Annotated in this window: 59 protein-coding genes (2 of these 59 cut by a window edge); 44 read left to right on the forward strand and 15 right to left on the reverse strand. The window is 68.3% G+C overall.

Annotated features, from left to right (window positions below; genetic code table 11):
- From U9J41_RS02300 to U9J41_RS02320, 5 genes are all read left to right on the forward strand, one after another.
- On the forward strand, nt 1-558 hold the 3' portion of the coding sequence (locus tag U9J41_RS02300; protein WP_322399967.1) for a CHASE domain-containing protein. 2,466 nt of this gene lie to the left of the window's left edge; only the last 558 of its 3,024 coding nucleotides appear in the window; its start codon lies off the left edge, out of view; its stop codon occupies nt 556-558.
- Nucleotides 559-628: 70 nt separating this feature from the next.
- Nucleotides 629-4,030, forward strand: a complete 3,402-nt coding sequence (recC, locus tag U9J41_RS02305) for an exodeoxyribonuclease V subunit gamma (RefSeq protein WP_322399968.1) — start codon at nt 629-631, stop codon at nt 4,028-4,030.
- Nucleotides 4,027-7,659, forward strand: a complete 3,633-nt coding sequence (gene recB, locus U9J41_RS02310) for an exodeoxyribonuclease V subunit beta (protein ID WP_322399969.1) — start codon at nt 4,027-4,029, stop codon at nt 7,657-7,659. Before recC ends, recB begins: the two co-directional genes overlap by 4 nt.
- Nucleotides 7,649-9,613, forward strand: a complete 1,965-nt coding sequence (gene recD, locus U9J41_RS02315; protein ID WP_322399970.1) for an exodeoxyribonuclease V subunit alpha — start codon at nt 7,649-7,651, stop codon at nt 9,611-9,613. Before recB ends, recD begins: the two co-directional genes overlap by 11 nt.
- An 80-nt stretch (nt 9,614-9,693) precedes the next feature.
- Nucleotides 9,694-10,242 carry a DUF488 domain-containing protein gene (locus tag U9J41_RS02320; protein WP_322399971.1) on the forward strand — a complete coding sequence of 183 codons (549 nt, stop codon included), beginning with the start codon at nt 9,694-9,696 and terminating at the stop codon, nt 10,240-10,242.
- On the opposite strand, the gene U9J41_RS02325 is transcribed toward U9J41_RS02320, so the two are convergent.
- Together U9J41_RS02325 and U9J41_RS02330 are read right to left on the reverse strand one after the other, a co-directional pair.
- Nucleotides 10,229-11,905 (reverse strand): ATP-binding protein, encoded by a 1,677-nt coding sequence (locus tag U9J41_RS02325; protein ID WP_322399972.1) that lies wholly within the window; start codon nt 11,903-11,905, stop codon nt 10,229-10,231. The genes U9J41_RS02320 and U9J41_RS02325 overlap by 14 nt on opposite strands.
- A complete protein-coding gene (locus U9J41_RS02330) occupies nt 11,892-13,406 on the reverse strand; it encodes an ATPase domain-containing protein (protein ID WP_322399973.1) in 1,515 nt (504 codons plus the stop codon). The genes U9J41_RS02325 and U9J41_RS02330 overlap by 14 nt, the downstream gene beginning before the upstream one ends.
- Before the next feature lie 214 nt (nt 13,407-13,620).
- On the opposite strand from U9J41_RS02330, the gene motA reads away from it, so the two are divergent.
- Nucleotides 13,621-14,481, forward strand: a complete 861-nt coding sequence (motA, locus tag U9J41_RS02335) for a flagellar motor stator protein MotA (RefSeq protein WP_322399974.1) — start codon at nt 13,621-13,623, stop codon at nt 14,479-14,481.
- 6 nt (nt 14,482-14,487) lie between these two features.
- Here the strand turns inward: motA and U9J41_RS02340 are convergent, their stop codons facing one another.
- From U9J41_RS02340 to U9J41_RS02350, 3 genes are all read right to left on the reverse strand, one after another.
- Nucleotides 14,488-15,012, reverse strand: a complete 525-nt coding sequence (locus U9J41_RS02340) for a DUF2939 domain-containing protein (RefSeq protein WP_322399975.1) — start codon at nt 15,010-15,012, stop codon at nt 14,488-14,490.
- A gap of 102 nt (nt 15,013-15,114) precedes the next feature.
- A complete protein-coding gene (locus tag U9J41_RS02345) occupies nt 15,115-16,044 on the reverse strand; it encodes a serine hydrolase (RefSeq protein ID WP_322399976.1) in 930 nt (309 codons plus the stop codon).
- A gap of 236 nt (nt 16,045-16,280) precedes the next feature.
- The gene (locus U9J41_RS02350) at nt 16,281-17,297 is read right to left on the reverse strand and encodes a sulfate ABC transporter substrate-binding protein (RefSeq protein WP_322399977.1); all 1,017 of its coding nucleotides are present in this window, start codon (nt 17,295-17,297) and stop codon (nt 16,281-16,283) included.
- 228 nt (nt 17,298-17,525) lie between these two features.
- On the opposite strand from U9J41_RS02350, the gene U9J41_RS02355 reads away from it, so the two are divergent.
- The 7 genes from U9J41_RS02355 to U9J41_RS02385 all read left to right on the forward strand — a co-directional run bounded on the left by U9J41_RS02355 (nt 17,526) and on the right by U9J41_RS02385 (nt 21,745).
- Nucleotides 17,526-18,053 carry a GNAT family N-acetyltransferase gene (locus U9J41_RS02355; protein ID WP_322399978.1) on the forward strand — a complete coding sequence of 176 codons (528 nt, stop codon included), beginning with the start codon at nt 17,526-17,528 and terminating at the stop codon, nt 18,051-18,053.
- Nucleotides 18,054-18,158: 105 nt separating this feature from the next.
- A complete protein-coding gene (locus U9J41_RS02360; RefSeq protein WP_056435769.1) occupies nt 18,159-18,821 on the forward strand; it encodes a YcbK family protein in 663 nt (220 codons plus the stop codon).
- Between the two features lie 111 nt (nt 18,822-18,932).
- Nucleotides 18,933-19,208, forward strand: a complete 276-nt coding sequence (locus U9J41_RS02365) for a DUF378 domain-containing protein (protein WP_322399979.1) — start codon at nt 18,933-18,935, stop codon at nt 19,206-19,208.
- A gap of 4 nt (nt 19,209-19,212) precedes the next feature.
- Entirely contained in the window at nt 19,213-19,671 is a 459-nt protein-coding gene (locus tag U9J41_RS02370; protein ID WP_322399980.1) for a metallophosphoesterase family protein, read from the forward strand.
- A 70-nt stretch (nt 19,672-19,741) separates the two neighbouring features.
- A complete protein-coding gene (locus U9J41_RS02375) occupies nt 19,742-20,173 on the forward strand; it encodes a hypothetical protein (protein WP_322399981.1) in 432 nt (143 codons plus the stop codon).
- 83 nt (nt 20,174-20,256) lie between these two features.
- On the forward strand, nt 20,257-21,069 hold the full coding sequence (locus U9J41_RS02380) for a transporter substrate-binding domain-containing protein (RefSeq protein WP_322399982.1): 813 nt from the start codon (nt 20,257-20,259) through the stop codon (nt 21,067-21,069).
- Nucleotides 21,070-21,076: 7 nt separating this feature from the next.
- Entirely contained in the window at nt 21,077-21,745 is a 669-nt protein-coding gene (locus U9J41_RS02385) for an amino acid ABC transporter permease (protein ID WP_322399983.1), read from the forward strand.
- A gap of 75 nt (nt 21,746-21,820) precedes the next feature.
- On the opposite strand, the gene U9J41_RS02390 is transcribed toward U9J41_RS02385, so the two are convergent.
- The 3 genes from U9J41_RS02390 to U9J41_RS02400 form a co-directional block, all read right to left on the reverse strand.
- Nucleotides 21,821-22,087, reverse strand: coding sequence for a hypothetical protein (locus U9J41_RS02390; protein ID WP_322399984.1), 267 nt, complete (start codon nt 22,085-22,087; stop codon nt 21,821-21,823).
- 75 nt (nt 22,088-22,162) lie between these two features.
- Entirely contained in the window at nt 22,163-22,504 is a 342-nt protein-coding gene (locus U9J41_RS02395; RefSeq protein WP_322399985.1) for a YciI family protein, read from the reverse strand.
- Between the two features lie 91 nt (nt 22,505-22,595).
- The gene (locus U9J41_RS02400) at nt 22,596-24,272 is read right to left on the reverse strand and encodes an electron transfer flavoprotein-ubiquinone oxidoreductase (protein WP_322399986.1); all 1,677 of its coding nucleotides are present in this window, start codon (nt 24,270-24,272) and stop codon (nt 22,596-22,598) included.
- Nucleotides 24,273-24,451: 179 nt separating this feature from the next.
- On the opposite strand from U9J41_RS02400, the gene U9J41_RS02405 reads away from it, so the two are divergent.
- The 24 genes from U9J41_RS02405 to U9J41_RS02520 all read left to right on the forward strand — a co-directional run bounded on the left by U9J41_RS02405 (nt 24,452) and on the right by U9J41_RS02520 (nt 44,639).
- Complete coding sequence (locus tag U9J41_RS02405; protein WP_056135408.1) at nt 24,452-25,228, forward strand: SDR family oxidoreductase; 777 nt, start codon at nt 24,452-24,454, stop codon at nt 25,226-25,228.
- Nucleotides 25,229-25,235: 7 nt separating this feature from the next.
- Nucleotides 25,236-26,006 (forward strand): alpha/beta fold hydrolase, encoded by a 771-nt coding sequence (locus U9J41_RS02410; RefSeq protein WP_322399987.1) that lies wholly within the window; start codon nt 25,236-25,238, stop codon nt 26,004-26,006.
- 42 nt (nt 26,007-26,048) lie between these two features.
- On the forward strand, nt 26,049-26,468 hold the full coding sequence (locus tag U9J41_RS02415; RefSeq protein WP_322399988.1) for an acyl-CoA thioesterase: 420 nt from the start codon (nt 26,049-26,051) through the stop codon (nt 26,466-26,468).
- Nucleotides 26,469-26,758: 290 nt separating this feature from the next.
- Nucleotides 26,759-27,499: a beta-ketoacyl synthase chain length factor gene (locus tag U9J41_RS02420; RefSeq protein ID WP_322399989.1), complete on the forward strand. Its 741-nt coding sequence runs from the start codon at nt 26,759-26,761 to the stop codon at nt 27,497-27,499.
- On the forward strand, nt 27,492-28,265 hold the full coding sequence (locus U9J41_RS02425; protein ID WP_322399990.1) for a lysophospholipid acyltransferase family protein: 774 nt from the start codon (nt 27,492-27,494) through the stop codon (nt 28,263-28,265). Before U9J41_RS02420 ends, U9J41_RS02425 begins: the two co-directional genes overlap by 8 nt.
- Nucleotides 28,258-28,512: a phosphopantetheine-binding protein gene (locus U9J41_RS02430; RefSeq protein ID WP_322399991.1), complete on the forward strand. Its 255-nt coding sequence runs from the start codon at nt 28,258-28,260 to the stop codon at nt 28,510-28,512. The genes U9J41_RS02425 and U9J41_RS02430 overlap by 8 nt, the downstream gene beginning before the upstream one ends.
- A gap of 9 nt (nt 28,513-28,521) precedes the next feature.
- A complete protein-coding gene (locus U9J41_RS02435; RefSeq protein ID WP_322399992.1) occupies nt 28,522-28,818 on the forward strand; it encodes an acyl carrier protein in 297 nt (98 codons plus the stop codon).
- A 4-nt stretch (nt 28,819-28,822) separates the two neighbouring features.
- Nucleotides 28,823-29,368, forward strand: coding sequence for a COG4648 family protein (locus U9J41_RS02440; protein ID WP_322399993.1), 546 nt, complete (start codon nt 28,823-28,825; stop codon nt 29,366-29,368).
- A complete protein-coding gene (locus tag U9J41_RS02445; RefSeq protein WP_322399994.1) occupies nt 29,361-31,085 on the forward strand; it encodes an ApeI family dehydratase in 1,725 nt (574 codons plus the stop codon). The genes U9J41_RS02440 and U9J41_RS02445 overlap by 8 nt, the downstream gene beginning before the upstream one ends.
- Nucleotides 31,079-32,161, forward strand: coding sequence for an SAM-dependent methyltransferase (locus tag U9J41_RS02450; protein WP_322399995.1), 1,083 nt, complete (start codon nt 31,079-31,081; stop codon nt 32,159-32,161). The genes U9J41_RS02445 and U9J41_RS02450 overlap by 7 nt, the downstream gene beginning before the upstream one ends.
- Before the next feature lies 1 nt (nt 32,162).
- Nucleotides 32,163-32,903 carry a glycosyltransferase family 2 protein gene (locus U9J41_RS02455; protein WP_322399996.1) on the forward strand — a complete coding sequence of 247 codons (741 nt, stop codon included), beginning with the start codon at nt 32,163-32,165 and terminating at the stop codon, nt 32,901-32,903.
- Nucleotides 32,891-33,844: an LpxL/LpxP family acyltransferase gene (locus U9J41_RS02460; protein ID WP_322399997.1), complete on the forward strand. Its 954-nt coding sequence runs from the start codon at nt 32,891-32,893 to the stop codon at nt 33,842-33,844. The genes U9J41_RS02455 and U9J41_RS02460 overlap by 13 nt, the downstream gene beginning before the upstream one ends.
- Nucleotides 33,831-35,390: an HAL/PAL/TAL family ammonia-lyase gene (locus tag U9J41_RS02465; protein ID WP_322399998.1), complete on the forward strand. Its 1,560-nt coding sequence runs from the start codon at nt 33,831-33,833 to the stop codon at nt 35,388-35,390. Before U9J41_RS02460 ends, U9J41_RS02465 begins: the two co-directional genes overlap by 14 nt.
- Nucleotides 35,383-35,817, forward strand: coding sequence for an acyl-CoA thioesterase (locus tag U9J41_RS02470; RefSeq protein WP_322399999.1), 435 nt, complete (start codon nt 35,383-35,385; stop codon nt 35,815-35,817). The genes U9J41_RS02465 and U9J41_RS02470 overlap by 8 nt, the downstream gene beginning before the upstream one ends.
- On the forward strand, nt 35,814-36,419 hold the full coding sequence (locus tag U9J41_RS02475) for a LolA family protein (protein ID WP_322400000.1): 606 nt from the start codon (nt 35,814-35,816) through the stop codon (nt 36,417-36,419). The genes U9J41_RS02470 and U9J41_RS02475 overlap by 4 nt, the downstream gene beginning before the upstream one ends.
- Nucleotides 36,416-38,779: an MMPL family transporter gene (locus tag U9J41_RS02480; RefSeq protein ID WP_322400001.1), complete on the forward strand. Its 2,364-nt coding sequence runs from the start codon at nt 36,416-36,418 to the stop codon at nt 38,777-38,779. The genes U9J41_RS02475 and U9J41_RS02480 overlap by 4 nt, the downstream gene beginning before the upstream one ends.
- Nucleotides 38,757-39,320, forward strand: a complete 564-nt coding sequence (locus U9J41_RS02485) for a DUF3261 domain-containing protein (RefSeq protein ID WP_322400002.1) — start codon at nt 38,757-38,759, stop codon at nt 39,318-39,320. Before U9J41_RS02480 ends, U9J41_RS02485 begins: the two co-directional genes overlap by 23 nt.
- A gap of 8 nt (nt 39,321-39,328) precedes the next feature.
- The gene (locus U9J41_RS02490; RefSeq protein WP_322400003.1) at nt 39,329-40,510 is read left to right on the forward strand and encodes a beta-ketoacyl-ACP synthase; all 1,182 of its coding nucleotides are present in this window, start codon (nt 39,329-39,331) and stop codon (nt 40,508-40,510) included.
- On the forward strand, nt 40,507-40,965 hold the full coding sequence (locus U9J41_RS02495) for a hotdog family protein (RefSeq protein WP_322400004.1): 459 nt from the start codon (nt 40,507-40,509) through the stop codon (nt 40,963-40,965). Before U9J41_RS02490 ends, U9J41_RS02495 begins: the two co-directional genes overlap by 4 nt.
- The gene (fabG, locus tag U9J41_RS02500; RefSeq protein ID WP_322400005.1) at nt 40,962-41,696 is read left to right on the forward strand and encodes a 3-oxoacyl-ACP reductase FabG; all 735 of its coding nucleotides are present in this window, start codon (nt 40,962-40,964) and stop codon (nt 41,694-41,696) included. The genes U9J41_RS02495 and fabG overlap by 4 nt, the downstream gene beginning before the upstream one ends.
- Entirely contained in the window at nt 41,693-42,913 is a 1,221-nt protein-coding gene (locus U9J41_RS02505; RefSeq protein WP_322400006.1) for a beta-ketoacyl-ACP synthase, read from the forward strand. Before fabG ends, U9J41_RS02505 begins: the two co-directional genes overlap by 4 nt.
- A 27-nt stretch (nt 42,914-42,940) precedes the next feature.
- Nucleotides 42,941-43,528, forward strand: a complete 588-nt coding sequence (locus tag U9J41_RS02510; protein WP_322400007.1) for a hypothetical protein — start codon at nt 42,941-42,943, stop codon at nt 43,526-43,528.
- Nucleotides 43,529-43,540: 12 nt separating this feature from the next.
- Complete coding sequence (locus tag U9J41_RS02515) at nt 43,541-43,987, forward strand: excinuclease ATPase subunit (RefSeq protein ID WP_322400008.1); 447 nt, start codon at nt 43,541-43,543, stop codon at nt 43,985-43,987.
- 16 nt (nt 43,988-44,003) lie between these two features.
- The gene (locus tag U9J41_RS02520) at nt 44,004-44,639 is read left to right on the forward strand and encodes a 4'-phosphopantetheinyl transferase family protein (RefSeq protein WP_322400009.1); all 636 of its coding nucleotides are present in this window, start codon (nt 44,004-44,006) and stop codon (nt 44,637-44,639) included.
- An 18-nt stretch (nt 44,640-44,657) separates the two neighbouring features.
- On the opposite strand, the gene U9J41_RS02525 is transcribed toward U9J41_RS02520, so the two are convergent.
- Nucleotides 44,658-45,218: a LuxR C-terminal-related transcriptional regulator gene (locus U9J41_RS02525; RefSeq protein WP_322400010.1), complete on the reverse strand. Its 561-nt coding sequence runs from the start codon at nt 45,216-45,218 to the stop codon at nt 44,658-44,660.
- A gap of 124 nt (nt 45,219-45,342) precedes the next feature.
- On the opposite strand from U9J41_RS02525, the gene U9J41_RS02530 reads away from it, so the two are divergent.
- Together U9J41_RS02530 and U9J41_RS02535 are read left to right on the forward strand one after the other, a co-directional pair.
- Nucleotides 45,343-46,041: a CoA transferase subunit A gene (locus U9J41_RS02530; protein WP_322400011.1), complete on the forward strand. Its 699-nt coding sequence runs from the start codon at nt 45,343-45,345 to the stop codon at nt 46,039-46,041.
- 16 nt (nt 46,042-46,057) lie between these two features.
- Nucleotides 46,058-46,708 (forward strand): 3-oxoacid CoA-transferase subunit B, encoded by a 651-nt coding sequence (locus U9J41_RS02535; RefSeq protein ID WP_322400012.1) that lies wholly within the window; start codon nt 46,058-46,060, stop codon nt 46,706-46,708.
- A gap of 57 nt (nt 46,709-46,765) precedes the next feature.
- Here U9J41_RS02535 and U9J41_RS02540 read toward each other — a convergent pair whose 3' ends face one another.
- The 3 genes from U9J41_RS02540 to U9J41_RS02550 all read right to left on the reverse strand — a co-directional run bounded on the left by U9J41_RS02540 (nt 46,766) and on the right by U9J41_RS02550 (nt 49,103).
- On the reverse strand, nt 46,766-47,182 hold the full coding sequence (locus tag U9J41_RS02540; protein ID WP_322400013.1) for an energy transducer TonB: 417 nt from the start codon (nt 47,180-47,182) through the stop codon (nt 46,766-46,768).
- Nucleotides 47,183-47,250: 68 nt separating this feature from the next.
- Nucleotides 47,251-48,720, reverse strand: a complete 1,470-nt coding sequence (locus tag U9J41_RS02545) for a M56 family metallopeptidase (protein WP_322400014.1) — start codon at nt 48,718-48,720, stop codon at nt 47,251-47,253.
- Nucleotides 48,717-49,103 carry a BlaI/MecI/CopY family transcriptional regulator gene (locus tag U9J41_RS02550; protein WP_322400015.1) on the reverse strand — a complete coding sequence of 129 codons (387 nt, stop codon included), beginning with the start codon at nt 49,101-49,103 and terminating at the stop codon, nt 48,717-48,719. Before U9J41_RS02550 ends, U9J41_RS02545 begins: the two co-directional genes overlap by 4 nt.
- A 163-nt stretch (nt 49,104-49,266) precedes the next feature.
- Here U9J41_RS02550 and U9J41_RS02555 point away from each other — a divergent pair, with 163 nt between their 5' ends.
- The gene (locus U9J41_RS02555) at nt 49,267-50,019 is read left to right on the forward strand and encodes an SIMPL domain-containing protein (protein ID WP_322400016.1); all 753 of its coding nucleotides are present in this window, start codon (nt 49,267-49,269) and stop codon (nt 50,017-50,019) included.
- A gap of 100 nt (nt 50,020-50,119) precedes the next feature.
- Here the strand turns inward: U9J41_RS02555 and U9J41_RS02560 are convergent, their stop codons facing one another.
- Nucleotides 50,120-51,421, reverse strand: coding sequence for a dicarboxylate/amino acid:cation symporter (locus U9J41_RS02560; RefSeq protein ID WP_322400017.1), 1,302 nt, complete (start codon nt 51,419-51,421; stop codon nt 50,120-50,122).
- 208 nt (nt 51,422-51,629) lie between these two features.
- On the opposite strand from U9J41_RS02560, the gene U9J41_RS02565 reads away from it, so the two are divergent.
- Nucleotides 51,630-51,839, forward strand: a complete 210-nt coding sequence (locus U9J41_RS02565) for a hypothetical protein (RefSeq protein ID WP_322400018.1) — start codon at nt 51,630-51,632, stop codon at nt 51,837-51,839.
- A gap of 9 nt (nt 51,840-51,848) precedes the next feature.
- On the opposite strand, the gene U9J41_RS02570 is transcribed toward U9J41_RS02565, so the two are convergent.
- The gene (locus U9J41_RS02570) at nt 51,849-52,241 is read right to left on the reverse strand and encodes a hypothetical protein (RefSeq protein WP_322400019.1); all 393 of its coding nucleotides are present in this window, start codon (nt 52,239-52,241) and stop codon (nt 51,849-51,851) included.
- A complete protein-coding gene (locus U9J41_RS02575) occupies nt 52,242-53,036 on the reverse strand; it encodes a 3-hydroxybutyrate dehydrogenase (RefSeq protein WP_322400020.1) in 795 nt (264 codons plus the stop codon).
- Nucleotides 53,037-53,191: 155 nt separating this feature from the next.
- Here U9J41_RS02575 and U9J41_RS02580 point away from each other — a divergent pair, with 155 nt between their 5' ends.
- The 3 genes from U9J41_RS02580 to U9J41_RS02590 all read left to right on the forward strand — a co-directional run.
- Entirely contained in the window at nt 53,192-54,070 is an 879-nt protein-coding gene (locus tag U9J41_RS02580; RefSeq protein WP_322400021.1) for an alpha/beta fold hydrolase, read from the forward strand.
- A 74-nt stretch (nt 54,071-54,144) separates the two neighbouring features.
- Nucleotides 54,145-54,495, forward strand: a complete 351-nt coding sequence (locus tag U9J41_RS02585; RefSeq protein ID WP_322400022.1) for a RidA family protein — start codon at nt 54,145-54,147, stop codon at nt 54,493-54,495.
- Nucleotides 54,496-54,504: 9 nt separating this feature from the next.
- Nucleotides 54,505-54,627 carry the beginning of a RelA/SpoT family protein gene (locus U9J41_RS02590; protein WP_322400023.1) on the forward strand. Its footprint extends 2,121 nt past the window's final position, so only the first 123 of its 2,244 coding nucleotides appear in the window; it begins with the start codon at nt 54,505-54,507; the stop codon falls past the right edge of the window.

Genomic DNA, 54,627 nt, shown 5'->3' on the forward strand with positions numbered 1-54,627 from the left:
CGCGACCCGGCGTTCGCGGACCTCAAGGTGATCGCGATGACGGCGAACGCGGGGCCCGACGACCAGGCCCGCTGCCTCGCGGCCGGCATGGACGAATTCCTGACGAAGCCGGCCGCGCCCGAGACGCTGATCGCGACGGTGGCCCGCGCGCTCGGCCGCAATGCGCGGCGGCCGGACAGCGGCGCTGTGCGGCCGGCCGAGGCGTTGCTCGACATCGGCGTGCTGTCCGACGCGTTCGGCGGCCAGCCGGACCAGATGCGCAAATACGCATTCCTGTTCCTGGACGCCGCGCGCGACGGCATGCAGGAGATCGAGCGCGGGCTGGCCGCGCACGAGCCGGCCCGGGCGGCCGCGGTGGCGCACCGCCTGAAATCGGCGGCGCGGACGGTCGGTGCCCTCGGCTTCGGCGACCTGTGCGCCGAGCTGGAACGCCAGCTCGAACCGGGCGCGCTCGGCCGCGCACGCACGCTGGCGGCCCGGCTGCGCGGCCTGCTGGCGCGGCTGGAACGCCACATCCACGCCGAACTGGGCGCGCGCCAGCAGGATCACCAGGCGTAACGACTCGCCAGCTCTACCGCCCGGGCGCCGGAAGTAGTATGCTGCGCGAGTCTTCCCGTCACGTCGCGCCATGCCATCCCCGATCCGCCCCGGCCTCCTCATCCTGCACGGCAACCAGATGGAATTGCTGCGCGCCGCCGTCTTCGACTGGCTGCGCGCCAATCCGCTCGGGCCGCTGGAGGAAGAGATCATGCTCGTCCAGTCCAACGGCGTGGCCGAGTGGCTCAAGATCGCGCTGGCGGAAGAACTGGGCGTGTGCGCGGCCACGCGCGTGGCGCTGCCGGCGCGCTTCCAGTGGGAAGCCTACCGCGGCATGCTGGGCCCGGAGCGCGTGCCGCGCCGCTCGCCGTTCGACAAGGACGCGCTGACGTGGCGCCTCATGCGCCTGCTGCCCGAGGTGCTGGACAAGGCCACGTTCGAACCGCTGCGCCACTTCTTGAACGACGGCGACGCCGAGCGCCGCCTGCAACTGGCCGAGCGCCTGGCCGACCTGTACGACCAGTACCAGGTGTACCGCGCCGACTGGCTCACCGACTGGGCCGACGGCATCGACCAGCTGCGCCGTGCCGGCGGCGAGTCCGTGCCGCTGATGTCCGACCAGTGCTGGCAGGCGCAGCTCTGGCGCGAGATCCACGCGAGCCTGCCGCCCGAGCGGCGCTGGTCCGGCCGCGCGACGATCCACGCGCAATTCATGGCCGCCGTGCTGGAAGACCGCGAACCGGTGCTGCGCCTGCCGCGCCGCGTGATCCTGTTCGGCATGTCGACCTTGCCGTACCAGACGATCCAGGCGATGGCGGGGCTGTCGCGCCACACGCAGGTGCTGCTCGCGGTGCCGAACCCGTGCCGGTTCTACTGGGGCGACATCATCGAAGGCCGCGAGCTCCTGCGCGCCGCCTACAAACGCCAGCAGCACCGCAACGGCAGCGACCTGGCCGACATCCCGGTCGAACAGCTGCATGCGCACAGCCATCCGCTGCTCGCGAGCTGGGGGCGCCAGGGCCGCGACTTCGTGCGCATGCTCGACGAATTCGACAACGGCGAGGGCGCCCAATTCGGCAACCTGCGCATCGACCTGTTCTCCGACGAGGAAGGCGATACGCTGCTGGGCCAGGTACAGGCCGCCGTGCGCGACCTGCTGCCGCTGTCCGAACACCCGCACACGCCGCCGCCCGCTAACGACCGCTCGATCGAGTTCCACATCGCCCACAGCGCCCAGCGCGAAGTGGAGGTGCTGCACGACCAGCTGCTGTCGTGGTTCGCGGAGGAGGGGGACGATCCGCTGCGCCCGCGCGACGTCGTCGTGATGGTGCCCGACATCGAGACGTTCTCCGCGGCCGTGCACGCGGTGTTCGGCCAGCACAAGCGCAGCGACCCGCGCTATATCCCGTTCGAGATCGGCGACGTCAAGGACCGCAGTGTGAATCCGCTGCTCGTGGCGCTCGAATGGCTGCTGCGGCTGCCGCAGCAGCGCTGCCGCCAGAGCGAGGTGCGCGACCTGCTCGACGTGCCGGCGCTGGCCGGGCGCTTCGGCCTGACCGATGCCGACCTGCCCATCCTCGGCCACTGGATCGAGGGCGCCAGCGTGCGCTGGGGCCTGGACCAGCACCACCGCGCCGGCCTGGGACTCGGGTTCGCCGGCGAGCAGAATTCCTGGCTGTTCGGCGTGCGCCGCATGCTGCTCGGCTATGCGACCGGCCACGGGGCCAGCTTCCGCGACATCGAACCGTATCCGGAAGTGGGCGGGCTCGATGCGGCGCTGGCCGGCTCGCTGGCCGAGCTGGTGGAAGCGCTGCTGGCGTGGCGCGAGGACCTCGACCGCACCTTGCGTCCGATGGAATGGGGCGGTTGTGCGCGCGCGCTGCTGGCGCGCTTCTTCCGCGCGACGAACGAGGAAGACCGCTTGACGCTGCACCAGCTGGAAGAAGGGCTGCAATGCTGGCTGGAGATCTGCGAGAACGCGCTGTTCGACGAACCCGTGTCGCTGGCCGTGATGCGCGAGGCGTGGCTCGGCCAGCTGGACCAGCCGGCGCTCTCCCACCAGTTCGTGTCCGGCGGCGTCACGTTCTGCACCCTGATGCCGATGCGCGCGGTGCCGTTCCGCGTCGTCTGCCTGCTCGGCATGAACGACGGCGATTTCCCGCGCCGTGGCCATCAGTCGGACTTCGACCTGCTGGCGCTGCCCGGCCTGGCCCGCCCCGGCGACCGCTCGCGCCGCGACGACGACCGCTACCTGATGCTGGAAGCGGTGCTGGCCGCGCGCGAAAAACTATACGTCAGCTGGGTGGGACGCAACGTGCGCGACAACACCGAGCAGCCGGCGTCCGTGCTGGTGTCGCAGCTGCGCGATTACCTGGCCGCCGGCTGGGACCTCGACCTGGCGGAGCGCACGACCGTGCACGCGCTGCAGCCGTTCTCGCGCCGCTATTTCGAGCGCGGCGGCCTGCTCACGTACGCGGGCGAATGGCGTTCGGCGCACGGGACCGACGCGGCGGGCGCCGGCGCGGCGCTCGATGCCGATCCCTTGCCGCCGTTCGAACTGGATGCGGACTACCGCCTCACCCTCGGTGAACTGGCGAGCTTCCTGCGCCAGCCGGCGCGCTACTTTTTCCGGCGCCGCCTGGGCGTGACGTTCAATGACCTGGAAGTCGTCGGCGAGGACGAGGAACCGTTCTCGCTCGATGCGCTAGAGCGCTACTTCCTGGAAGACACGCTGCTCGACGACAGCGGCAGGCCGGAAGCGCAGCACGAGGTGCGCCACGTGCTGGAAACGCGCGCGGCGCGGCTGGCGCGCGAAGGCGTGCTGCCGATCGGCCTGGTGGGCCGGCAGTGGCAGCAGCAGCTCGTCGACGATCTCGTGCCCGTGCGCACTGCCTGGCTGGCGCTGGGCAGCCGCTATCCGCGTGCGGCGCCCAAGCTGGTCGTCAGCGTGGACGTCGGCGGCTGGCGCCTCGAAGACTGGATCGACCGCCTGCGCAGCAACGACGACGACACCGTATGGCTGCTGCAGATGTCGTCGAAAGTCCTGGACCGCAAGGGCGAGCCGCGCGGCGACAAGCTGATGGGCCCGTGGCTGCGCCAGCTGGCCGCCGCCGCGACGGGCGAGCGGGTGGGCGGCGTGCTCGTCGCGCGCGACGCCAGCCTCGCGCTGGCGCCGTTGGAACGCGGCGCGGCGCTCGCGCAGCTGGAAACGCTGGTGGCGCTGTGGCGGTCGAACCTGGACCGGCCGCTGCCCGTCGCGTGCAAGACGGCGCTCGCGCATGTCGCCGGCGGCGACGCGCGCGAAACGTATGACGGCGGCTTCGAGATCGACGGCGAAGCGACGGACCCTTGCCTCGCGCGCCTGTGGCCCGAATTCGCGCTGCTGCGCGCCGCCGGCGGCTGGCCGCTCGTGGCCGAGGCGTTGTACGGACCGTTGGTCGCCTGGCTGAAGGACAGCGTGACGGTGACCCGCTTCGACGGAGGCGAGCCATGAGCCAGCTGCTCGACGCGTTGACCTTCCCGCTGCACGGCTCGCGCCTGATCGAGGCCAGTGCCGGCACCGGCAAGACGTGGACCATCGCCGCGCTGTACCTGCGCCTCGTGCTGGGCCACGGCGGCGAAGACGGCTTCGCGCGCCCGTTGATGCCGCCCGAGATCCTCGTGATGACGTTCACGCGCGCCGCCACGCGCGAGCTGTCGAACCGCGTGCGCGAACGGCTCGTGCAGGCGGCGGCCTGCTTCCGCGGCGAGGCGGAAGCCGACGATCCCTACCTCGCGGCGCTGGCCGCCGCGTACGGCGACGAAGCGTCGCGCCTCGTGGCCGCGCACCGCCTCGTGCTGGCGGCGGAGACGATGGACGAAGCGGCCATCTTCACCATCGACGCCTGGTGCCAGCGCATGCTGCGCGAGCACGCGTTCGACAGCGGCAGCCTGTTCGACGAAGAACTCGTCAGCGACGAGCGCGCCCTGTTCGAGGATGCCGCGCACGATTACTGGCGCCAGCACGTGTACCCGCTGTCCGGCGCGGCGCTAACCAGCCTGTTGTCGTGCTGGAGCGACGTCGATGCGCTGAAACGGTCGGTGCGCGAACTGGTGCAGCGGGCCGGCCGCCTCGACGGCGGCAGCGAGCGGCCGCTGGGCGACGTCATCCTCGACGCGGAACGCGCGCAACGCGACGAGCTGGCGCGGCTGAAGGACGGCTGGCAGGCGCGCACCGATGCGATGGAAGCGTGGATCGCCGCGCAGCGCGGCGTGAATGCCAAGGCGTTCAACGGCACCAAGATGCGCCCGGACTCGCTGGCGAAAGCCTTCGATGCGCTGCGCCGCTGGGCCGTCGACCCGCAGGCGCACTATCCGCAACTGAGCGACGCGATGTGGCAGCGGCTGACGCCCGGCGGCATCGTGGACGCGTTCAGCAAGGACCACAGCGCGCCCGTGCCCGCGTGCTTCGGGCATACCGACACGTTGAAGGAAGGACTGGACGCCGTCGCCCCGGTGGCCCATGCGCTGCTGCGCCACGCCGCGTGCGCCATCGCGCACCGCATGGCGGAGCTCAAGCGCCGCAACCGCCAGTTCGGGTTCGCCGACATGCTGGTCCGGCTGAAAGACGCGCTGGAAGGCGGCAACGGCGACGCGCTGCGCCGGCGCATCCTCGATCAATACCCGGTGGCGATGGTCGACGAATTCCAGGACACGTCGCCCGACCAGTACCGCATCTTCGACCTGTTGTACCGGGTCGAAGACAACGATCCGGCGCGCGGCCTGTTCCTCATCGGCGACCCGAAGCAGTCGATCTACGGCTTCCGCGGCGCCGACATCCACAGCTACCTGTCGGCGCGGCGGGCGACGCACGGCCGCCACTACCAGCTCGGCACGAACTACCGCTCGACGCGCCAGCTCGTGGACGCTGTGAATCAGCTGTTCCGCCACGCGGAAGGCCATTACGCGGCGGGCGCGTTCCGCTTCCGCAAGGGCGCGGAAAATCCGCTGCCGTTCGACGCCGTCGATGCGGCCGGACGCGGGCAGCAACTGGTCGGCGTGGACGGCCCGTTCCAGGCGCTGGCCGTCGGCATGGCGGAGATCGAGGACATGCGTGGCGACGACTACCGCGAATTCTTCGCCCAGCACTGCGCCGAGCACATCGTGCGCCTGCTGAACGATCCGCGCGCCGGCTTCGAAGACGATGCGGGCCGCTTCGCGCGCCTGATGCCGGCCGATATCGCGATCCTCGTGCGCGACCGGCGCGAGGCGGCGGCCGTCCGCCGCGCGCTCGCGCAAAGGCAGGTCGCCAGCGTCTACCTGTCCGACCAGGACTCGGTCGTGGAAAGCGACGAGGCGCGCGACGTCTTGCGCTGGCTGCAGGCCGTGGCGAATCCGCTCGACGTCACGCTCGCGCGCGCCGCATTCGCGACCGCGACCTGCGCGCTGCCGCTGGCCGAGCTGGCGCAGCTGGCGAGCGACGAACTGGCGTGGGAGGCGCGCGTGGAGCAGTTGAAGACCCTGCACCTGGCGTGGCAGCGCCAGGGGGTGCTGGCGATGCTGCGCCGCTTCATCCACGAACTGGGCCTGCCCGCGAAGCTGCTCGGGGCGGCGGGCGGCGAGCGCCGCCTGACGAACCTGCTGCACCTGGCCGAGCTGCTGCAGGAAGCGAGCCGGGAGCTGGATGGCGAACAGGCGCTGATCCGCTGGTTCGCCGAGCAGACCGAGGGCATGGGCGAGGGCGGCGACGAACGCGTGCTGCGGCTGGAATCCGACGCGGAACTGGTCAAGGTCGTCACCGTGCACAAGTCGAAGGGTCTCGAGTATCCGCTCGTGTACCTGCCGTTCGCCGTCACCGCGCGCAAGACGGACCGCCGCAACCGCGCCTTCTTCGACTACGCGGAGGACGACGGCGAGCGCCGCATCGATCTCGCGCTGTCCGACGCGGCGCTGGCCGCCGTCGACCGCGCGCGCCTGGAAGAGGACCTGCGCCTGTTGTACGTGGCGCTGACGCGGGCGCGCCATTTCCTGTGGCTCGGCGTCGCGGCCGTGGCGGCGCGCAAGAAGGGCGAGAACCAGCTGCACGAATCGGCGCTGGGCTATCTGCTGACGGGCGGGACACCGGTGCCCGCCAGCGCCGTGCGCGAGCGCTGGGAGGCCTTGCGCGGCGACGCCGACGGCATCGAGCTGCATGCGCTGGCAAGCCCGGACGGCTGCACGGTGCTGCGCCGCGCCGACGTGCGGCCGGAACTCGTGGAGCCGCCGCGCTTCGAGGCGCGCTTCGAGCGCAACTGGGCCGTCGGCTCGTTCACGTCGCTGACGAAAAACACGGTGGCGCCGCCCACGCGGCCGCAGGAAGAGAACCTGCTGGAGGAAGACGACCCGGGCGTCGTGGCCGTCGCGCACGGCGAGGACGCGCCGTGGCACCGCTTCCCGCGCGGCGCCGGCCCCGGCAACTTCCTGCACGAGCAACTGGAATGGATGGCCCACGAAGGCTTCGGCCAGGTCGACGACGAACAGTTCCGCACGCGCCTGGCACAGCGCATCCTGCGCGCCGGCTGGGGCAACCGCCTGGATGATGCGCTGGCCTGGCTGCGCATGATCGCCATGACGCCGCTGCCGCCCGTCGGCTGCGCGCTGGCCGACATCGATGCGCCGCTGGCCGAGATGGAATTCTGGTTCCCCAGCCGCCAGCTGGACGTCGCCGCGCTGGACCGCCTGTGCCGCCGCCGCATGCTGGGGAACACGCCGCGGCCGACGCTGCCGGAGCGCCAGCTGCATGGCATGTTGAAGGGCTTCACGGACCTCGTGTTCGAATGCGGCGGCCGCTACTGGGTGCTCGACTACAAATCGAACGCGCTCGGGCCGGGCGATCTGTCGTACACGCAGGCCGCGATGGCGGCCGGCATGGCGGCGCACCGCTACGACATCCAGGGCGCCATCTACATGCTGGCCGTGCACCGCCTGCTGCGCGCGCGCCTGGGCAGCGAGTATTCGCCGCGCGAGCACCTGGGCGGCGCCGTGTTCCTGTTCTTGCGCGGGGTCGGCAATCCGGCCACACACGGTTGCTATCTGCTCGAGCCCGACCTGGAACTGCTGGATGGCCTCGATCGCCTGCTGGGAAAGGACGCGCATGAAGCCTGATGCCAACGACGTCGATGCGTCCGCGTTCTGGACCGAGGTCGAACGCCTGACCGAGGCCGGTGAGCTGCGCCGCCTGTCCGGCGTGTTCGCGCGCTTCGTCGCCACCTTGGGCACGGCGGCGTGCGCCCGTTCGATCCCGCTGCAGCTCGCGGCCCTCGTGTTGTCCGAGCTGGAAGGGCGCGGCCACAGCTGCCTGCTGCTGGACGACCTGGCGGCCGATCCGGCCGGCCTGCTCGGCTGGGCGGACGAGGACTGGAAGGCGCTGGCGCGCGCGGCGAAACCGCTGCCGCGCGGCGCCAAGGGGTGGATCACGCAACTGGCCGGGTGCGAACAGGTGTGGCGCGTGGGCGACCTCGATTACGACCAGCCGCTCGTGCTGGACGACAGCCGCCTGTACCTGCGCCGCTACTGGCGCGACGAAACCCTCGTGGCCACGTGCGTGCGTGCGCGTGCGCAGCAGCGCCGCGCGGTCGACATCGACCAGGCCCACACGTGGCTGGAAGCGCTGTTCGGCGCCCAGCGCGCGGGCGAATTGCCGGACTGGCAGCGCATCGCCTGCGCCGTCGCGCTGCGGGGCTCGTTCGCCATCATCACGGGCGGACCGGGTACCGGTAAAACCTATACGGTGGCGCGCCTGCTGGCGCTGTTGTTCGCGACGGCGCCGGACGCGGCGCGCCAGCGCATCGCGCTCGCCGCGCCGACGGGCAAGGCCGCGGCGCGCCTGAAGCAGGCCATCGACAAGGCGCTGGGCGAACTGGCCGAGCGCGTGGGCGGCGCGCTGCCGCTGCGCGACCTCACCAGCAGGATGGGCGCCGCGCGCACGCTGCACAGCCTCCTGGGCGCGCGGCCGGACACGCGCAGCTTCGCACACCACCGCGGCAATCCGCTCGACGTCGATGTGCTGATCGTCGACGAGGCCTCGATGGTGCACCTGGAGATGATGGCGTCGCTGCTGGACGCGCTGCCCGATGGCAGCACCTTGATCCTGCTGGGCGACAAGGACCAGCTGGCGTCGGTGGAAGCGGGCGCCGTGCTGGGCGACCTGTGCCACGACGCGCAGGCCGGCCACTACGACGCCGCCACGCTCGATTACGTGCGGGCGGCCAGCGGCGAGACGATACCGGACCACTACGCGGGCGCCGGCGGCCCGCTCGCCCAGCAGACCGTGATGCTGCGCCACAGCCGCCGCTTCGGCGGCCCGATCGGCAAGCTGGCGCTGGCCGTCAACGCGGGCGACGTCGACGGCGCGGCCGCCGCGCTGCGCGCCCCGGCAGCATCCAGCGTGCTGCGCTGGATCGACCACGCCCACCAGCACCACGTGATCCAGCTGGCGCTCGACGGCTACCGCCCTTACCTGGAACTGCTGCGCGCCGGCAGCGGCGGCACGGACGGCCAGGGCGGCCACGAAGACTGGGTGCGCGCCGTGCTGCAGCGCTTCGAAGCCTTCCGCGTGCTGTGCGCCGTGCGCGAGGGCGAGTGGGGCGTCGAGGGCCTGAACGACGCCATCGAACAGCGCCTCGCGCACGCGGGCCTGGTCACGGGCGGCGACTGGTATGTCGGGCGCCCCGTCATGGTCACGCGCAACGACTACCCGACCAAGACCTTCAACGGCGACATCGGCCTCGCGCTGACCGACCCGGCCCGTCCGGGCTCGCTGCGCGTGTGGTTCCTCGAAGGCGACAACGTGCGCAGCGTGCTGGCGACGCGGCTGCGCCACGTCGAGACGGCGTATGCGATGACCGTCCACAAATCCCAGGGGTCGGAATTCGCGCACACGGTGCTGGTCCTGCCGAAGGAAGGGGGCGCCGTGCTGGCGCGCGAGCTGGTCTACACGGGCATCACGCGCGCGAGCCGGCAATTCACCCTGACGACGCCGGCGCCGGCCGTGCTGGGCGAGGCGATCCTGCGGCGCACGCACCGGGCCAGCGGCCTGCGCGGGATGGTGGAGCGCTAGGCCCCGCGCGGCGCCGGACGGTGCGCTGTCCGGCGCGCGTCCGTGCCAGAATGGAGGCTCAACGACCGCGAGGGATGCGCATGGAACCCGTCTGCACCATCGGCCATTCGAACCGTACGATAGCCGACTTCATCGGGCTGCTGCGCCAGAACGGGATCGCCTGCCTGCTCGACATCCGCACGGTGCCGAAATCGCGCCACAATCCGCAGTTCGGCCAGGACCAGCTCGCGGCCTCGCTGGCCGCCGCCGGCATCGAATACCGGTACATGAAAGGCCTCGGCGGCCTGCGCCGGCCGCACAAGGATTCGCCCAACGCCGGCTGGCGCAACGAATCGTTCCGCGGCTACGCCGACTACATGCAGACGGAGGAATTCGCGGCCAACGTCGATGCCGTCATCGAACTGGGGCGCGCCACGTCGTGCGTGCTGATGTGCGCGGAAGCGGTGCCGTGGCGCTGCCACCGCTCGCTCGTGGCCGACGCGCTGCTGGTGCGCGGTGTGCCGGTCGACGACATCATCGATGCGCGCCAGCGCCGTCCGCACAAGCTGACGCCGTTCGCCCACGTCGAGGGCTTGCGCATCACGTATCCGCCGGAGCCGGACCCGCAGGGACAGCTCAGCCTGGATTGACCACGCGGGCGACGGCCGCGCTCAAGTCCGCGAGCTGGAACGGTTTGCGCAGCACGGCATGGGTGCCGATCGCGTTTTCGATGGCGCCCATGTCGGCATAGCCCGTCGCCACCAGCACGGGCAAACGCGGGAACAGCTGACGCGCGCGCACGGCGAGTTCGACACCCGTCATGTCGGGCATCAGGTAATCCGTCAACAGCAGTCCCGGCTCGCCGGACGCGAGCACGGCGAGGCCTTGCGTGCCGCCGCCCGCCTGCGACACGTCGCACCCGAGGGCCAGCAGCGCATCGACGATGCCCGCGCGCACGTCGCCGTCGTCCTCGACCACGAGCACCTTCAGGCCGGCCAGCCCCTGGCGGTCGATGGCGGCAGCACCGTCGCCGGCGGCGTCGCCCTGGGCGGCCTGCAGCCAGATCGCCACGGTCGCGCCATTGCCGGGCGCGCTGTGGATGAAGGCCCCGCCGCCCGATTGCTGGGCCATGCCGTAGACCTGGCTCAGGCCCAGCCCGGTGCCTTTGCCGACGCCCTTGGTCGTGAAGAAGGGTTCGAAGACCTTGGCGGCGATTTCCGGCGACATGCCGGGGCCGTTGTCGGACACCGTCACGCACACGTAGCTGCCCGCGGGCAGCGTGCCGGCGGGCGGCTGCGCGCGCGTGGCGCGCACGTCGATGCGCCCGTGGCCGGCCATCGCGTCGCGCGCATTGATGACCAGGTTCAGCAACGCCATCTCCAGCTGGCTCGTATCCGCGAGCACGGCGTCGACGTCGTCGCCGGCCGCGACCGTGAGTTCGATGCCCGCGCCCAGGATCGGTTTCGCGAGTTCCTCGACGTTCTCGAACAGCGTCTTGACGGCCAGCGGGCGCAGGTCGAGCAACTGGTTGCGCGCAAACGACAGGAGCTGGCTGGTGAGCTTGGCGCCGCGCCGGCACGCGGCTTGTGCCGTCTTCGCACGTGCCCGCGTCGAGTCTTCGCGCGAAAACATATTGATGAGTTCCATATTGCCCTGGACGACGTTCAACAAATTATTGAAGTCATGCGCGATGCCGCCCGTGAAGCGGCCGAGAAACTCGAGCTTTTGCGCCTGCGCCATGGCCTGCTGCGCGCGCTCGCGCTCCATGATCTCCGCCGTGAGCCGGTCGTTGGCGCGCGCCAGCGCCCAGGTGCGCTCGTCGACGCGCGCTTCCAGGTTCGCGTTCAGCGACGCCAGCTCGTCGGCGACGGCTTCGCGCTGCGCCAGCACCTCGCGCGCCTGGTACTGGCGCCGGCGCGCCCGCAGGGCCGAGCCCGCCGCCGTGGCCAGGGTGTCCGCGCTGAGCGGGCGTTCGAGCAGGATCACGTTGCCGAGCGCGGCCAGCGTCGTCTTCAGCTGCGCGGGCGCGGCGCCGAAGCGCTTGGCCAGCAGGACGACGAACGGGAAATCCGACCAGGCGGCCTGTTTGCCCAGCCATTGTGCGATGCGCGTCAACGCCTGCGGCGACAGCGCCTCTTCAGAGACGATGGCCGCCGCCGCGCCCTGGTCGACCGCATCGACGAGGTCGTCGGCATTGGCGACGACCTCGCAATCGACGCCGTCGCGCGCGACGACGCCCGCGATGACGTCGGCGTCGCGTCCGTGCGGCGCGACAATGAGGACACGCTGTTCGCGGCGGTCAGCCGTTGGCATCGGTGGCGACCAACATTGGGGTTGCCCCGCGATAGGTCGGCAGGCCCGTCAGCACGCCCTCGAAGCCTTCCAGCGCGGCGCCGACTTCGATGCCGGCGGGGCCGAGCAACAGTTCGTGGATGGTCAGCGCGTGGCTCGTCGTCCTGCTCTTGGCCACGGTAATCGCGCGGCGCAGCTGGCCGCCCGCTTCGAAGTAGCGCAGCAGGATCGTCGCATCGCTCAGGTAGCTGAGATCGACGTCGCGGGCTCCCTCGCCGATGATCCCGTGCTCGCCCAGGATCAGCGCGGTGGTGACGCCTTTCTGGTTGAGGTAGGCGAGCAATTCATGCATCTGGAGGGTCAGGAACTGTTCGCCGGGCATGGCTTGAAGATAGGCATTCAGGCTGTCGATGGCGATGAAGGTCGCGCCGTCGATCTCCACGGAATCGCGCAGCATCTGGGCGAACTGGCCCGGCGCCAGCTCGGCCGGATCGATGTGGCGCACGGTCAGCAGGCCCGTGTGCAGGTGCGGCCGCAGGTCGAGCCCGAGCGCCGCGGCGCGGGCGAAGAACGTGCCCAAGCCCTCGTCGAACAGGTAATAGGACGCCCGCTCGCCCCGGTTCAAGGCCGACAGCATGCAGCGCACGACCACCGTCGTCTTGCCGACGCCGGATGGCCCGACGAACAGCGTATTGGTGCCGGACACGAGGCCGCCGCCGAGCAGGGTGTCGAGGCCGCGCGAGCCGGTCGAGCGCGTGATCGGCCTGAACTCCGCGCTGTGCTCGGCCGCGACCAGCCTGGGAAAGATCCGGATGCCGCCGGTGTCCAGGATGTAGTCGTGGTAGCCGCCGCGGAACGCGATGCCGCGCATTTTCATCACGTTCACGCGGCGCCGCTCCTTGCCGAATTCCTTGGCCAGTTGTTCCAGGCAGACGACGCCGTGGGCGATGCTGTGCAAGTGCTGGTCGGACTGGCTCGTCTTGTCGTCGAGCATGAGCACGGTACAGGCGCGCGACGCAAAAAATTGCTTGAGCGCCAAAATCTGGCGGCGATAACGCAAGGGGTTCTGGGCCAGCAGGCGCATTTCGGACAGGCTGTCGAAGACGACGCGCGCCGGTTTGATCTTGTCGACCTGCTCCATGACGCCACGCGCCGTTTCGCCGAGTTCGATCTCGGCGGGATGCAGGATCGACTGCTGCGTGTCCGGGTCCAGCGCCTCGTCGCTGGCGAGCTCGAAGATCGCGAGCTTGTCGAGCGACCAGCCGTGGCTGTCGGCCACCGCCATCAACTCGTCCGCCGTTTCCGACAACGTGATGTAGAGCCCGGCTTCGCCCTTGGCGGCGCCGTCGAGCAGAAACTGCATGCCGAGCGTCGTCTTGCCGGTGCCCGGCGTGCCTTCGATCAGGTACACCCGCTCGGCCGTCAGGCCGCCGCCCAGGATGTCGTCCAGGCCGGGAACGCCGGTCGATATGCGGCGGGTAAGCTTGCGTGGTGCTGCAGGAAAGGGCGACGGTTCAAACATACGGGCACATCCGAAAAAGGCGGTGGAGCGCACCCGGGCGGGCGCGATGACGGTCGCGATGGACACGACAGTTCGATTATAAGACCAACCCGCCGACCCTCGGCGCGAACAAGGACCGCCCCCCAGTTCCGCCCGACTTTTGCGCCCGGCTTTGCTTTCCCAGCGGCAACAATGTTAAAGTTGCGATCTGGGAAAAAGTTATCGGAGCGGTATCATGCTGATTGTCGTGGGTTTCGTGATCGTGCTGCTGGCCGTGTTCGGCGGCTTCGTGCTGCAGGACGGGCACCTGGCCGCGTTGTTCCAGCCTTACGAACTGCTGATGATCTTCGGCGGCGCGCTGGGCGCGTTCGTCATCGCCAACGACCGCAAGGCCATCGGTCTCACGTGGCGGAGCATGCCGATGCTGTTCCATGGCTCGCGTTACACGCGCGAGTTGTACATGTCGTTGATGGCGCTCATGTTCGACCTGTTGACAAAGGTCCGCCGCGAAGGGTTGATGGCGCTCGAGAACGAGATCGACGCGCCCTACGAAAGCGCCATCTTCACGAAATACCGCGTCATCCTGCTGGACGACCATCTGCTGGAATTCATGACGGACTATCTGCGCCTGCTGGTGTCGGGCACGATGAACAGCTACCAGCTGGAAAACCTGATGGACAACGAGATCGAGACCTACCAGGAAGACGCCGACATTCCCGTGCAGGCCATCCACAAGCTGGCGGACGGCATGCCCGCGTTCGGCATCGTGGCGGCCGTGATGGGCGTCGTGCACACGATGGGCGCCATCGGCCGCCCGCCGGCGGAGCTGGGGGCCCTGATCGCGGCCGCGCTCGTCGGCACCTTCCTCGGCATCCTGTTGTCGTACGGCCTCGTCGCGCCGCTCGCGAGCCTGCTGCACAGGCGCCACCAGGAAGCCGCCAAGGCGCTGCAATGCGTGAAAGTAACATTGCTGGCGTCGATGAACGGCTACGCGCCGACGATCGCCGTGGAATTCGGCCGCAAGGTCATCTCGGCCACCGAGCGCCCGACCTTCGCCGAACTGGAAGGCCATGTGCGGCAGCTGAAGTCGCGCTGACCGGCGTCAGCGCCGCGGCGCCATCTCGATGCCGGCCAGTTTCCAGCTCCACGGGCCGGCGCGCCGGAAGACGAAGCTGCCGCCGTCCTGCGCCGTCACGGCAAAGCGATTCAAGCCGCGGTAGGCCAGCCGATAGCGCGGCGTCTCGCGCACCGGTTCAGGGGCGGCGGCTTCCGGTGCCCGCTCCGGCTTCGCGATCTCGATCCGGCCATGTTCGACCATGGCGCTGACGCCGGCCGGCGACACGACCGCGTCGACGAGGGGATTGACGAGGGCCAGCGCGAACGCCGAGCCGATCGCGGCAAACGGATTGTCGCCCTTGGTCTCCCCGCCATCCCGGCCCATCGCGGCGAGCAACTGGCCTTTCACGCTGGCGCGCAGGGCGGGAAAGTCGACTTGCGCGGACACGGCCCCGGCATCGCGGCGGGCGACGGCGGATTGCAGGCGGTGCAGCGTCCACCACGGGCTGGCGGCGCTGGTGCCGAGGGCGACGAGGAGGGCGCCGGCGGCGAGGGCTCGGGTGCGGTTCATCATGAAATCTTTGCTTTTGGAAAAGCGCCATGATAGCGGATACAAACGACGAGGCCGGAACGGTCGCCCGTCCCGGCCTCGCGTGATCGGCCTGCCGCTCGCTCAGTGATGGCGGCGATGCCGCGTCACCGTCACGTGCTTGCGGCCGTGGCGGGTGCTGCCGCCGACCGACGCGCGGATGCGCGGGCCGCCGGCGGAAGCGCGCACGCGCGGGGATTCGGCGCGCGTCGAGACGGGACCGGCGTCGCCCAGCACGTGGCGGCGGATGTTCAGGGCGTCCAGGAAGCGCACGGACGACGCGCCCGCGTTCAGCAGCACCATGGTCGCGTTCTTGCCGGCAGCCTTGATGCGCATGATCAGGCAGCGGCCCGCTTCCTGGGTGTAGCCGGTCTTCGACAGGCCGATGTCCCAGCCCTTCGCGCCGACGAGGCGGTTCGTGTTGTGGTACTCGACTTCACGGCCCTTGATGTTGATCAAGTCCTTGGGCGACGTCGTGATGCGGGTGATTTCCGGATAGTTCGAGGCGGCGGTGGCCATCTTGACGAGGTCGGCGGCCGTCGAACGGTTGTGCGGGCTCAGGCCGGTCGGCTCCTCGAGGACCGTCTGGGTCATGCCCAGTGCCGCGATCTTGCGGTTGACCGCGCCGTGGAAGGCCTCGATGCCGCCCGGGTAGGTGCGCGCCAGCGCGGCGGCCGCGCGGTTGTCCGAGGACATCAGCGCCAGCTGCAGCACGTCGCGGCGCGGAATGGTCGCGCCGACGGGGACGCGCGACGAGCTGTGCTTCAGCATGTCGACGTCTTCCTTCTCGATCTCGATCGGCTCGTTCATGTCCTGGTGGGCATCGAGCACGACCATGGCGGTCATGAGCTTGGTCAGCGAAGCGATCGGCGCGACGGTACCGGCGTTCTTTTCGAACAGCACTTTGCCGGTGTCGTCTTCGACGACGAGCACGGATTGCGATCCGAACGGCACGGCGAGGGCCGCTGCGCTGGAGATCGTCATCACTACGGCAGCGAGAAATTTTTTGATCATGGATGGTGTCTTGTACGGTTAATGGTCGGGCGCCGGACGGCGGCGGAACATCAGCGTCGGGTTGGCAGATAGCGTCTAGCTATACAGCAACAAATAAAGTTGAAAGATAGCACTAAAGATTGACATATGTCCATGTCCCTTAGTGAAATATCGAGTCCACCGGAAAGATTCTACAAGAAAAAAAAGCCCCGCGTTGCCGCAGGGCCTTCTTTTTGAACGGAATTTTCTAATGTGTCTTATTTTGACTGGTAGATTTTGTCGAATTCACCACCATCGTCGAAATGTCGTTTCTGCGCGGCACGCCATCCGCCGAACACCTCATCCACGGTGAACAACTTGATCGGCTTGTAGTTCGCTGCGAACTGCTTCATGACTTTTTCGTTGCGCACGCGCAGATAATGCTTCGCGCCGATGGCCTGTCCCGTTTCCGAATACAGGAAGTTGAGGTAGGCGGTGGCTTCCTTGCGGATGCCCTTGCGGTCGACGACCTTGTCGACGACGGCCACGGGCGACTCGGCCAGCACGGAGATCGACGGGTACACGACTTCGAAGTCGTTGCCGAACTCGGCGCGGACCAGGTTCACCTCGTTCTCGAACGTGACGAGCGCGTCGCCGATCTGGCGCTGCGTGAACGTGGTGGTGGCGGCGCGGCCGCCGGCGTCCAGCACGGGCACGTTCTTGAAGATCTTGCCGACGAGTTCGCGCGCCTGCGCTTCGTTGCCGCCCTTCTTGATCACGGAGCCCCATGCCGCCAGGTAGGTATAGCGGCCGTTGCCGGCCGTCTTCGGGTTCGGAATGACGACTTTCACGCCCGGCTTGGCGAGGTCGGCCCAGTCGTGGATGCCCTTGGGATTGCCCTTGCGGACCAGGAACACCATGGTCGAGTAGTAGGGCGCGGCATTGTCCGGGAATTTCTTCGCCCAGTCCTTCGCGACGAGGCCGCGGTCGGCCAGCATGTCGATGTCGTTGGCCTGGTTCATCGTGACGACGGACGCTTCCAGGCCGTCGGCGACGGCGCGCGCCTGCTTGCTGGAGCCGCCGTGCGATTGCTTGATCGTGATGGTTGCGCCGGTCGTCTTTTTCCACTCGGCGACGAAGGCCGGATTGATGTCCTTGTACAACTCGCGTGCCACGTCGTACGACACGTTCAGCAGTTCGACGCCGGCGGCCTGGGCAGTGAACGGCAGCACGGCACTGCCGAGTGTCAGCGCGAGCAATGCGCGACGCAGCGAGGAAACGGATGGGATCGCCATGTTGTTTTTCCTTGTAAAGACTCTCTTGGGGTGATGGATGATCAGTTAAAAAATAGCAAAACAAAAGTACATTTTTATCATATGCTTAGACGCCATATGACGCATGCATACGTTTGGAGCCCGCGCAAAGCAGGTAAATCGCGTTTGGGTTATAGTCCGGCCTTTGCTGTTCGGGCCGGCTACCGGTCCGTTGAATCATCGTTCGTTCCAGGTTGATGCTGAAAAACAATGGGTATCGAAATTCGCCACGCAACACCGAATGACGCGCCGGCGGTGTGCGAGCTGCTGCGCCGTTCGATCGAGGAGGGCTGCGTGCTTGACCACGGCGGGCGTCCCGAGATATTGCAGGCATGGTTAGGCAACAAGACGACCCAGAACGTGCTCGGCTGGCTGTCGTCGTCCAGCAATTTCGCCGTCGTGGCGGAGGGCGGCGCGGCCGGTGCGGGGGACGTGGTCGGTTTCGCATTGCTGAACCAGGCCGGCAAGGTGCCCTTGTGCTATGTCCGGCCGGACCTGTTGCGCAACGGCGTCGGGCGGGCGCTGCTGGACGCGTTGGAAGCGCAGGCGCGCGCCTGGAACATCAGCAAGGTGTACATGCAGAGCCCCGGCTCCGCCAGCGGCTTCTTCGAGCGCCTCGGCTATGTCAACGCGGGCAAGGACAAGGCCTGCTATGGCCTCGAATGTGACTTCCTGTGGAAGCATCTCGACGCCGAAACGGTGCCGGCGCGCAAGCGTTTTTGCAATTGCAGCCAATGAGCTGCGTCATGCTCTGATTGTTGTTTAACATTACATAACGTGAACTCATCTTTTTTCCGGCGTGCGCTTGCGCTATAGTAGTCGGGTTGCAATGATGAGTTCGTTATGGCTTCCCGCAGAGATTTTCTTCACCAAGGCTTGCGCCTGACCGCACTGGGACTCGTCGCCGTCCCGGCCATCGACGCCCACGCGGCCCGCGCCGCGTCGGGCCGCGACCAGCTTGACGCCCCCGGCACGGACCTGGAACCGCCCCCGGACCTGTTCGATGCCCAGCTCCTCGACATCGACTTCTGGGTCAAGCCGCGCACGCTGTCCGTGGTCCGTCCGGCCAGCGGCGAACGCGCCAGCGTCATGTACTGGAAGGATGGCGAGGTGATCGACTCGGCCTACCAGGAACTGTGCCATCTGTTGCGCGACGTCAACGGCAAGGCGTCGATTCCCATCGATCCCAAGCTGATCGAGACGCTGTGGGCGTCGCAGGCCTTCGTCGCGCGTTACGGCCTCGACCGGCCGCTGGAGATCCTGTCCGGCTACCGCACACCGGCGTCCAACAACCGGTTGATCGAGCAGGGCGTGCCGGCCGCGCGCCAGTCGCTGCACATGTCCGGCAAGGCGGCCGACGTCCGCATCGCCGGCCTCACCGAGGAAGTGCTGGGCGGGCTCGTGAAGAGCTTCCGCAAGGGCGGTGTCGGTTTCTATTACCGCGGCGGCCCGAAAGGCGGCTGGATCCATACGGACACGGGCCTCAACCGTACCTGGAAGGGCTGAGCACCCTTCGGCGCCGCCGGATTCCCGGGCGGATAGGCGGCGCGCGCATTCCCGCGTTTTTGCTATCGTGAGCACACCAACCTTTTCACGAAGGAGGACATGATGGCAACCATGAACGCACCCACGATGGAACGCCGGCACCTGCCCGAACGGCGTGCCGCCTTGCGCGAAGGCACGACGGCGCTGTCCGGGCTCGATTACACCGCGATGGTGCTCCTGATTATCGGCGGCCTGAACTGGGCCATGGTGGGCCTGCTCGACGTCGACGTCGTCGCCACGCTGTTCGGTCCGGGCAGCCCGGCCAGCCGCGTCGTGTACGTCGTCGTCGGCCTCGCGGCCCTGTATTCGATCTATACCGCGATCAAGATGAGTCGCCACGGGCATTGAGCCCATGCGCGTCGGCCTGATTTCCGACACGCACGGCCTGCTGCGCCCCGAGGCGCTCGATTTCATCGACGGGTCCGACCACATCGTCCATGGCGGCGACATCGGCAGCCCCGAGATCCTCGAGCGCCTGGCGGCCATCGCGCCGCTGACGGTGGTGCGCGGCAACAACGACACGGCGCCGTGGGCGCAGGCGATCCCGGAGACGGCCCGCGTCGACTTCGGGCAGGTGACGCTGTTTGCGATCCACGACCTCAAGCTGCTCGCCATCGACCCGCGTGCGGCCGGCGTGCGGATCGTCGTGTCCGGCCATTCGCACCGGCCGGCGTGCGTCGAGCGGGACGGCGTGCTGTACGTGAATCCGGGCAGCGCCGGACGGCGCCGCTTCACGCTGCCGATCGCGGCCGCCGAGCTCTTCATCGAAGGCGACGCCGTCCGTGCGCGGCTCGTGACGCTCATCCCGTAAGCGTGTTCTGGCCGCGGCGCCGGAAATGCCGTAGCATACGCGCCGTCCTCAAGCTTGATCGATCCCATCCATGACGTCTGACCAGAACACCAACGACCGCGCGGCCGACAGCGCCGAACGTCCCCGTTTCCGCCCCGTCCCGTGGACGCCGCTGGAGACGCCGCAAGACGTCGAACTGTGGATCGACGAGCACAACCGCAGCATGCAGGAGCTCGTCAGACCGCAGGAGACGGGCGTCGGCGTGCGCTTCCGCCTCGCGCCCGGCGGTGACGTCTACATGCAGACGACGGCGGATGCCGTGATCCTCGACGTCGAGCCGGACGCCGGCTGGATCGCGCCCCTCATCATGGCGGCGACGGGCGCCGAACAGCCGTCCGGCACCATCTGGGTGCTGCCGGACGACAAGCTCGTGCAACTGCTGCTGGGCCTGTCCACGCTCGTCGAGCATTCGCTGATCGTCACGGGCCACAACTTCGGCAAGCACGCTCGTCGACACTTTTAACATATATTTACGACACTATTTCCTTTGCGCATAGTCGGGATTCGGTGTTAAATCAGCGCTGTCCCGAACGAAGAGCTGAGCCGATGCACACTGGATTCCCGAATACCACGCGGCGCGCGCTGCTGTCCGCCGCGGCGCTGACCCTGGGCCTTGCGGCCTTGTCCGCATCAGCCCGCGCGGCCGACCTGCTCGACAGCGTCAAGGCGCGCGGCCAACTCCGCATCGCACTGGAGGGCACGTATCCGCCATTCAATTTCAAGGATGGGAAGACGGGGCAGTTGGCCGGCTACGACGTCGACGTCGCCAAACTCGTCTGCGCCCGGCTGGGCGTGAAGCCGGAATTCGTCACGACGGAATGGGCGGCGATCCTCGCGGGTCTCGGCGCCGGCAAGTACGACGTCATCGTCAGCCAGGTCGGCATCACGCCGCGGCGCCTGCAGGCGTTCGATTTCTCCCAGCCCTATACCTATTCCACGCCCCAGCTGATCGTGCGCCGCAATGAAGAGACGGCGTACAAGAGCCTGGCGGACCTCAAGGGGCGGGCCGTCGGCGTGGGGCAGGGCAGCGTGTTCGAGCAGCAGGTCCGCGCCGTGCCCGGCATCGTGGTCAAGAGTTATCCGGCCGCGCCGGAAAACCTGCAGGACCTCGCGTTCGGCCGCATCGACGCCGCCCTCAACGACAGCTTGATGGTGGCATACCTGCTGAAGAATTCGCAGCTGCCGATCCGCGCCGGCGCGCGCGTGGGGCAGGTCGAGCGCATGGGCATCGCCTTCCGCAAGGGCAATCCGAAATTCCACGCGGCCATCGACAAGGCCCTGGACGACGCACGTGCCGACGGCAGCCTGAAGCAAGTGTCGCTCAAGTGGTTCGGCACCGACGCCACCCGCGCGCCGTGACGGCGTCATGGCCGCGCTGACCGAACTCGTCGAGCTGCTGCGCGACGCGGCGCCCGTGATGGCGAAGGGCGCCGGCACCACGGTCGCATTCGCGCTGGCGTCGATGGTGGGCGGACTCGTGCTGGGTTTTCCCACGGCCGTGCTGCGCGTCGCGCCCTGGGCGCCGCTGCGCTGGCCGGCCGCGCTGTACGTGAGCGCGTTCCGCGGCACCCCGCTGCTGGTGCAATTGTTCGTCATCTATTACGGCCTGCCCGGCATCGGCATCGAATTCACGCCCGTCACGGCCGGCATCCTGGCGCTGTCGCTGAATGCGGGCGCGTACCTGTCCGAGAGCCTGCGCGGGGCCATACTCGGCGTCGGGCGGGGGCAGTGGAATGCCGGCTTCAGCCTCGGGCTGACCTACCCGCAGACGCTCGGCCTCGTGATCCTGCCGCAGGCGCTGCGCATGGCCGTGCCCGCGATGAGCAACACCCTGATCAGCCTGATCAAGGACACGGCCCTCGTGTCCGTCATTACCGTCAGCGAGCTGATGCTGGCGACCAAGGAGGTGATCTCCGTGACGTTCAGGCCGTTGCCGCTGTACGTGGCGGCGGCCGTCGTGTACTGGCTGCTGAGCCTGGTCTTCGAGGCCCTGCAGCGCCGCGCGGAGCGCCATTTCAACCGCGCGCATCACTGAAAACGCTGTGTTGGCGTTGGTGATGGGGCGGTACCCGCGCGCAGGGCGGGACGCGCGGGTGCCAGGCTTATGCGTTCAAACGGACAAGCCTTTTTGCAGCAGCTCCGCCACCAGCTCGCTCAAGTCGACGCCGCGTTCCTTGCTCAGCGCCTGCAGTTGCTTCGCCAGGTCGCCGTTGAGCTTCACGGCAAACGGCACCAGTCCCAGCGCGCGGTCACGCTCGCGCTGCTGGCGCCGGTCAGGCGCGGGTGCGCCGGCCGTTGCACCGAAGGCGGCGCCCTTCGCGCCCATCTGGTTCATCAATTTCTTGGCATCGCTCTTGGCCAGGTCGGTTTTTTTCATCGTCTGCTCTTGTGTTATTTAACTGGACTAAAAAGGAAGATCGGGACCCCATCGCGAATGACCGGCCGGCGCCATTCAGCTTTCGGGGTCGTAATGGAACTCGCGGAGCTCCTGCGCACAGCGGCAGGCCGCAGCGATCCTGGCCGCCCAGTGCACGGCAACCGCCCTGGTCGGCAGTTCGAGCACACAAAAGCCCCCATCGAATTCCCTCGTCTGGCGGTACGTCTCGCTCGTGCAGCGCCCATCCGCCGCAACCATGACCGGTTCGACCTCGGCGTTGATGCCGCCGCCAAACACATAGACCCCGGCGGCCTTCGCCTCGCGAATCACGGCATGCGCCGCATCGCTGACAGCCGGCATGTCCTCGGCGGGAACATCCATCGCACTCGCAGGGAAGGAGACAAGGAATTTCGTCATGATTCGATCCTCGATGGTGACGTTTCGCGTACGAAAGGTGGGACTGGCGACGATCCAGTGAAAACGGCGGACTGCTCCGCCGTTTCGATCATCACATGTTCGGGTAGTTCGGCCCGCCGCCGCCTTCCGGCGTGACCCAGACGATGTTCTGCGTCGGGTCCTTGATGTCGCACGTCTTGCAGTGTACGCAGTTCTGGGCGTTGATCTGCAGGCGGTCACGGCCCTCGTCCGTCTTCACGAATTCGTACACGCCGGCCGGGCAGTAGCGCTGTTCCGGACCCGCGAACTTGGCCAGGTTGACCTCGACGGGGATATCCGGATTCTTCAGCGTCAGGTGCACGGGCTGGTCTTCCGCGTGGTTCGTGTTCGAGATGAACACGGACGACAGCCGGTCGAACGTCAGCTTGCCGTCCGGCTTCGGATAGGCGATGGGCTTGAAGTCGGCCGCCGGACGCAGGCATTCGTGGTCGGCATGCTTGTGGTGCAGGGTCCACGGGGCCTTGCCCTTGAACACGATCTGGTCGATGCCGACCATGATCGTGCCGGTGATCAGCCCCTTGCTCATCCACGGCTTGAAATTGCGCGCGACGTGCAGTTCTTCGTGCAGCCACGACTGCTCGAACGCGGCCGGATAGCTCGCCAGCTCGTCATGCTGGCGGCCGGCAGTCAACGCGGCATAGGCGGCGTCGGCGGCCAGCATGCCTGTCTTGATGGCGGCGTGGCTGCCTTTGATGCGGCTCGTGTTGAGGAAGCCCGCGTCGCAGCCGATCAGCGCGCCGCCGGGGAACACCGTCTTCGGCAGCGACTGCAGGCCGCCGGCCGTGATCGCGCGCGCGCCGTACGAGATGCGCTTGCCGCCTTCGAAGAAGTGGCGGATGGCCGGGTGCGTTTTATAGCTCTGGAATTCCTCGTATGGCGACAGATACGGGTTCTGGTAGGACAGGCCGACGACGAAGCCGACCGCGACCTGGTTGTTTTCCAGGTGATACAGGAACGAACCGCCGTAGGTGTCGTTGTCCAGCGGCCAGCCGGCCGTGTGGATCACGAGGCCGGGCTGGTGCTTGGCCGGATCGATTTCCCACAGTTCCTTGATGCCGATGCCGTAGGTCTGCGGGTCCTTGCCCTTGTTCAGGTCATACTTTGCCATCAGCTGCTTGCCGAGGTGGCCGCGCGAGCCCTCGGCGAACAGCGTGTATTTCGCATGCAGTTCCATGCCCAGCTGGAATGCGTCGGTCGGCTGGCCGTGGCGGTTGACGCCCATGTTGCCGGTGGCGACGCCCTTCACGGCGCCGTCGTCGTCGTACAGGATCTCGGCGGCTGGGAAGCCCGGGAAGATCTCGACGCCCAGTGCCTCCGCCTGCTGGCCCAGCCAGCGCACGACGTTGGCCAGCGAGATCACGTAGTTGCCGTGGTTCGTCAGCGCTTTCGGCACCATGAACGACGGCGTCGCGTACGACTTGGTCTCGGTGAGGAACAGCACGCGGTCCTCGGTGACGGCCGTGTTGAGCGGCGCGCCCAGCTCCTTCCAGTTCGGGAACAGCTCGTCCAGCGCGCGCGGATCCATCACGGCGCCCGACAGGATGTGCGCGCCCAGTTCGCCGCCTTTTTCCAGCACGCAGACCGACACGTCCTGGCCCTTGTCGGCAGCCAGCTGCTTCAGGCGGATCGCCGCGGACAACCCGGCCGGGCCGCCGCCGACGATGACCACGTCGTATTCCATTGCTTCGCGGGGGCCGTATTCTTCGAGGAGGGAGTTGGGCTGAGTCATGTCTTATAGTCGTTAAAAAAATTTAAGCACGAGTGTGCACTTTTTTGCACTCGTTGGCAACGTCGAGCGCCATTGTAGGGCAACTATTAGACGCGGCAATCTAATCGGCGTGAAATAGGTGAAGTGTGCAATCATTATGACTTCGCAACAGAATTTAGTTCGGGGATAGGGGGCGTAACGTGGGGATTGAAGTCAATTTCGAAGGAAAAATTGCGATGGTCACGGGCGCATCCAGCGGACTGGGCGCGCGTTTTGCCAAGGCCCTGGCCGGCGCCGGCGCCCAGGTCGTGCTGGCGTCGCGCCGCATCGAACGCCTGAAGGAGTTGCGCGCCGAGATCGAGGCCGACGGCGGCGCGGCCCACGTCGTGGCGCTGGACGTGACGGACCTGGCCAGCATCAAGGCCGCGATCGCCCACGCCGAGACGGAAGCGGGGCCGATCGATATCCTCGTCAACAATTCTGGCGTCTCGACGACGCAGCGCCTGCTCGACGTCAGCGAGGAAGACTACGGCTACGTGATGGACACGAACCTGCGCGGCGCCTTCTTCATGGCCCAGCAGACGGCCAAGCGCATGATCCAGCGCGCCAAGGGCGATCCGAAGAAGCAGCACCGCATCGTCAACATCGCGTCCGTCGCGGGGCTGCGCGTGCTGCCGCAGATCGGCGTGTACTGCATGAGCAAGGCCGGCGTCGTGCAGATGACGAAGGCGATGGCCGTCGAATGGGGCCGCTACGGCATCAACGTGAACGCCATCTGCCCAGGCTATATCGCCACCGAGATGAACGAGGATTATTTCGACACGGAGCAGGGAAAAAAGCTGATCGAGATGCTGCCGCGCCGCCGCACCGGCAAGCCGGAAGACCTCGACGGCCTGCTGTTGCTGCTCGCGGCCGAGGAAGCCCATTTCATCAACGGCGCCATCATCACGGCCGACGACGGCATGACGGCGCAATGACGGTGCAATGACGTCGCATGCGCGGCCGCGGCTGCTGCTGGTCCATGGCTTGCTGGGCTCGCTGAGCTATTTCGAGCCGCGGCGCTACCTGCCCGGCGTCGACGTGTTGACGCCCGACCTGGCCGGCTACGGCCGCCGTCGCGGCGAAGACGCCGGCCTGACTCTGCCCGACCAGGCGGCAATGCTCGCGCGCCTGCTGCGCGAGGCCGCCGGCGGCCCCGCCTGGGTGCTGGGCCACAGCGTGGGCGGCGCCGTCGCGATGCTGCTGGCGGACATGGTGCCCGATCTCGTGCGCGGCCTGATCAGCGTGGAGGGCAACTTCACGTTGAAGGATGCGTTCTGGACGGGCCGCATCGCCGCGCTGACGGACGCCGATTGGGCCGCGGAATATGGCGCGATGGAAGCGGCGCCGGCCGCCTGGCTGGAAAAAAGCGGCATCGAGGCGAGCGACGAGCGCGTCGCGTGGGCGCGCGCGATCCTCGCCAATCAACCGTACACGACGGTGCAGAAGATGGCGCAGTCCGTGCTCGACACGACGGCCGCGCCGGACTACCTGGGCTGCGTCGGCCGTGTGCTGGCGCGCGCCGCACCTTTGTACCTGGTCGGCGGCGAACAGTCGGCCGCCGGCTGGGACGTGCCGGACTGGGTGCTGTCCCAGGCGCGCCGCGTGTGCGTCCAGCCCAGGGCCGGGCATATGATGATGCTGGAAGATCCGGCGGCATTCTGCCGCATCGTCGAGGCCATCCTCTACGACGGGAACTGCCGTTCCGGCGCCTGACACCGTATCATTGCGCCTTTTGGCAACGACACAGACGCAATAATGAGCGACAAGAAGCAGGTTCACGCCATGCGCCAGGCCATCCGCTGGGGCGACATGGATGCATTCGGACACGTGAACAACACGGTGTATTTCCGGTACATGGAGAGCGGGCGCATCGCCTTCCTCGAACAGGTGGCGGGCGGCCTCGACGTCCAGGGCGAAGGCCCGGTGATCGTCACCGCCTACTGCACCTTCATCAAGCAGCTGAAGTACCCGGGCGAGATCGAAGTCCGGACGTTCGCCGGTCCGGCGGGCCGGTCCAGCTTCGAGGTCACGCACGAGATCCGCATGGTCGACGAGCACGGCAATGCCGATGTGGTGGCCGCGGAAGGCGGCGGCAAGGTCGTGTGGATCGATTTCGCGGCCGAGAAATCGGTGCCGTTGCCGGGGCGGGTGCGGGAGATGCTGCCTACCGGCTGAGCCGGTCGTCCCTCGTTGTGCGAATGTTTTATCGGGGCACCGGTAGCCCGGTGTGACATTTCGTGAGTCTTTCCCCCGTCTTTACGTGGCAATATTGCCGTTTCGCCCGCGACTGCGGGCGTCGCTCCCTTCGAATCCATTCCATCCCGGATCAGTTCCGGACGATCACCGCATGTTGCGAAACGGTGTATCCGCGGCATTAAATTATTCCGGTGGGCAAATCTTGGGATTATAATAATTACCGTTTGTCCATGTCGCACGATTGCGGCGTTTCCCCTGGCTTGTGATTTATGTCTGAAAACGAGGTCGTCTTTTCCATTGCCCGCCATGCGGCATGGGCGCCTGGCGTCGCCTCGCCCGAGCGGTGGGAGGCGTGGGCGCGCGCGCCATGGCGATTCGCCGCCAGCGACGAGCCGAAGGTGACCGCCATGCCGGCCATGCTGCGTCGGCGCGCCGGCCTGTTGGGACGCATGGCCCTTGAAGTCGCCTACGAATGCCTGGGGCAGCGCACCGATGTGCCGACCGTATTCTGTTCGCGCCACGGCGAAGTGGGGCGCGCGGTCGGCCTGCTGGACGATCTGGCGCGCGGCGAGCCGCTGTCGCCGACGGCGTTCGGCCTGGCCGTCCACAATGCCAGCGCCGGGCTGTTCTCGATCGCGCGCGCCGACCGCGCCAACCACGTGGCGCTCGCGGCCGGCCCCGCCACGCTCGAACATGCCGTGATCGAAGCCTGCGGCCTGCTGGCCGACGGTGCCGACATGGTCCTGCTGGTTGCCTGCGATGCACCGCTGCCGGACGTGCTGGCCGGCTTCGAGGATTGCGACGAGCAGCCGTATGCGTTCGCATGGGCGATGGTGCCTGCCGGTGTGCAACCCGTGCGGCTGTCATGGCGCATCGAGCCGGAGCCCGGGCCCGCGGCGTCGCCGCGCCAGCCCGGCGCGCTGGACGTATTGCGCTTCCAGCTCGCGCACGCCCCATCGCTCGTGCGCCATGCCGCCGAGCGCCGCTGGACCTGGTGCCGCGATGCTTGACACGATCAGCCTCGGTTGGCGTGTGTTCGCGACCGGCCTGAGTTTTTCCCTGTTCGGGCTGGGTGGCCTGTTGCTGCGGGTGCTCGTCTTTCCGCTGCTGGCGTTGTGCGTGACGGATACCGCCGCGCGGGTGCGCGCGGCGCGGGCCACGGTGCGCCTGAGCTTTCGTGCATTCGTCGGCATCATGCGCGGACTCGGCGTGCTGCGCTACGAAGTGCGCGGGCTCGATAAGCTGGACCGTCCCGGGCAGCTGATCCTGGCCAACCACCCGACGCTGATCGATACCGTCTTCCTGATGGCCTTCGTACGCAACGCCGACTGCATCGTCAAGGGCGGCTTGTGGAGCAATCCGTTCACGCGCGGGCCGGTGCGCGCGGCCGGCTACATCTGCAACGACCGCGGTCCGGAGCTGATCGAGGACTGCATCGCCTCGCTGCGCGCGGGCGGCAACCTGATCATCTTCCCCGAGGGGACGCGCACGCCGCGCGGCGGCGCACCGGAACTCAAGCGCGGCGCCGCCAACGTCGCCGTGCGCGGGGCGCGACCGGTGACGCCGGTGCGCATCTCGTGCGAGCCGCCCACGCTGGGCAAGGGCGACAAGTGGTGGCACGTGCCGCCGCGCCGGGTCAGCTTTCGCATCGACGTCATGGACGACATCGGCACCGAGCGCTTCCTCGCGCATGGCGTGTCCGATGTCGTGGCCGCGCGGCGCCTGACGGAATACCTGCAACACTATTTTATGGAAAAAGGCCAGCAACATGCTTGAACAGGAAGTGAAGGAATTGATCGTCGACGTCCTCCAGCTCGAGGACATCGAACCCGCCGGCATCGACAGCGATGCACCGCTGTTCGTGGAGGGACTGGGGCTGGATTCGATCGATGCCCTGGAAATCGGCGTGGCGCTGCAGAAGCGCTACGGCATCACGCTGTCGCCGGAAGCGCAGGAAACCCGGCGGCATTTTGCGTCGGTGCGCGCGCTCGCATCGATGATCGAAACCCACCGCAAGAAGTAGGAGAAGGCCATGGTAGCCCTGAACGAAATGAATCGCGATGAACTGTTCACGTGGGTCGCGGACCTGTTGGCCGAGATGTTCGAACTCGATCGCGCGGCACTGACACCGGCATCGAACCTGTACGCCGACCTCGATATCGACAGCATCGATGCCGTCGACCTGGCCGTGAAGCTCAAGCAGATGACAGGCAAGCGCCTGCAGCCGGAAGTGTTCAAGACCATCCGTACGATCGGCGACGTCGTCGACGCGCTCGTCGGGCTGGCGCAGGCGCAGCCGGAAGCGCGGGCCGAAGCGCAAGTGGCCTGATCCGATGGCGTGGAACGTCCTGGCGTGTGCGCTGACGCTCGTCTATCCGCTGGCGATCTGGTTCTGCCACGGCACGATAGCGCCGCGCTGGCTCGCCGGCCTGTTGTTGCTGGCGGTGGCCACGCGCCTGCCGGCGCTCAGGTTGAGCGCGGCGGCGCGCTGGTCGGCCGTGGCCGCGCTGGCGCTGGCCGCGTTCGCGATCGGAGCCAATGCCGTGCTGCCCCTCAAACTGTATCCGGTGCTCGTCAACGGCGCGTTCCTGGCCGCCTTCGGCTGGAGCCTCGTGCACGGTCCGTCGATGGTCGAACGCTTTGCGCGCCTGCGCGAGCCCGACCTGCCGCCGGCGGCGGTGGGCTACACGCGCCGAGTGACGCAGGCCTGGTGCGTGTTCTTCGTCGCGAACGGCGCCATCGCCCTGCTCACGGCGCTGTACGCGCCGGAAGCCGTGTGGTCGCTGTACACCGGCGTCGTTTCCTACGTGCTGATGGGCGCCATGTTCGGCGGCGAATACCTGGTGCGGATGCGTTTCCGGCGGCTGCACCATGCCTGACCTGTTCTCCCGTCTCGCCGCGCGTTCCCCGGACGCGCTGGCCGGCCGGCGCGCCGGTGAGCCGGTGCGCCATGCCGCACTGCTGGCCCGCATCCGTTCCTGGGCTGCGCTTGGCCGCCGCGCCGGCACCGGGCCGGTCGCGCTGCACCACGAGGACAGCCTCGAGTTCGCGGCCGCCCTCGTCGGCGCATGGCTCGCCGGGAAGACGGTCTGGCTCGCCGCCGACGTTCTGCCTGCCACCTGTGCCGCGCTGGCCGGCCGCGTCGACGCGTTCTGGGGCGACTTCCCCGCGGCCTGCGCGCCGCGGGTGCCGGCGGACGCTGACGGCGCCGGTGCGGATGCGGCCTGGCGCGCGCCGGTGCCGGACTTCCCGGCGCTCGTCGTGTTCACGTCGGGCACCACCGGCGCGCCGGTGCCGATTCCCAAGCGGTTCGCCCAGCTGACCAGCGAACTGGATGCGCTGGAAGCGCAGTTCGGCGCCGCGTTGGGCGATGCCGACGTCGTCGCCACCGTGTCGCACCAGCACATCTACGGCCTGCTGTTCCGCATACTGTGGCCGCTCGCCGCCGGTCGCCCGCTGCATGCGGCGCGCCACGAATTTCCCGAGACGCTGGCGCCGGCGCTGGCCGTCCGTCCCGCGGTCCTGCTGGCCAGCCCGGCCCACCTGAAGCGGCTGCCCGCTCACCTCGACTGGGACGGCGCGGCCGCGCACCTGCGCGCCGTGTTTTCGTCCGGCGGAATGCTGGAAACGGAAGCGGCGCGGCACGCCGCCGCGCTGCTCGGGAGGGCCCCGATCGAAGTCTACGGCAGTTCCGAGACCGGCGGCATCGCCTGGCGCCAGCGCACCGCGGGCGCCGACGAGGGCTGGACGCCGCTGCCGGGCGTCGCCTGGCGCGCCGGCGCGGACGGCCTGCTCGCCGTGCGCTCGGCGCAGGCCGGCACCGGCGACTGGCAGACCCTCGCCGACCGCGTCGAGGAAGCCGATGGCGGCCGCTTCGTGCTGCGCGGACGGGCCGACCGTATCGTCAAGATCGAGGAAAAGCGGATTTCGCTCGACGCTATCGAGGCGGCCCTGCTGGCCGGCGGCCTCGTGCGCGAGGCGCGCGTGCTCGCCGGTCCGGACGCCGGCCGGGGCCGCCAGGTGCTGGCTGCCTTCGTGGTGCCGTCGGATGCCGGCCGCGCGGCGCTGGCCGAAGGCGGCAAGAGCGCGCTCAATGCCCGCCTGCGCGCCCAGTTGGCGTCCGGTCTGGAGGCCGTGGCGCTGCCGCGCCGCTGGCGTTACCTGGACGCGCTGCCTGTCGACGCGCGCGGCAAGACGACCGCGGCGCAGCTGCTCGCGCTGCTCGATCCGGCGCCCGCGCGCCCGCGCGACCCGGCCGTGCGTGTGCTGGAGCGCGATGCCGCGCGCGTGCTGCTGGAGCTGACGGTGCCGGCCGACCTGCTGTACTTCGACGGTCATTTCGCCGTGGCGCCCGTCCTGCCGGGCGTCGTGCAGGTCGACTGGGCGATCCGCTACGGCGCGCAATACCTCGGTTGCGCGGGAGCCTTCGCCGGCATCCAGGCCCTGAAATTCCAGCAGATGATCCGACCGGAGCAGCCGGTGCGGCTCGAACTGTCGCGCGATGCCGCCAAGGGCAGCCTCGCATTCCGTTATTTTTCCGCCGCCGGCGCCCACGCCAGCGGTCGCATCCTGTCCGGGCCCGACCAAGCATGTTGAACAAAAAATTTTCGCCCGCGCGCCAGAGCGCATTCGATGCCCGTTTCGACGCCCAGAAGATCGCCTTCGGCCCGGTCGTGTTCCAGTGCGTGCGCTACGCGTGGAAGCGCGGCATCCTGCAGGCGGTGGCCGACGCCGGCGATACCGGCCGTTCGATCGCCGACCTGACGGCGCACGGCGGCTGGAGCGCCTATGTGCTGAAGGTCGTGCTGGAGACCTGCCTGTCCGCCGGCGTCGTCTACCTGGAGGACGGCCGCTACGCGCTCGACAAGGCCGGCTTCTGCATCCTCACCGACCCGATCACCCAGGTCAACATCGACTTCAACCACGACGTCTGCTACCAGGCGCTGTTCGATCTCGAACGCACGCTCGACGCCGAGCGGCCGCTCGGGCTGAAAGTATTCGGCGACTGGCCCACGCTGTACGAGGGCCTGGCGCAGTTGCCCGAGCCGGCGCGCACCAGTTGGCTCGCGTTCGATCATTATTATTCCGACGTGTCGTTCCCGGCCGTCCTGCCCGACGTGTTCGCGACAGCGCCGCGCAAGCTGATGGACATCGGCGCCAATACGGGCAAGTTCGCGCTGGCCGCGCTGGAATTCGACGCGGCCGTCGAGCTGCACGCCGTCGACCTGCCGGGCCAACTGGCGGTTCTCGACGGGAACCTCGCCGCGGCCGGCTTGCGCGAACGCGCCGTGCTGCATCCGACCGACATGCTGGACGATGCGGCTGCGCTGCCGGCCGGGATGGATCTCGTCTGGATGAGCCAGTTCCTCAGCTGCTTTTCCGAAGACGCGATCGCCAGCATCTTCCGCCGCGTCGCCGCCGCGCTGGCCCCACGCGGCCAGGTGCTCGTGATGGACACGTTCTGGGACCGCCAGCGCTACGACATCGCATCGTACTGCCTGATCAACACGTCGCCGTACTTCAACAATCTCGCGAGCGGCAACAGCAAGGTCTACGAGAGCGGCGACTACATCCGCCTCGCGCGCGGGGCGGGCCTCGAACTGCAGACGGCGCGCGACGGCATCGGCTACTGCCACTCGCTGCTGCGCTTCGTGCGGGCGGAGAACGGCTGACATGTTCCGTCCCTGCGTCGTCATCCCCGTCTACAACCACGAGCACGCGATCGGCAATGTGCTCGCGCAGGTGCTCGCGCACGGCCTGCCCGTGATCCTGGTCGACGACGGCTGCTCGGCCGCCTGCGCCGCAGTGCTCGACCACCTCGTCGCCGCGCATCCGGAGCGGGTCGTGCTGGAGCGCCACGCCGTCAACCAAGGCAAGGGCGGGGCGGTACTGACGGGCTTCGCGCGCGCGACGCGCGATGGCTACAGCCACGTGCTGCAGGTGGATGCGGATGGCCAGCACAGCGTCGCCGACGTGCCGCGTTTCCTCGACGCCGCGCGCGCCGCGCCGCGGTCCGTCATCGCCGGCTGCCCGCTGTACGACGCATCGGTGCCGGCGCTGCGCCTGTATGCGCGCTACCTCACGCACGTCTGGGTCTGGATCAACACGCTGTCGCTGTCGATCCGCGACTCGATGTGCGGCTTTCGGGTCTACCCCGTCGCGCCGGTGCTGGCGCTGGCGCGCCGGCGCCGTCTGGGCCTGCGCATGAACTTCGACATCGAGATCCTCGTGCGCCTGTACTGGGACGGCCTCGCCATCGTCAACCTGCCCACGCGGGTCGGGTATCCGCAAGACGGCGTGTCGCACTTCAAGGCCTGGACCGACAACGCCCTGATCAGCCGCCTGCACATGACGCTGTTCTTCGGCATGCTGCCGCGCATTCCTTCGCTGCTGGTGCGGGCATGGCGCAGCTAGGCATTCCTGCTGGCGACGCGCGCCACTGGGCCGCCATCAACGAGGCGACCTGCGTGGCCGGCATGCGCCTGCTGTTCTGGGTCTGCCGGACCTTCGGCCGCTGGCCGTTCCGCGTCGTGCTGTATCCCGTGCTGCTGTGGTACGTGGCGACCCGGCCGCGTGCGCGGCGCGCGTCCGCCGCCTACCTGGCGCGCGTGGGCATGCCGGCCGGCGTGGCCGGCGTGCTACGTCACTTCGGCGCGTTCGCCGAAGCGATCCTCGACAAGATGCTGCTGTGGGGCGGCGCGTTCGACTTCGACCGCGTGCGCCTGCACGGCGCCGACGCGCTGCTCGAAGCGGCGCGCCAGGGCCGCGGCGCGCTGCTCGTGTGCGCGCACCTGGGCAACCTCGACCTGTGCCGCGCGCTGTCGCTGCGCACGCCCGGCTTGCGCGTGACGGTGCTCGTGCACACGAAGCATGCGCAGGCCTTCAACGACGTGCTGGCGCAGCTCGACCCCAGGAGCCGCCTGAACCTGATGCAGGTGACGGACATGGACGCGGCGATGGCGATGGCGCTGTCCGAGCGTGTCGGGCGCGGCGAATTCGTCGTCATCGCCGGCGACCGCGTGCCCGTGTCGGCCAACCCGCGCGTGGCGTTGGCGCCGTTCCTCGGCCGCACGGCGGCGTTCCCGATCGGTCCGTACGTGATGGCCGCGGTGCTCGGCTGTCCGCTGGTCGCGATGTTCGCCACGCGAACCGGCGGCGGCTACGACGTGCACTTCGAACCGTTGTGCGAGAAAGTCGTGCTGCCGCGCCGCGCCCGCGCGGGCGCCCTGGGCGAGCTGGCCGCCGGCTACGCCGCGCGCCTCGAGCATCACGCGCGCCGCGCGCCGCTCGAGTGGTTCAATTTCTACGATTTTTGGCATTTACCCGAAACGGATTTTCCCGATGCTGCTCAGTGACATCAACACACCCCGGCGCACCGTGCGCTTCGACCGCTCGCGCCTGGTGCTGGAGGATATCGTCGACATCGCGCGCGGCACTGCCCGCCCGGCCCTGTCGGAGGATCCGGCGTTCCGCGCAGCCATCGCGCGCGGTGCCGACTTCCTCGACCGCCTGCTGCGCGAGGACGGCGTCGTGTACGGCGTCACGACCGGCTACGGCGATTCCTGCACCGTCGAGGTGCCGCTCGCGCTGGTGCCCGAGCTGCCGCACCACCTGTACACCTACCACGGCTGCGGCCTCGGCGCTCCCCTGACGGAAGCGCAGGCCCGGGCCGTGATGGGCGCACGCCTCGCGTCGCTGTCCAAGGGCTATTCCGGCGTCAGCGTGGAACTGCTCGACCAGATCGTGCGCCTGTTCGACGCCGGCCTCGTGCCCGTGATCCCGAGCGAAGGGTCGGTCGGCGCCAGCGGCGACCTGACCCCGCTGTCCTACCTGGCCGCTGTGCTGTGCGGCGAGCGCGAAGTGCTGCGCGACGGCGTGACGGTGCCGGCGGTGCAGGCGCTGCACGACGCCGGCATCGCGCCGCTGCGCCTGCGGCCCAAGGAGGGACTGGCGATCATGAACGGCACCGCCGTCATGACCGGCCTGGCCTGCCTCGCCTGGGACCGCGCCGCCTACCTGACGCGTCTTGTCACCCGCATCACCGCGCTGGCATCGTTCGCGCTCGACGGCAACGACCACCATTTCGACGAGACGCTGTTCGCGGTCAAGCCGCATGCGGGCATGCAGGACGTCGCCGCGTGGCTGCGCCAGGACCTGGAATACGGCGGCCAGCTGGAGCGCAACGGCAAGCGCCTGCAGGACCGCTATTCGATCCGCTGCGCGCCGCACGTCATCGGCGTGCTGGCCGATGCGCTGCCGTTCTTCCGCACCGCCATCGAGAATGAACTCAACAGCGCCAACGACAATCCGATCATCGACGCCGAGGGCGAGCGCGTGCTGCACGGCGGCCACTTCTACGGCGGCCACATCGCCTTCGCCATGGACGGCATGAAGAATGCGGTCGCGAACCTGGCCGATCTCCTTGACCGGCAGATGGCATTGCTCGTCGACGCGCGCTACAACGCGGGGCTGCCCGCGAACCTGTCCGGCATGCAGGGCGAGCGGGCGCCGATCAACCACGGCCTCAAGGCGCTGCAGATCAGCGCCTCGGCGTGGACGGCGGAAGCGCTCAAGCTGACGATGCCGGCGTCGGTGTTCTCGCGCTCGACCGAATGCCACAACCAGGACAAGGTCAGCATGGGCACGATCGCCGCGCGCGACTGCCTGCGCGTGCTGGAACTGACCGAGCAGGTCGCGGCGGCTCTGCTGGTCACCGTGCGCCAGGGCGTCTGGCTGCGTCGGCGCGTCGACCCGGCCAAGGCGCTGCCGGCGCCGCTGGCGCGCATGGTCGACCTGCTGGGGCAGGACATCGCCCCGGTCACCGAGGACCGCCGCCTCGACCCCGAACTGCGGCTGCTGCTGGGCCGCATCCGCGACCAGGCGTGGAGCCTGTATGCGTAAGGCGAAGGCGGCGTCGCGCTGGAACGCGGAAGTCGAGATCCAGGTGCAGTTCTACGACCTGGATCCGATGGAAGTGGTCTGGCACGGCAACTATGTGAAATACCTCGAGGTGGCGCGCTGCGCGCTGCTCGACGCGATCGGCTACAACTATGCCGAGATGAAGGCGTCCGGTTACATGTGGCCTATCATCGACATGAACCTGCGCTACGCGGCGCCCGCCACGTTCGGCCAGCGCCTGCGGCTGCGCGCCGAGATCGTCGAGTGGGAAAACCGCCTGCGCATCGACTACCTGGTCAGCGACGCGGCCAGCGGCAGGCGCCTGAACCGCGCGTCGACGACGCAGGTCGCGGTCGACATCGCAAGCGGCGAGATGTGCTTCGTCTCGCCGCCTGTCCTGTTCCAGAAGCTGGGAGTGCAAGCACCATGAAACGATTATTCGCCGGCCTGCTGCTGGCATCGATGCTGGACGCGTCGGCGCAGACCGCCGCGCCCATCGCCAGGATCCAGGCCATGCTGGCCAAACCGGAACAGTTGTGCGGCCGCTTCGCGCAGACCAAGCAGCTGGCCGGCATGAAGAAGCCGCTGGCATCGAGCGGCCGTTTCTGCGTCATTGCCGGCAAGGGGGTCCTGTGGCGTACGCTGAAGCCGTTCCCGAACTCGCTGCGCCTGACGCGCGACGAGATCGTGCAGCTGCAGGGGGAGCGCGTGGCGATGCGCATGGAGGCGAGCCGCGAACCGACCGTCCGCATGATCAACGGCGTGCTGTTCTCGCTGCTGTCCGGCGACCTCGGTCAACTCGCCACACTGTTCGAGGTCGACGGCAGCGCGGCGGACGGTGCGTGGAAAGTGACGCTGAAGGCGCGCAACCCCGCGCTGGCGCGCGCGATCGGCGCCATTTCGCTGGACGGCGGCGCCTACGTGCGCACGATCCGCATGGTGGAGGACAGCGGCGACCGCACCGACATCGTGTTCTCCGACATCAGGACCGGCCCTGGCGCCGTCCTGCCCGAAGAGGCGGCCCAGTTTTGACGCCGCATCGCCGCCTGGCGCTCGCCTGGGCCCTGGTCGTGTGCCTGCTGGCCGGGCACAATGCCTGGCTGTGGCTGGGCAAGCGCATTGTGCCCGACACCGACATCCTCGCGCTGCTGCCGGCCGGCGAGCGCGATCCGGTGCTGCAGCGCTCGTTCACGCATATGGTCGACAGTGCCCAGCAGCGCGTCGTCGTGCTGGTCGGCGCGGCGCACTGGCCGGACGCCATGCGCGCCGCCGACGCGTTCGGTGCCGTGCTGCGCCCGCACGCGGGGCTGTTGAAAGCGGACGCCGGCGCCGACGCCCAGGCCGCGTGGCTGGACGGCTTCGTGCCGCATGCGACGCTGCTGGTCGGCGGCGCGGACGAACGCGCCCTGCGCACGCGGCCCGCCGCCGAGTGGACGGAACGCGCGCTGGCCCGCGCGTACGGCGCGTTCGGCGGGCCGAAGCTGGGGAGCTTCCGCGACGATCCGTTCGGCCTGTTCGCCGGGTGGATGCAGGAGCGCGCCGGCGAAACCCCCGTGCGCCCGCGCGACGGCCGCCTGTACGTGGGCGGCGAAGGACGCGAGTATGTGCTGCTGACCTATACGCTGGCGCCGTCGGCGTTCGCGCTGGCCGCGCAGCGCGACGCGGTGCCGTTGCTCGATGCGGCGGCCGATGCCGCGCGCCGCGCCGTGCCGGCGGCCGAGGTGATCGAGGCCGGCGTCGTGCTGCACGCGGCGGCCGCGGGCCGCCAGGCCAGCACCGAAGTGGAGACGATCGGCCTCGGTTCGCTGGCCGGCATCGTCGTGCTGACATGGCTGACGTTCCGCTCGGTCAAGCCGATCGGGCTGATCGTGCTGGCGATCGGCATCGGCTTCCTCGGCGCGCTGTCCGTGTGCTGGATCCTGTTCGGCCGCATCCACCTGCTCACGCTGGTGTTCGGCGCCAGCCTGATCGGCGTGGCCCAGGACTATGGCCTGTATTTCCTGTGCCACCGGCTCGGGGCCGGACCCCATCTCGATTCGGTACGCTTGCTGCGCCGCCTGCTGCCCGGCCTCAGCCTGACCTTGCTGGCCGCCGTCATCGGCTATATGGGGCTCGCGCTGACGCCGTTCCCGGGCCTGCGCCACATGGCCGTCTTTTCCGCATGCGGCCTCGTATTCGCCTGGCTCACCGTCGTGTGCTGGTTCCCGCAACTGATCGGTCCCGGCACGCTGCGGCGCGGCTGGCTCGCGCGCCGCTACGGCGGCCTCGTCGCGCGCTGGCCGCGCGTGTCGACGCGGCCGCCCGTGCTGGCCGCGCTCGCGCTGCTGGCGGCGGTGGCGGCCATTGGCTGCGCGCGCCTCGGCACCGACGACGATATCCGTTCGCTGCAATCGTCGCCGGCCCGGCTCGTGCGCGACCAGATCAAGCTGGGCCGCCTGCTCGACGCGCCCACGCCCGTGCAATACTACCTGGTGCGCGGCGCGTCGGACGAACAGGTCCTCCAGCGTGAGGAAGCCCTCAAGCGCCGCCTCGATCCGCTCGTCGCGCAGGGGAGCATCACCGGTTACCAGGCGCTGTCGAACTGGGTGCCGTCGGCGCGCACGCAGGGCGAACGCCTGGCGTTGCTGGATGCGACCGTGCTGGCGCCGGACGGCCCGCTGGCCACGCTGGCGCGCCGCCTCGGCGCGGACGACGACTGGGTCGCGGCCACGCGAGCCCACCTGCGCGGGCGCGCCGTGCCCTTGACCGCGGCGGCGTTCCTGCGGACCCCGGCAAGCGAACCGTGGCGCCATCTGTGGCTCGGCGACGTGAGCGGCGTCCATGCCAGCATCGTCGCGTTGCGCGGCATGCGCTACGCGTCGATTCCCGTACTGGCCCGTGCGGCCGCCGGGCTGGAAGGCGTGCAATGGGTCGACAAGGTCGGCGGCATCTCGGCCGTGCTGGGACGCTATCGGGCGTACATGGGAGCCGTCGTGCTCGGGGCATACGCGCTCGTGTACCTGGCGCTGCTGCCGCGCTATCGCGGCCGCACCTGGCGCGTGCTGGCGCCGACGGCCGCCGCGAGCGTGCTTACGCTGGCCATCCTCGGTCTGGCCGGCTTGCACCTGCAGTTGTTCCACGTGCTGGCGCTGATGTTGCTGCTGGGCGTAGGCGTCGACTACGGCATCTTCATGCAGGAAGACCGGGAGCGGGGCGACGCCGCGCCGTGGCTTGCCGTCGGCCTGTCCGCCGCCAGCACGCTGCTGTCGTTCGGCCTCCTGGCGCTCTCCGGCACACCGGCGCTGCGCGCGTTCGGGCTCACCATGCTGCTCGGGACGGCGCTGGTCTGGTTCGCCGCACCCTGTTTCACCGTCATCGCGAAGGAGTGCCATGAAGCGCCTGCCACCGTCTGAATCCGGCGCGCGCCTCGCCGCGCTGGCCGCCGCGCTGCTGCTGGCCGGCTGCGTGCGTGCGCCGGACGCGCCGGCACGCCTCGGCCTGCGCCTGCCGCCCGCGGCGCTGGGCACCGCCATCAGCGTGCAGCAGCACCTGACCGTCGAGCGGCCCGGCGGCACGAACGATCTCGACGTCGCGCTCGAAGTGGATGCCGCGCACGTCGGCCTGGTCGGCCTGGCGTTCGGCCAGCGCGTGCTGAGCCTCGATTACGACGGGCGCGTATTGAACGAGTGGCGCCACCCGATGCTGCCGGCCCAGGTCCGTGCGGCCGATGTGCTGGAAGACCTGCAACTGACCCTGTGGCCGGCCGCCGCGATCGCGCAGGCGCTGCCGGCGGGCTGGCAGATCGACGACCAGGGCCTCACGCGCGTGCTGCGCCGCGACGGCGAGGTGATCGCGACGATCACGTATGGCGGCATGCCGCGTTGGCAGGGCAGGGCGGTGCTCGACAACGTGCGCTATCACTACCGGCTGACCATCGAGTCGGCGTCCGAATGAGGTTTCCGATGTTGTACCTGAACGATTGCGCGCTGTTGTGCGCACTGGGCGACGACCGCGACACGATCGCGCGGCGCCTGCTCGACGAGGCGGAAGGCGGGCTCACCGTGTCCGACGCCTGCTCGCCCGGCCGCCCGCTGCCGCTGGGCCGCGTGCAGGCCGCGCTGCCTGCGGTGGACCATTTGCCGCTGCCGCTGCGCAGCCGCAACAATCAACTGGCGCTGGCCGCGCTGGAGCGAATCCGGCCCGCCGTCGATGCCGCCATCGCCGGTTACGGCGCCGGCCGCGTCGGCGTCGTCGTCGGCACCAGCACGTCGGGCGTGGCCGCCACGGAACATGCGCTGGCGGCGCGGGCGCGCACTGGCGCGCTGCCGGCCGGGTTCCATTACGGCCAGCAGGAGATGGGATCGCCGGCGGCGTTGCTGGCGCGCGAACTGGGCATCGGTGGTCCGGCCTACGTCCATTCGAGCGCGTGTTCGTCGAGCGCCAAGGCCCTGGCCAGCGCGGCGCGCCTGATCCGCATGGGCTTGTGCGACGCGGTCGTCACGGGCGGCGTCGATACGCTGTGCGGTTTCACGGTCGCCGGCTTTTCCGCGCTCGAATCGGTCAGCGCGGCCCCCTGCAATCCCCTGAGCGCCGCGCGCAACGGCATCAACCTGGGGGAGGGCGCGGCGCTGTTCCTGATGAGCCGCGCGCCTGCCGCCGTGGCGCTGTGCGGCTGGGGCGAATCGTCCGACGGCCACCACATGTCGGCGCCCGATCCGGCAGGTGGCGGGGCGCGGCTGGCGATGCGCGAGGCGCTGCGCCGGGCCGGCATCGAACCGGCCGACGTCGATTACATCAACCTGCATGGCACCGCGACCGTCCAGAACGACGCGATGGAGTCGCGTGCCGTCGCCGACCTGTTCGGCACCGGCGTCGCGGTCAGCTCCACGAAGCCGTTCACCGGCCACACGCTGGGCGCGGCGGGCGCCGTCGAGGCGGCGTTTTGCTGGCTGGCGATGCAGGACGATAACGCGGCGGGCAAGCTGCCGCCACACCTGTGGGACGGCGCGCAGGATCCCGCGCTGCCGGCACTGAACGTGGCGCGCCGAGGCACGCGCCTGGGGCGCCCGCTGCGCTGGGCGCTCAGCAATTCGTTTGCGTTCGGCGGTTCGAACGCGACCCTCGTGTTCGGGAGGACGCGATGAACCTGCCCGACATCCGCACGCTGGTGCCGCACGACGGTGCCATGTCGCTGCTCGGACGGCTGCGCGCGGCCGATGCCGAGAGCCTGTGCGCCGAGGTGACGATCGGGCCGGCCACGCTGTTCCTGGTCGACGGCGCGGTGGGCGCATGGGTCGGCGTGGAATACATGGCGCAGGCGGTGGCCGCGCATGCCGGCTACGGCGCCCGCCTGCGCGGCGAACCGGTGCGCGTGGGATTCTTGCTCGGCACCCGCCGCTACGCCTGCACGGTCGCCGCATTCCCGGCAGGGAGCGTCCTGCACGTGCATGTGCAGCAGGTGTTGCGGGGCGAGAACGGCCTGGGCGCCTACGACTGCCGTATCGTCGACGGCGCCGGCGGCGCCGAATGGGCGAGTGCCACGATCACCGTCTTCCAGCCCGACAATGTAGAAGAGTTTTTGCAACGGAGTTCCGAATGAGTAGTATCGACAAGAGTGTGCTGGTAACCGGCTCGTCGCGCGGCATCGGCAAGGCGATCGCGCTGCGCCTGGCGCGCGACGGCTACCGCGTGGTGGTGCATTGCCGCAGCCGCCGCAGCGAGGCCGAGGCCGTGGCGGCCGACATCGCGGCGGCCGGCGGCAGCGCGCGCATCCTGCAGTTCGATATCGGCGAACGCGAGGCGACGGCTGCCGCCCTGCTGGCCGACATCGAGGCGCACGGCTGCTACTACGGCGTCGTCTGCAACGCCGGCGTCGCGCGCGACACGGCTTTTCCGGCCATGAGCGGCGAGGAATGGGACCAGGTGCTGGGTACGAACCTGGACGGCTTCTTCAACGTCCTGAATCCGCTCGTCATGCCGATGGTCCAGCGGCGCAAGCCGGGCCGCATCGTGACGATGGCGTCGGTGTCGGGCCTGATCGGCAACCGCGGCCAGGTCAACTACAGCGCCGCCAAGGCCGGCATCATCGGCGCGACCAAGGCGCTCGCGCTGGAACTGGCCAAGCGCGCCATCACGGTCAACTGCGTCGCGCCGGGCCTGATCGAGACCGACATGATCGAGGGCGTGCCGCTCGACGAAGCGCTCAAGCTGATCCCCGCGCGTCGCGTGGGCCGTCCCGACGAGGTGGCGGCCGCCGTCAGCTTCCTGCTGTCGGACGATGCCGGCTACATGACGCGCCAGGTCATTTCCGTCAACGGAGGCATGGCATGAAACGTGTCGTCGTCACCGGCATGGCCGGCATCAGCCCGCTGGGCAACGACTGGGACGCGATCCGCGCGCGCCTGGGCGAGGGGCGCAACGCGATCGTGCGGATGGCGGCCTGGGACGACTACGAGGGCCTGAACACGCGCCTGGGCGCGCCCGCCGCGCCGTTCGAGCTGGGCGAGCGTTACCACCGCAAGGCGGTCCGCAGCATGGGCCGCGTCGCGCTGATGGCGACGCGCGCCAGCGAACTCGCGCTGGCGGATGCGGGCCTGCTCGACCATCCGCTGCTCACCGGCGGCAGGATGGGCATTGCGTTCGGCTCGTCGGCCGGCACGCCCAGCGCCATCGGCGACTTCGGCCGCATGATGGAAGAGCGCACGACCAAGGGCATCAACGCGACCACCTACATCAAGATGATGGCGCACACGGCCCCCGTCAACATCGGCGTGTTCTTCGGCGTGACGGGACGCGTGGTCACGACGTCGTCCGCCTGCACGTCGGGCAGCCAGGGCATCGGCTACGCCTACGAGGCCATCAAGACGGGCAGGCAGACGGCGATGATCGCGGGCGGCGCCGAGGAATTGTGCGCGACGGAGGCCGCGGTCTTCGACACGCTGTTCGCGACCAGCGTGCGCAACGATGCGCCGCACACGACGCCGCGCCCGTTCGACCGCGTGCGCGACGGCCTCGTCATCGGCGAGGGCGCCGGTTGCCTGATCCTGGAAGAGCGCGAGCACGCGCTGGCGCGCGGTGCGACGGTGTATGCGGAGATCGTCGGTTTCGGCACCAACAGCGACGGTTGCCACGTCACCCAGCCCAACGCCGATACGATGCGGATCGCGATGGAACTGGCGCTGGAGGATGCCGGCCTGGCGCCGCAAGCCATCGGCTACGTCAACGCCCACGGTACGGGCACGCAGCATGGCGACGTCGCCGAGACGATCGCGACGAACGCCGTGTTCGGCGCGCGCATGCCGATCAGTTCGCTGAAGAGCTATATGGGCCACACGCTCGGCGCCTGCGGGGCGCTCGAAGCGTGGATCAGTATCCGGATGATGCGCGAAGGCTGGTTCGCGCCAACCGTCAACCTTGACGAGATCGACTTCCAATGCGGCGAGCTCGACTATATTCGCGGCGAGGGGAGACGCCTCGATTGCGAGTATGTCATGTCCAATAATTTTGCGTTTGGCGGCATTAACACGTCGCTGATCTTCAAGCGGTAGTTCCACCATCAACTATAAAGGAAAAAAATGAATAACAAGCACCGGACTGTCCTGCTGGCATCGGCAATGTTGAGTGTCGGCCTGCTGCAAGGTTGCGCGACGAACATCAAGGCCTCGTCGACGGCAAACCCGCCGCCGGCGAAAGCGTTCTCGGCGTACAGCCGTATCGAGGTCAAGCCGGTCGTGTTCAAGGAGGGTTACAAGGGCGATTACGCCGGCCTGGCCAAGATCGACGAGAACTTCAAGAAAGACCTGGCGCCGCGACTGGCACAGTGGAACAACCGCGCAGCCGACGGCAATACGCTGGTGGTCGAGCCGGTAGTCGAAGAACTGTCCTTCAAGCATGGCGCCAAGCGCGTGCTGCTCGGGCCCCTGGCCGGCAGCTCGGGTGTGCTCATGCGCGTGACGTTCCGCGACAACACGGGCAAGGTGATCGCGACGCCGGAGTTCTTTCAGCGTACTGCCGCCTTCAGCGGCGGCTACTCGTTCGGCGTCAACGACAACATGATGCTGACCCGCGTGGCGAACCTCGCCAGCGGCTACATCGTCGCCAACTACGACAAGGCCGTCGGCGGTCCGACCGGCGCGGACGAGCAGGCCGTCAAGGCCGACTGACCGGAGGACGCAATGGCTTTCAGGAACACGAAGACGATGCTGGCCTGCGCGCTGCTGGCGCTCGGCACGACGGCGCACGCGCGCGACACCAAGCTGATGCTGCCTTTGTCGGCAGCCATGAGCACCAACGACGCCCAGTCGCGCCTGGGCGATTCGGTGAAGTTCTATTTCGGCACCCAGGCGACGCCACCCGTGCTCGAGCGCCTCGGTGCGGACAAGACGAGCCAGAAGACCAATTCGTTCGGCAAGTCGCCCGAGACGTCTTGCAACTGGGCATTCCTGTCGGCCATGCTGCGCCTGCAGCAGCGCGCCCGCGAACTGGGCGCCAATGCCGTGATCAATATCGTCAGCAATTACAGGAACGTGGAAATGTCGAGCGAAACGCAGTTCGAATGCCACGACGGGGCGATCATGTCGGGCGTGGCGCTGAAGGGCGAATTCGTCAAGGTGAAGCCGTGAGCCCGGCCGGCCGCGCGTGAAGACCGCGCCCGCGGCCACCGGTACCTTGCTCTGGGTGGCCGACACCGATGCGCTCGGTGAGGCCGCCCTCGCGTTCTATGCGGGCTGGCTCGGCGCGTCGGAGCGGTACCGTTGCGAGCGCTTCATGCGTCCGCAGCGGCGCCGCCAGTTCATCGCGGGGCGAGCACTGCTGAGGCGCATGATCGCGCATCTGCTGGGGCTGGCGCCGGCCGATGTCGCGCTGTGCGAGCGCCCGGGCAATGCGCCCGCGCTCGTCGGCGGCGGTTTGCCTGCAGTCGGCTTCAGTATGTCGCACAGCGGGCCGTGGGTCGCCTGCGTGGCCAGCCTGGATTCTCCCGTTGGCCTCGACATCGAACGCATCGATACCGCGCGCGATATCCTCGCGCTCGCCGAACAGGCATTCGATCCCGCGACGGCCGCGGCGGTGCGCGCCTGCACGGACGGGGCCCGCGTGCAAGCCTTCTATCGGCATTGGTGCCTGCTCGAGGCTGGCATCAAGCTGGGACAGGCATCCGCCGCTGACCATGTTTACATGCACCCTGGATGGGTGCTGGCCGTGCGCTGCGCCCGGCCGCTCGCGGCCGCACCCAGGCTCGACTTCATCCGGCTCGGTGGAGGTGACGCAGCTTGAATCCTGAAGCGCGCGGCGTCAGCGCGACATGCCCACGAGCTTGTGCACGAGTTCCGACGACGTCGACGCCGAGAACTTGCGCATCAGCTTGGCACGGTGCATCTCCACCGTGCGCGGCGACAGGTCGATCTCGCGCGCGATCACCTTGCTCGTCTTGCCTTCGACGAGCAGGGCCGCGATCTCGCGCTCGCGCGGGGTCAGCTCGGCCGTCACGGGACGCTTTTCGCTGACGTCCTCGAACGTCCACACGCCGGCGCCCAGCGGCTCGGCCGGGTCGAGCGCGCGGCCCGTCACGTGGCACCAGAACAATTCCCCGTTGCCTCTCCGCATGATGCGCTCGTCCGAGTAGCGGCCCTTCGCGTTCATGATCGGGATGATGCGGTCGCCCGTGCGCAGGAACTCGTCCATGGTCGGATAGAGTACCGAGAACGACTGGCCGTCCAGATGCGTGCGCGGATAGCCGAACATCGCCGCCAGGGCGTGGTTGCAGGACTGGATCACGCGGTTCACCGAGATGCACATGCCGACGGGCGCGTGCTGGAAAATCATCTCGTAATCGATGGCGTATGATGCGTTCATTTGATGGTAGTCGCGTCCCTGCAGGAAACGCTTGCCGGTATTTCTACGGTATTGTGCTTTGGAGGGGCGTATTCTATTCTCGAATTCTACTCTGCTGTAGAGCTCAATAACCAAAGGGACGGGTATGAACAAAGTGTATCCTGATGCGCGCTCCGCGCTGGAAGGGGTCGTGGCAAGCGGCCAGACCATCGCCGTGGGCGGTTTCGGCCTGTGCGGCATTCCGGAGGCGCTCATCGCCGCGCTGCGCGATTCCGGCGCCAAGGACCTGACGGCCATCTCGAACAACGCCGGCGTCGACGACTTCGGCCTCGGCCAGTTGCTCGCGACGCGCCAGATCAGGAAGATGATCGCCTCGTACGTGGGCGAGAACAAGGAATTCGCGCGCCAGTTCCTGGCCGGCGAACTCGAACTGGAATTCACGCCGCAGGGCACGCTGGCCGAGAAGCTGCGCGCCGGCGGCGCCGGCATCCCGGCCTTCTTCACCAAGACCGGCTACGGCACCATCGTCGCGGAAGGCAAGGAGACCCGCGAATTCGACGGCGAGATGTACGTGATGGAGCGTTCGCTCGTGCCCGACGTGTCGCTCGTCAAGGCCTGGAAGGCCGACCGCGCCGGCAACCTCGTGTTCCGCAAGACGGCACGCAACTTCAACCCGAACGTGGCCACCGCGGGCAAGGTCTGCATCGCGGAAGTCGAGCAACTGGTCGAGATCGGCGAGATCGATCCGGACCAGGTGCATACCCCGAGCATCTTCGTGCACCGCATCGTTCACAACCCGACGCCGGAAAAGCGCATCGAACAGCGCACCGTGCGTCAAGCATAAGACCAGGGAGACAGACATGGCATGGACTCGTGATGAAATGGCCGCGCGCGCGGCCAAGGAACTGCAGGACGGTTTCTACGTGAACCTGGGCATCGGCCTGCCCACGCTGGTGGCGAACTACGTCCCCAAGGACATCGAAGTGTTCCTCCAGTCGGAAAACGGCTTGCTGGGCATCGGCCCGTTCCCGACCGACGCTGAAGTGGACGCCGACCTGATCAATGCCGGCAAGCAGACCGTGACCGCGCTGCCGGGCGCTGCCTACTTCAGCTCGGCCGATTCCTTCGGCATGATCCGCGGCGGCAAGATCAACCTGGCGATCCTCGGCGCGATGCAGGTGTCGGCCAAGGGCGATCTGGCCAACTGGATGATCCCGGGCAAGATGGTCAAGGGCATGGGCGGCGCGATGGACCTCGTGGCCGGCGTCAAGCGCGTCGTCGTCGTGATGGAACACGTGGCCACAAGCAAGGACGGCTCGGTCAGCCACAAGATCCTCAAGAAATGCGAGCTGCCGCTGACGGGCGTCGGCGTCGTCGACCGCATCATCACCGACCTCGGCGTCATCGACGTCACGGACACCGGCCTCAGGCTGGTCGAACTGGCGCCGGGCGTCAGCAAGGATGAGGTCGTGGCCGCCACGTCGGCCGAACTGGACGTATCGGCCGTCTGAGGCCGCCGCGGGCGGCGCCGCAACGCCGCCGCCCGTTTCTCTTCCAAACGCTTCCGTTCAGCGCAGGGTCCACACGTATTTCACGCTGGTCCATTGCTGCACAGGCTTGCCGTTGTCGAGCGCGGGGCGAAAGCCGCATGTCGCCAGCGCCGTGCGCGCGGCCTCGTCCAGTGTCGCGAAGCCGCTCGATTCCATGACCTTCGAATCCTTCACCCGGCCGTTCTCGTCCACCAGAAAGCCCAGGGTGACCGCGCCCTCGTGGTGGCCCTGCAGGTCGGCTTTTGGGTACTGTGGTTTGGCGCAGCTCCTAAACTCGAGTGTCGCCCTGGCGGTCACGGCGCTGTCGTCGGCCGGCGGACTCGACGCGGCCTGTGCCGCAGCAGCGCAGGCGAACGCGACGCCGGCCACGTAGAACGATGCCGGGACGGGCGGGCAGCCCAAGGTGGAACGGACAGTGCGGACGATGCTGAACATGGTTTCTCCTTTGGGCCGAGGCCCGGTTGAATGGGAACTGATGACCTCCAGTTCGGGAAGGCGCCGCCTCATGCGAGCGTCCAGATGTACTTGACGGGTGTCCACGTCGGTACGGGCCGGCCGTGGCTCAGTGCGGGCTTGAACCGGCATCGATGCAGCGCGCCGCGCGCCGCCTCGTCCATACTGGCGTAGCCGCTCGACTGCAGGATCTTCGACTCCATCACGGCGCCGGCGGCGTCGAGGCGGAATCCCACGATGACGGCGCCTTCGTGTCCGGCCGCGATGTCGGCCTTCGGGTATTGCGGCTTGCGGCAGGAGGTGAAGTCCATGGTGGCACGGCGCGACACGTCGGCCGCCGCGATGGCTGGCGCATCGACGGCTGCCGCATCGACGGCCGCTGCAGCGACGGCTGTCGCAGCGACGGCCGCCGGACGGTCCGTGCCGCTGCGGGACGACAATGCGTGGGCACCCGCGGCGCAGGCCACCACGAGACCCAGCATGAGGCTCAGCCCGGGCAGCGCGGCACGCCAGTCCAGCGCCTGCCGATCGGGACGCAGCAGGCGGCGGATGCGCGACGCGAGGTCGCCACCTGTCGCGGCCTGTGCCAGGTGGTGGCGCGAGAACTGCAGGCGCTCCAGCTCGGACAGCGCCCGCGCCAGGCGGCGCGGTTCGCCAAGCAGGCGCGCGGCGAAATCGTCGGCAATCAGCTCGCGCTCGTGGCGGATGCGCCGCGAGATCCACCACACGGCAGGATGATAGAACAGCAGGGCCTCGATCACGTTCTGCGCGAGGTTGACGAGGTAGTCGTGGCGCCGCACGTGGCCCAGTTCGTGCACCAGCAGCGCCTCGAGCAGGGCGGGCGGCATGCCCGTCACGAGCGCGGCCGGCACGAGCACGATGGGTCGCCAGCAACCGGCCGTGATCGGGCTCGCAAGGCTGTCGACGATGCGCAGGCGCAGGTGGCGCACCATGCCGGCACGGGCGGCAAGTTGCGACAGGCGGGCCTGCCAGGCGCGTTCGCCATCGCGACGTTCCGAAGCGTCGCCCCGTGCCGTGCCGTCGTCCGCACCCGCGCCATGTCCGATCCACAGTAGCCCGAGGGCCATGCGCAGCCCGAATGCCGCCGCGCAGGCCGCCCACGCGCCGACGATCGTGTCGAGATGGCGCTGCAGCCAGCCGAACACGCCGGCCGCGTCCTGCAGTGCCGCGTCCGGCGCGGGCACCAGCGGCAGCAGGCGCACCGCCGGGATATCGCGGCCGTCCTGCAGCATCAGCACGAGGTCGGCCACCGGCCAGGCGATGCAGAGCAGCAGCGCGCCGCACGCCAGGGCATAGCGGCTTTCCGGCCGGGCATTGCGCAGCGCCACGAGCAGCACGGCCGTCGCGCAGCCGACCAGCGTCCCTTGCCAGACGAAGTGCAGCAGCGTCCAGCCGAGGCTCGCCACGAAGGCGGGAGCAAGCGCGGGCAGGTGCAGCGGCGCGAGTAGATGCGTGGGCAACAGCATGGTCAGCAGCCCACCGGCAAGCCCGGCGCTCATTGCTCGTCCTCGTCTTTCAGCAGTTGTTCGATCTCATCGCGCTCCTTTTTCGAAATGCCGCTCTTGAGGGCGGCCAGTACGAGTGCCTTCGCCGAGCCGGCGAAGGCGCGGTGCATCAGGTCCTTGAGCAGATTCGTCTGCAGCGCGTCCTGCGCCTGGGCCGGTGCGTAGACGTGAGACCGTTCGCTCTCGTCGCGGATCAATAAACCTTTGGCGTGCATGATCTGCATCAGGCGCAGCACGGTCGCGTACGTGACGTCCGGGCGTTCCTTGATGATGTCCTCGTGGACCTGGCGCGCCGTGGCCGAGCCGAGCGGCCACAACACTTGCAACAGGTCGAGTTCGGCCGGCGTCGGCCTCGGCAGGGCGGGGGATGTGGTCATGGCAGTCTTGCGGAACGTGGTCGATAAATCTAGACTAGCTTGTCTAGAACGACTTGTCTACAAGTTTATTTTTCGCCGTTCCGCTTGCCATGGGCTTGCTTGGCGCACTAACATAGACATGGTTGTCTACACATTGCCGAGCCCATCCACCGTTGGAGCCTTCATGCTGAAAACCCGTCTGCGCATTGCCGTTCTCGTCCTCCTGCTGGCCACCGGCGCGGCCCGCGCCACGCCCGTCCCCGCGTACCCGTTCGTGCATGTCACCGGCAGCGCCTTCCAGGCCGTCGTGCCCGACATCGGCAGTCTCGACTTCGAAATCGTGGCCACCGACGCCGACCCGGCCGCGGCCCGAACCGTCCTCGAAACGCGCGTGGGAGAAGTGCGTGCCCTGATGCGGCAACTGGGCATGGAGGACAGTGACGCCGCCGTCCGCGAAGTGCGCCAGAGCGTTCGCAAGGACGACCGGGCCGCGAACGGCGCGCCCGCGTACGAACTGCGCTGCGACGTCCATATCAACGTGCGCAACCTCGCCAACTGGGCGCCGCTGGCCGGCGGCCTGCTCGGCAAGCCGAACCTCGACGGCTTCGCGTCGGCCTTCGACCGCAGCGACATGGACCGTATCAACGACGAACTCATGACGCAGGCGATCCAGGACGCGCGCCGCCGGGCCGAGGTGATGGCGGCCGCATTCGGGCGGCGCGTCGGCGGGGTGATGGCGGCGACGCCGGATATGCTGAAGAACCTGGGTACGGCGATGGGCCTGGAGCGCGACGATTTCCGCCACGCGCGCACCGCGGGCGATGCGCGCGCCCAGGACGTGGACCGCGAACAACTGCTGGCGGTCCCGGCGCTCAAGCTGCGCCAGCCCGTCGACGTCATCTTCCGCCTGGAAAATGCGCCCAGGCACGCACGGTGACACGAGGGGATGTCCCGGCGCGCCGCCATGAATGCGCTGCGCGAAAAAAAACGCCGGGCGAACCCGGCGTCTGAACGAGGAATCGTTGCGCTCGTGCGGATCAGGCCGCTTCGCGGACCGGATGCAGGTCGCCGGTGGCGTCGTCCGGGCTCGGATTCTTGAGTTCGGCGGTCAGGCGTTCCTGGTCCAGCTCGCCTTCCCATTTCGACACGACGATCGAGGCGACGCCGTTGCCGATGATGTTGGTGAGGGCGCGGCATTCGCTCATGAACTTGTCGATGCCGAGGATCAGGGTCATGCCGGCCACCGGGATCGTCGGCACGACGGCCAGGGTCGCGGCCAGCGTGATGAAGCCGGCGCCGGTGATGCCCGACGCGCCTTTCGAGGTCAGCATCGCCACGAACAGGATCGTGAGTTCCTGCGTCAGCGTCAGGTCGGTGTTCGTGGCCTGGGCGACGAACAGGGCGGCCATCGTCATGTAGATGTTGGTGCCGTCCAGGTTGAACGAGTAGCCGGTCGGGACGACGAGGCCCACGACGGATTTCGGGCAGCCCATCTTTTCCAGCTTGCGCATCAGGGCCGGCAGGGCGCTTTCCGACGAGCTCGTGCCCAGCACGATCAGCAGCTCTTCCTTGATGTAGGCGAGGTAGCGGAAGATCGAGAAGCCGGTGAAGCGGGCGATGGCACCCAGCACGATCACGACGAACAGGACGCAGGTCAGGTAGAACGAACCGACGAGCGATGCCAGCGGGATCAGCGCCTTGACGCCGTATTTGCCGATGGTGAAGGCCATGGCGCCGAAGGCACCGATCGGGGCGGCTTTCATGATGATGTTCACGACGCCGAAGATGGCGTGCGACATGTCGTCGATGAAGCGGGTCAGCGGACGGCCGCGTTCACCCATCATCGACAGCGCGAAGCCGAACAGGATGGCGATGAACAGCACCTGCAGGATTTCCCCTTTGGCGAACGCATCCACGAACGTGTGCGGGATGATGTTCATGAGGAAGTCGACGGTGTTCAGCGACTTGGTCTTGTCGGTGTACTGGGCGATCGAGTGCGTGTCCAGCGTGGCCGCGTTGACGTTGAAGCCGGCGCCCGGCTTGATGACGTTGGCGACGATCAGGCCGATGGCCAGCGCGAAGGTCGAGACGATTTCGAAGTAGAGCAGGGCCTTGCCGCCGACGCGGCCGACCTTTTTCATGTCCTGCATGCCGGCGATACCGGCGACGACGGTGCAGAAAATGACTGGGGCAATGATCATCTTGATCAGTTTGACGAAGCCGTCTCCCAGCGGCTTCATCGCGGTTGCGACGCCCGGATCGTAGACGCCCAGCAGGACGCCCACGATAATCGCAAACAATACCTGGACATAAAGGACTTTATAGAATGGTTTTTTCATGACGAGGCTTCATGCGTTATTAGTAACACCGTCATCATTACGCAAAATATCTGGGTCGGCTATTGTGGAAAACCGCAACGGCGGGACAGATATCCGGACCTCGGTTCGCTGAATAACCGGCCCAGTCACAGCAAACTCGGCGTCGTCGCCGTTGCCGTTGCCGCAGGATCCCCGGTGCGCGCTGAAGGTCGGTGTCGGACACGGCAAGTTGACGATCACGGACCGGGCGACGCCCGATGCTCCCGCAAGCTGCTGGGCCTATTGCGGCGCGCGCGGCGCGCTCGAGTATTCGATCGGCATGGACAAGCGCCGCGCGATCCGCTACCTGGACCGGCTGAAGGCGTCGCGGGAATACCGGAAGGCGATCGAGGATCTGCACCAGACCGAGCCGCAAACGGCATCCGGTCGGGCGCGCTGAACGTCAGTCTCAGTCCAGGTCGTGCAGCGATTGCGCGATGCCGGTCTCGACGTCGTGAAGAAACGCCGCGCCCTTCGGCGACAGCGCGATGCCGGGCACGGCCAGTTCGACGAGGCAGGCGAGGGCCTGGCGGAACCATTCCATGTCGGTGCCCATCAGCGGCAGCGCGTGGGCGTCGGCGAGGTAGTGCACGGCGCGCGCCAGCAGCGCGGTGTCGCGGCCGGCGTTGCCGACGAGCAGGGCGAAGTCGGCCGCTTCGCGTTCGAAGCGGTCGGCCAGCGTTTCGAGGATGTCGCGCGACACCTGCGGCCGGCTGGCGGCCAGCACGACGTGGGCGAGTTCCAGGCAGGCGTCGTGCAGGCCGGCGATGTCAAAGTCCGACCCGTCGATGGACTCGTCCATTTATTGCGCGACCCAGCCGCCGTCCATATTCCACGCGACGCCGCGCACCTGGTTCGCGGCAGGGCTGCAGAAGAACACGGCCAGTGCGCCCAGCTCTTCCGGCGTGACGAATTCGCCCGACGGCTGCTTTTCGAGCAGCAGGTTTCTCTTGGCCTGTTCGTTGCTGACGCCTTCGCGCGCGGCGCGGTCGTCGACCTGCTTCTGCACGAGCGGCGTCAAGACCCAGCCCGGGCAGATCGCGTTGCAGGTGACGCCGGTCGGGGCGGTTTCCAGCGCGGTCGATTTGGTCAGGCCGACGAGGCCGTGCTTGGCGGCGACATACGCCGATTTCTGCGCCGATGCGACGAGGCCGTGGGCCGACGCCAGGTTGATGATGCGGCCCCAGTTCTTGCGCTTCATGTACGGCAGGGCCAGGCGGCTCGTGTGGAAGGCCGAGCTGAGGTTGATGGCGATGATCGCATCCCATTTCTCGACGGGGAAGTCCTCCACGTTCGCGACGTACTGGATGCCGGCGTTGTTGACGAGGATGTCGACGCCGCCGAATTTTTCGCCCGCGAACGCCATCATCGCCGCGATCTGGTCCGGCTGTGACATGTCGGCGTTGTGGTAAGCGGTCTGCACGCCGAATTCCTGGCCGACGTCGGTGTACAGCTTTTCGATCTGCTGCGCGTCGCCGAAGCCGTTGAAGACGATGTTGGCGCCTTGCTCGGCCAGCGCGCGTGCGATGCCGAGACCGATGCCCGACGTCGAGCCGGTGACGAGCGCAGTCTTGCCGCTTAACATGGTGGATGTCATTCGATCCTCTTTCTCGTGGACAGTTTCTATGGAATGCCGGTGGTCCCGGGCCAGACTTGGTAGAATTCTAATCGGTCCGCCGGGTAAAATGTTGGCGGCCCCTCGGGACGTTGATATGTTCCGGGCGGATGCATGGTGAACGTCGGGACTGGAAAATGAGCGAACCGAGGATGAAATCCGTGCTGTGCAGCTCGCCCGCCGGCCTGCACCGCATGGCGTACAAGGAGTGGGGCGACCCCGGCAATACGAAGGTGCTCGTCTGCGTGCACGGCGTGACGCGCGTGGCCGACGATTTCGACGCGCTGGCGCGGGCGCTGTCCGACCGCTACCGCGTCGTGTGCCCGGACGTCGTGGGGCGCGGGCGCTCGGGCCGGTTGCGCGATCCGGCGCTGTACGTCATACCGCAATACGTGGCCGACATGGTGACCCTGATCGCGCGCGTCACGGCGGGCGCGGACGATGAAGGCGTCGCGTGGTTCGGCACGTCGATGGGCGGCCTGATCGGCATCGGCCTGGCGTCGCTGGAAGGCAGCCCGATCCGCCGCATGGTGCTGAACGATATCGGGCCCGTGCTGGACCCGGTGGCGATGGCGCGCATCGGCGACTATATCGGCCAGGACCTCCGCTTTCGCACCTTCGGGGAAGGGGCCGCGTTCGTGCGGGGGGTGTCCACGCCGTTCGGCCCGCACAGCGACGCCGAATGGGACAAGCTGGCGCGCGACGTGCTCGTGCAGCAGCCGGACGGCCAGTGGATACTCCATTACGATCGCGGCCTGGCGGCGCCGTTCAAGGCGCTGACGCCGGAGACGGTAGCCAGGGACGAGGCGCGGCTGTGGGCGGCGTACGACGCGATCCGCTGCCCGACCCTGCTGGTGCGGGGCGCACTGTCCGACCTGCTGTCGCGCGCGACGGCGGAAGAGATGACGCGGCGCGGGCCGCAGCCGCGGCTGGTCGAAATCGCGGGCGTGGGGCACGCGCCCACGTTCCTGCAGCCGGCGCAGATCGCGATCGCAAGGGAATTTTTGACCGGCTGAAGCAAGCCGGAGGTGTTCGGCTCCACGGCCGGGCGAAACGGCCGCAAGGCCACGTTTTACATTTAGAGAAAAGCATGGAAATCAAACGACTGCACGTAGGCAAACGACTGTCCGAAGTCGCCATCCACAACGGTACGGTGTACCTGGCCGGCCAGGTCGCGAGCGACACCACGCAGGACATCATCGGCCAGACGCGCGAAGTGCTGGGCCACGTCGACCGCCTGCTGGCCGAGGCCGGCAGCGACAAGTCGCGCATCCTCTCCACCCGGATCTACATCACCGACATGGCCAACTTCCCGGCCATGAACACGGTGTGGGAAGCATGGGTCGTGCCGGGCGCCACCCCGCCGCGCGCGACCGTCGAAGCCAAGCTGGCCGATCCGGCCTGCCTGATCGAATTCGTCATCGTTGCCGCCCAGGCGTAAAGACCGTCGATGGTATCGATTGTCGCGCTCGGCGACGCCACCACCCAGCTGGTCCACGGACTCGGCCCCGACGACTGCGCGCGCGTAAGCGGCGCGCTGGATTTCGCCGCCGCGTCGTATGGCGAACGCACG

Origin of the sequence: Massilia luteola, assembly GCF_034420155.1 — a bacterium.
GTDB classification, from domain to species: domain Bacteria; phylum Pseudomonadota; class Gammaproteobacteria; order Burkholderiales; family Burkholderiaceae_D; genus Telluria; species Telluria luteola.

Excerpts from the sequence above, each read along its gene's own strand:
- motA (WP_322399974.1), top strand. The coding sequence starts at position 13,621 with ATGCTGATTGTCGTGGGTTTCGTGATCGTGCTGCTGGCCGTGTTCGGC.
- U9J41_RS02555 (WP_322400016.1), top strand. The coding sequence starts at position 49,267 with ATGCTGAAAACCCGTCTGCGCATTGCCGTTCTCGTCCTCCTGCTGGCC.
- recD (WP_322399970.1), top strand. The coding sequence starts at position 7,649 with ATGAAGCCTGATGCCAACGACGTCGATGCGTCCGCGTTCTGGACCGAG.
- U9J41_RS02485 (WP_322400002.1), top strand. The coding sequence starts at position 38,757 with ATGAAGCGCCTGCCACCGTCTGAATCCGGCGCGCGCCTCGCCGCGCTG.
- U9J41_RS02350 (WP_322399977.1), bottom strand. The coding sequence starts at position 17,297 with ATGGCGATCCCATCCGTTTCCTCGCTGCGTCGCGCATTGCTCGCGCTG.
- U9J41_RS02560 (WP_322400017.1), bottom strand. The coding sequence starts at position 51,421 with ATGAAAAAACCATTCTATAAAGTCCTTTATGTCCAGGTATTGTTTGCG.
- U9J41_RS02440 (WP_322399993.1), top strand. The coding sequence starts at position 28,823 with ATGGCGTGGAACGTCCTGGCGTGTGCGCTGACGCTCGTCTATCCGCTG.
- U9J41_RS02575 (WP_322400020.1), bottom strand. The coding sequence starts at position 53,036 with ATGACATCCACCATGTTAAGCGGCAAGACTGCGCTCGTCACCGGCTCG.
- U9J41_RS02460 (WP_322399997.1), top strand. The coding sequence starts at position 32,891 with ATGGCGCAGCTAGGCATTCCTGCTGGCGACGCGCGCCACTGGGCCGCC.
- U9J41_RS02450 (WP_322399995.1), top strand. The coding sequence starts at position 31,079 with ATGTTGAACAAAAAATTTTCGCCCGCGCGCCAGAGCGCATTCGATGCC.
- U9J41_RS02535 (WP_322400012.1), top strand. The coding sequence starts at position 46,058 with ATGGCATGGACTCGTGATGAAATGGCCGCGCGCGCGGCCAAGGAACTG.
- U9J41_RS02435 (WP_322399992.1), top strand. The coding sequence starts at position 28,522 with ATGGTAGCCCTGAACGAAATGAATCGCGATGAACTGTTCACGTGGGTC.
- U9J41_RS02495 (WP_322400004.1), top strand. The coding sequence starts at position 40,507 with ATGAACCTGCCCGACATCCGCACGCTGGTGCCGCACGACGGTGCCATG.
- U9J41_RS02325 (WP_322399972.1), bottom strand. The coding sequence starts at position 11,905 with ATGCCAACGGCTGACCGCCGCGAACAGCGTGTCCTCATTGTCGCGCCG.
- U9J41_RS02340 (WP_322399975.1), bottom strand. The coding sequence starts at position 15,012 with ATGAACCGCACCCGAGCCCTCGCCGCCGGCGCCCTCCTCGTCGCCCTC.
- U9J41_RS02365 (WP_322399979.1), top strand. The coding sequence starts at position 18,933 with ATGAACGCACCCACGATGGAACGCCGGCACCTGCCCGAACGGCGTGCC.
- U9J41_RS02410 (WP_322399987.1), top strand. The coding sequence starts at position 25,236 with ATGACGTCGCATGCGCGGCCGCGGCTGCTGCTGGTCCATGGCTTGCTG.
- U9J41_RS02320 (WP_322399971.1), top strand. The coding sequence starts at position 9,694 with ATGGAACCCGTCTGCACCATCGGCCATTCGAACCGTACGATAGCCGAC.
- U9J41_RS02375 (WP_322399981.1), top strand. The coding sequence starts at position 19,742 with ATGACGTCTGACCAGAACACCAACGACCGCGCGGCCGACAGCGCCGAA.
- U9J41_RS02445 (WP_322399994.1), top strand. The coding sequence starts at position 29,361 with ATGCCTGACCTGTTCTCCCGTCTCGCCGCGCGTTCCCCGGACGCGCTG.
- U9J41_RS02550 (WP_322400015.1), bottom strand. The coding sequence starts at position 49,103 with ATGACCACATCCCCCGCCCTGCCGAGGCCGACGCCGGCCGAACTCGAC.
- U9J41_RS02355 (WP_322399978.1), top strand. The coding sequence starts at position 17,526 with ATGGGTATCGAAATTCGCCACGCAACACCGAATGACGCGCCGGCGGTG.
- U9J41_RS02395 (WP_322399985.1), bottom strand. The coding sequence starts at position 22,504 with ATGACGAAATTCCTTGTCTCCTTCCCTGCGAGTGCGATGGATGTTCCC.
- U9J41_RS02420 (WP_322399989.1), top strand. The coding sequence starts at position 26,759 with ATGTCTGAAAACGAGGTCGTCTTTTCCATTGCCCGCCATGCGGCATGG.
- U9J41_RS02515 (WP_322400008.1), top strand. The coding sequence starts at position 43,541 with ATGGCTTTCAGGAACACGAAGACGATGCTGGCCTGCGCGCTGCTGGCG.
- U9J41_RS02390 (WP_322399984.1), bottom strand. The coding sequence starts at position 22,087 with ATGAAAAAAACCGACCTGGCCAAGAGCGATGCCAAGAAATTGATGAAC.
- U9J41_RS02380 (WP_322399982.1), top strand. The coding sequence starts at position 20,257 with ATGCACACTGGATTCCCGAATACCACGCGGCGCGCGCTGCTGTCCGCC.
- U9J41_RS02400 (WP_322399986.1), bottom strand. The coding sequence starts at position 24,272 with ATGACTCAGCCCAACTCCCTCCTCGAAGAATACGGCCCCCGCGAAGCA.
- U9J41_RS02490 (WP_322400003.1), top strand. The coding sequence starts at position 39,329 with ATGTTGTACCTGAACGATTGCGCGCTGTTGTGCGCACTGGGCGACGAC.
- U9J41_RS02540 (WP_322400013.1), bottom strand. The coding sequence starts at position 47,182 with ATGTTCAGCATCGTCCGCACTGTCCGTTCCACCTTGGGCTGCCCGCCC.
- U9J41_RS02505 (WP_322400006.1), top strand. The coding sequence starts at position 41,693 with ATGAAACGTGTCGTCGTCACCGGCATGGCCGGCATCAGCCCGCTGGGC.
- U9J41_RS02455 (WP_322399996.1), top strand. The coding sequence starts at position 32,163 with ATGTTCCGTCCCTGCGTCGTCATCCCCGTCTACAACCACGAGCACGCG.
- recB (WP_322399969.1), top strand. The coding sequence starts at position 4,027 with ATGAGCCAGCTGCTCGACGCGTTGACCTTCCCGCTGCACGGCTCGCGC.
- U9J41_RS02580 (WP_322400021.1), top strand. The coding sequence starts at position 53,192 with ATGAGCGAACCGAGGATGAAATCCGTGCTGTGCAGCTCGCCCGCCGGC.
- U9J41_RS02430 (WP_322399991.1), top strand. The coding sequence starts at position 28,258 with ATGCTTGAACAGGAAGTGAAGGAATTGATCGTCGACGTCCTCCAGCTC.
- U9J41_RS02370 (WP_322399980.1), top strand. The coding sequence starts at position 19,213 with ATGCGCGTCGGCCTGATTTCCGACACGCACGGCCTGCTGCGCCCCGAG.
- U9J41_RS02585 (WP_322400022.1), top strand. The coding sequence starts at position 54,145 with ATGGAAATCAAACGACTGCACGTAGGCAAACGACTGTCCGAAGTCGCC.
- U9J41_RS02415 (WP_322399988.1), top strand. The coding sequence starts at position 26,049 with ATGAGCGACAAGAAGCAGGTTCACGCCATGCGCCAGGCCATCCGCTGG.
- U9J41_RS02525 (WP_322400010.1), bottom strand. The coding sequence starts at position 45,218 with ATGAACGCATCATACGCCATCGATTACGAGATGATTTTCCAGCACGCG.
- recC (WP_322399968.1), top strand. The coding sequence starts at position 629 with ATGCCATCCCCGATCCGCCCCGGCCTCCTCATCCTGCACGGCAACCAG.
- fabG (WP_322400005.1), top strand. The coding sequence starts at position 40,962 with ATGAGTAGTATCGACAAGAGTGTGCTGGTAACCGGCTCGTCGCGCGGC.
- U9J41_RS02530 (WP_322400011.1), top strand. The coding sequence starts at position 45,343 with ATGAACAAAGTGTATCCTGATGCGCGCTCCGCGCTGGAAGGGGTCGTG.
- U9J41_RS02470 (WP_322399999.1), top strand. The coding sequence starts at position 35,383 with ATGCGTAAGGCGAAGGCGGCGTCGCGCTGGAACGCGGAAGTCGAGATC.
- U9J41_RS02510 (WP_322400007.1), top strand. The coding sequence starts at position 42,941 with ATGAATAACAAGCACCGGACTGTCCTGCTGGCATCGGCAATGTTGAGT.
- U9J41_RS02345 (WP_322399976.1), bottom strand. The coding sequence starts at position 16,044 with ATGATCAAAAAATTTCTCGCTGCCGTAGTGATGACGATCTCCAGCGCA.
- U9J41_RS02570 (WP_322400019.1), bottom strand. The coding sequence starts at position 52,241 with ATGGACGAGTCCATCGACGGGTCGGACTTTGACATCGCCGGCCTGCAC.
- U9J41_RS02475 (WP_322400000.1), top strand. The coding sequence starts at position 35,814 with ATGAAACGATTATTCGCCGGCCTGCTGCTGGCATCGATGCTGGACGCG.
- U9J41_RS02425 (WP_322399990.1), top strand. The coding sequence starts at position 27,492 with ATGCTTGACACGATCAGCCTCGGTTGGCGTGTGTTCGCGACCGGCCTG.
- U9J41_RS02360 (WP_056435769.1), top strand. The coding sequence starts at position 18,159 with ATGGCTTCCCGCAGAGATTTTCTTCACCAAGGCTTGCGCCTGACCGCA.
- U9J41_RS02545 (WP_322400014.1), bottom strand. The coding sequence starts at position 48,720 with ATGAGCGCCGGGCTTGCCGGTGGGCTGCTGACCATGCTGTTGCCCACG.
- U9J41_RS02330 (WP_322399973.1), bottom strand. The coding sequence starts at position 13,406 with ATGTTTGAACCGTCGCCCTTTCCTGCAGCACCACGCAAGCTTACCCGC.
- U9J41_RS02385 (WP_322399983.1), top strand. The coding sequence starts at position 21,077 with ATGGCCGCGCTGACCGAACTCGTCGAGCTGCTGCGCGACGCGGCGCCC.
- U9J41_RS02465 (WP_322399998.1), top strand. The coding sequence starts at position 33,831 with ATGCTGCTCAGTGACATCAACACACCCCGGCGCACCGTGCGCTTCGAC.